Here is a 57,671-nt window from a genome sequence, read left to right on the forward strand (position 1 = left end):
CGCCGCAAGCTTTTTCCTTTGCCTAAGCCTTATTCATAAATCCCCACTTGTTCAAACCCGTCTGCAGCAGCTAATGCTTCCTCACTGCCCTCGCCGTAAATATCCTCTGCAGACTGTACAATAGCCAGTCTTGCATCACTGAAATCAGAGGTTTCCGTCAGATAGGTTACAAGGGCTCGATAATAAATTTGCCCCAGCTTGTCTTTTCCAATTTGCTCACCGGTAATATATGCCGCGTGATTGATAATGGAGGAATTAATATGAACCCCGCCATTGTCCAGGTACCCCGGCAGGTCATAAAATTCATCCATGTGTGAAGGGTACATTCCTTCTCCGTTGCCATATGGAATATACTCTTCATCTACTGGATATTTGTCAGGGTCGCTCAGGCTGCGAAGGGAAGTCCTTCCATCTGCTTTTGCCCCGGGTCCCATGATATCCTCGCCAACTTCCCAATCATCCTCATCCACCAATGCGCCAAAAATATCTGCAAATGCTTCATTCAATGCGCCGGGTTGGAACCGGTATACCAAGTTGGCTGTATTGGTAATTACTCCATGTGTCATTTCATGGGCAGCCACATCCAAACCTGCGGATAGTGGAATCATAAAGTCGCCATCTCCATTACCATACGTCATATGGCGGCCGTTCCAGAAGGCATTGTTGTAGTCCGTGCCAAAGTTGACATAGGAGATGATGGCCATTCCTTCATCATCCAGCGAGTTGCGATCATGTTCAGTCAGGAAGTAATCATACACCTGCTCTGAATTATAGTGCGCACTGACTGCCGGACGATGGTATTCTTTCATCCAGGAAGCACTGTTATTTACCGCAATTTCACCGGTATTGGAATCGTAGGTGTAAATTCCTTCCAGTCCTTCATGTGAATTATCAGCCAAAACAAACTCGGCTCCCTGCCGTGGCGCCTTTATTTTCGTGGTGTGAAGATGCATGTGATCCCCCAGCACGCCTTTCCCCACACTTTTATGAAATTGCCCTTCCTCTCCGACATGTGCGATGGTGTTATATTGATCGATCACTTCGCCATTTTTTGCATCAATATAAACAAACCAGTTGCCGGGGTTTTCACCCAAGAAGGTAACATTCACCTTATAAGCAAGGTGGTTTTCCCCCTCGAAAGGATAAATAACCAGTTCGCTTACAGGATCATATTTCATATTCACCGGGGCAGTCACAGCTGATTTTGCTGCTAGTATAGCCTTTTCAACGTTCAGGGTCGGATTTGTATTGATGGATGCTGATTCTATTTTCCGATTGTGATTGCCGTTCACCGTAACAACTTCATTATTTTCGTTAAAGTGTACGATTACCTCTGTACCTTCAACTGGCACGCCGCTTTTCGTCTGGTTGAAACGCACATGCGTCATTCCCAGATCATCCTTTTGAACATCGGTGACCTTTAGATTTTCATCCACATTCTGAATGCCGGTTTGCCGTTCATTGTTCTCCAGGTAATCCTTTGCATTTGCGGCATTACTGCTTGGGTGTTTTTCCGCAAACTTTTCTTTAACGAAAATGGGAGCGTTTGCATTCTTGTTCCATACTTTCCCTGTTTGAACGGATGCCGATTTGGGATTGTCTGAAATGGCCGCTGCATCACTTACAGAAAATGAACCCACTACTAAGGCTGAGGACAAAATAGCTGATACTGCCAGATGCTTTTTCTTCATCATTACCCCTCCTATTAAATTTGATAGTAATAGTATAGATTACTAGACTTAAAATGACATGATTAATTGGAACGATTTTAATTTTCAAAAATATAGGCCGGATATACTGCTAAAATAAAGAGAAAGGTTAAAAAGGGCTATGGTTTATGCAGGGCTTTGGGAGGGTCGGGCTGGTTTTCGCTGTTTATGGGGAGATGGGGGAGTCGAAAGTAGCGTATGTGCTTGGGGATATATCTTAGCTGGCTTTCGTCAATAAATTTAAGTTTTATAATGACCATAGATGATATATAATGGTATTAATAGGAATAAGTTTTGTGAGAGGCTTTTCCGGACATAATTGGTAAAATGAAAACAAAGTAAAAAAGATGCCACCCGGCAGATAATATCATATCTTAATTTAAGGAGCTAACTGCTCTAACCCAGGGAGGGATAAAAATGAAGTTAATTATTGCGGTTATTCAGGACAAAGACTCCAACCGGCTCGTCGATGCGCTGGGAGAAGATAATTTCAAGACAACCAAGCTGGCGACGACCGGCGGATTCTTGAAAGAAGGCAATACGACCTTGATGATCGGTTGTGAGGACCAGTATGTCGATGAGGCACTTGAGATCATTCGCGACAATTGCTCACACCGGGATCAAATGGTTGCACCGATTTCCCCGATGGGCGGCAATGCGGATTCCTATATTCCGCGTCCAGTCAAGGTAGAAGTTGGCGGAGCAACTGTATTTATCCTGCCAATCGAGTCGTTTTACCAGTTTTAAACAGGACGCCAGCGGGCAGAAGCTGCCGGTAATAATAAGGATTTAACAAGCGGCAGCTTTTGCATATGGCAGAAGGAGACGCTAGAAAGGGGACGAAGCGGATGAAAATCAGCCATGAGATGCAAACACAAACGGAGGCCAAATTTACCCGGCCGGTCCAAGCAGACAAAGCTGCTTTTCAGGAAACGCTTCAGTCTCAGTCCAAGCATCTGAAACAGCAGGAAGTCCAGGAACTAATGCGCCATATTACCATGCAGGGCGAAAGATTAGCCCGCTTCCGCAGTTTTCGCGATCTGGCAAAGTTCAAACGGCTGGTTAAAGGCTTTCTGCAGGAGACGGTGACAGATGGGCTTCATTTGAAAAAGTCCCATCATTTTGGCATGAATGGAGATGCTCAAGCGTTGGCCATTGTAAAAGAAGTGGACGAGAAGCTGCTGGAATTAACCGAAGCAATGATGAATCAGGAGAAGAAAGCAGTGAACATCCTTGGCCTCATTGGAGAGATCAAGGGCTTGCTGATTAACTTATATACATGAGGGCGGATGAGGATGCAGACATGGGACGAAGTGGCGCACGTGCAGCCGCTCGCAGGCAAAATTATTACTAACAGCATAAAAAAAAACCGTATGTCCCATGCCTACCTGCTGCAAGGCGGGCGGGGCACCGGAAAAGAAGCGATTGCTCTTTTGATCGCCAAGGGTCTGTTTTGTGAGAATCCTCAAGGGGTGGAGCCGTGTCTTCGGTGCAGTGCCTGCAAGCGGATTGAATCAGGCAACCATCCGGATGTGCACTGGCTCGAGCCTGAAGGGCAGTCGATTAAAATCGATCAGATCCGCCATCTGCAAAAGGAGTTTACCTACTCCGGACTGGAATCCGAGCAGAAGGTGTATGTCATTAAGGGAGCCGATACGCTGACAGCCAATGCAGCCAACCGGATTCTCAAGTTTTTGGAGGAGCCAAGCCGGCAGACCACCGCGATCATGCTGACAGAGAACAGCCAGGCGATCCTCCCGACCATCCGTTCACGCTGTCAGGTCATTGACCTCAAACCGCTTGACCCGGGTTCACTAAAGCAGCGTCTGCAGGAAGAAGGCATGGCCAAGCAGCAGGCTGTGTTCATGAGTGCATGGACCAATAATCTCGATGAAGCACTGGCGCTGAACAACAATGAGTGGTTTGCCACAGCAAAGAAATTAGTGGTACAATTGACAGAAGTGCTCATCCAAAACCCGAATGATGTTTATCTCTTTTTACATAATCATTGGGTAGGGCATTTTAAGGAAAAAGATGAGCAGGAGCAGGGACTGGATTTGCTGCTTCTCGCTTTTAAAGATATGCTTTATTACCATATTGGAGAGGAGAGCCAGCAGGTCTTCTTCCCTCCCGGTGAGGAGCTTGTAGAAAAAGCCGCGATGACTTTTTCCCGCGAGCAGCTGGTGGAGGTGCTGAATGCCGTGCTGCTGGCAAAACGAAAAATAAAGCAGAACGTTCATCCAACACTGGTAATGGAACAACTGGTACTTCAAATACAGGGGTGATATTTTGCTGGAAGTAATAGGTGTCCGCTTTAAAAAAGCGGGTAAAATATATTATTTTGACCCGGCTGATTTCTACATCACGACGGAGGACTATGTGATTGTAGAGACGGTCCGCGGCGTGGAGTTTGGAAAAGTCGTGCTTACCGAAAAACAGGTGGATGAAGAGGATGTGGTTCTTCCGCTGAAGAAAGTGATTCGTGTGGCGAATGACACGGATAAGCGCACCGTCGTGGAGAATCAGGAACAGGCAGAAAAGGCTTTTGAGGTAGGTGTGCGGAAAATCAGCGATCACAAGCTGGAGATGAATCTCGTAGAAGTAGAGTACACATTTGATCGCAACAAAATTATCTTTTACTTTACTTCGGACGGCCGGGTGGATTTTCGAACGCTCGTCAAAGATCTCGCTGCCCAGTTCAAAACACGGATTGAACTGCGCCAGATTGGTGTTCGCGATGAGGCGAAGATGCTTGGCGGGATTGGACCGTGCGGCAGAATGCTTTGCTGCTCTACCTTTCTCGGTGACTTTGAGCCAGTATCAATCAAGATGGCCAAGGATCAAAATCTGTCGCTGAACCCGGCAAAAATTTCCGGATTATGCGGACGGCTGATGTGCTGCCTCAAGTACGAGAATGATGATTACGAGACTGCCAAGCGGGAGCTGCCGGACATCGGGCAAGCAATGAAAACCCCGTACGGTCGGGGAAAAGTTGTCGGGCTGAACATCCTGGAACGCCTCGTCCAAATCGAAATGCCGGAAAGCGACCGCATCGTGGAATATACGTTAGATGAATTAATTGATGAGGGGATTTTAGCGAAAGCCACGGAATGATGAGGTGAGCAGTGGTGAACAACAGACAAATTTTTGACCAGGTATCCGACATGGAGCAGCGGATCGGTAAATTGTATGAACAGCTGGGTGATTTGAAAGGCCAGTTGAGCAGCGTGCTGGAAGAAAATCACCGGCTTGCCATGGAGAATCATCATTTGCGCAGCCATTTGGATCAGCCGGAAGAAACGGATGAAGCGGAGCGGGATAAACCTGCGGCGGCAAAGCATACAATTCCCGGTGAGGGGCGGGATAACCTGGCCAGATTGTACGAGGAGGGCTTCCATATTTGCAACATGGAATTCGGAAGCCCGAGGCAGAACGGTGACTGCATGTTTTGCCTCGATTTTTTAAACAAAGCGAAATAATTTAAGGACAGCAGCTGTCTCCACTATGGGGCAGCTTTTGTTGCATAAACGCATAATTAACGATAAGGTGAGTTTTGAAAAGTGAGGAACGATGGATGATGGAACTGTATGATGATGAACGAATTGATAATTTACTGGCAGATGCGAGCATAAAAATTATTCAAAGTCCGAGCGTCTTTTCTTTTTCCCTGGATGCCGTGCTGCTGGCGAATTTTACAAACGTGCCGGTGAAGCGCGGCGCCATTTTGGATCTGTGCACTGGTAATGGGGCAATTCCGCTTCTTTTGTCCAAGCGAACGAATGCGACGATTACCGGGGTGGAGATTCAGGAGAGGATTGTCGGAATGGCGAGAAGGAATGTAGCGATGAATGATCTCACGTGTCAGATCAACCTGATTCACGGAGATTTAAAGGAAATGGGTGCTGTGCTGGGCCATAGCGGTTTTGATGTGGTGACATGCAATCCGCCGTATTTCCGAACCCCTTCAGCAAGGGAACAGAACCACAATGATTATTTGACGATTGCCCGCCATGAAGTATTATGTACGCTGGAGGATGTGGTGCAGGCCTGCAAGCTGCATGCGAAGCCCGGCGGCAAGGTGGCGATGGTGCACCGGCCCGGCCGGCTTGTTGATATCATTACCCTTTTTCGCAAATATAGGCTGGAACCGAAGCGCCTAAGGTTTGTTTATCCAAGAGACGGGAAAGAAGCCAACATGCTGCTGATAGAAGCGGCGCGGGACGGCAAGGCAGATTTGAAAATTTTGCCGCCACTCTATATTTATCAGGCGGATGGCAGCTATTCCAAGGAAGCAGAGGAAATCATTTATGGCTGAGCAGGAGCATATGGTTTACATGCTGCGATGCGGAGATAATACGTTGTATACAGGCTATACCAATGACATGGAGAACCGTCTGGCCATGCACCAGGAAGGAAAAGGCGCCAAGTACACCAGAGGACGGGGGCCGTTTCAGGTCGTCTACATAGAGAAGTTTTCCACGAAATCCGAGGCGCAGAAGAGGGAATACTGGATCAAGAAACTCCCACGAAAAGCGAAAGTCGCCCTGATCCGGGAGCAGCTGAAAGAAGTGATGGCAAATGAACATACAAAAAAGTTTTGAAGATGAGACGAGTGCGGTGCTCTATGTGGTGCCGACACCAATCGGCAATTTGGAGGATATCACCTACCGCGCGCTGAATGTGCTGAAGAATGTGGCGGTCATTGCGGCAGAGGATACCCGCAATACAAAGAATCTGCTGCATTATTTTGAGATGACCACACCGCTTGTCAGTTATCATGAGCATAATAAACGGGGACGGGAAGCGGATCTCATGAAGCGGCTGGACGGCGGTGATTCGGTTGCGATTGTCAGCGATGCCGGTATGCCGGCGATTTCCGATCCGGGTTATGAACTGGTCCAGGCAGCGATTGAGCGGGAGTACCGGGTAGTTGTGCTGCCGGGAGCAAATGCGGCGTTATGCGCACTGGTCGGTTCCGGACTGCCGGCAGATGCGTTTTATTTTTATGGATTTTTACCGCGGAAAAAGAAAGAGCGCACCGAAGAGCTGGAGCGGCTTGAGCCATATCAGGCCACGCTTTTGTTTTATGAATCACCATATCGGATAAAAGAGACATTGAAAGCGCTCCAGGCATCATTTGGCAACCGCCGCGCCGCCATTGCCAGGGAGCTGACCAAGCGATTCGAGGAATATGTGAGAGGTACGCTGGGCGAGCTGCTGGAATGGGCGGAACAAAAGGAAATGAAAGGCGAATTTTGTCTGGTGGTAGAAGGAAATGCAGAAGCGCCGCAGGATTCCACGGCATTGTGGTGGAGTTCACTGTCGGTGAAAGAGCATGTGGAATATTATATAGAGGAAAGTGAGATGCCGAGCAAAGCTGCCATCAAGCAGGTAGCTGCAGACAGAAAACTGTCTAAGCGGGAAGTTTATCAGGTGTTTCATGTGGGGGATGAGTAGTGGTGAGAGTTTGATCAAAGCAAGTCAGCGTAACTTACAATAGGTGGAATGGTCTTTCAAATCGAATGGGAGGAATAAGTACCATTCTGGTGATTAACTTCAGGCGGCTTCCTCCCATGTCAGTATGAGGGGGAGCCGTCTGTTGAATTAGGGGTTAGAATCTCAATCTCACTTGGTCAAATCAAAACTCTGCTCTATCAAATTATAAACCTTCCCATCTGGATCGATTCGCTTTAAAACAAGTGAAATCCAATGTTCCTTGTCCATATGATAGCCAGGTAAAATGTTTATTCCATCTCTTAAACTGTCAGCTATTTCAGGAGGACACTTCAGGTTCAGAATATCGATTTCCTCTTTTCCATGTAACCCCAATTTCTCTGGAAGGACATTCATCACAAGTCCGTACCATTTCTCGTTAGACCGATGTCGCAAAGCAGCGAAGTTTGAAAAATCCTTAAATGGGTAATCAGGTGATGTGCCGTATGTTTCTTTGACATGCTTGAAAATATCTTCTCTTGTTAACATGCTGAATTCCTCCAACTGGTCATTTCGCATAGGATAAAATTTACCTTTGTTTTTCTTTACCTCCATTTTCTTCGTGCTAAACGAGCCATTTAGAATAAAAAACAGGCAGAAAAGAAACGAAATGTTTCTCTCCTGCCCACTGTTCATTAATATTTATACGATTGCCCGCCATCAATTGGAATAACGGCAGCGTTGATGAATCCGGATTCATCGGATAACAGGAAGGAGACGAGATTGCCAACTTCCTCAGGCTTTCCAAAACGTTTCATTGGATTCGTACTGACGAAATCTTTTCCTGCTTCTTCCCAATTATCTTCTCCGCCAAGTTGTTTTAATGAGGCTTCAACCATCGGTGTCATGATCGCACCAGGCGCAATCGCTTTGATGCTAATGCCATATTGTCCGTACTCGACCCCGGAATTTCTAGTCAGTCCGACAACCCCATGCTTACTGGCGGCATATCCTGATTGATTGCCGACACCGCGGATTCCGCCGACAGATGCTGTATTGACAACCGAGCCAGATCCTTGTTTTTTCATGACCTCCAGGACATATTTCATCCCGTAGAACACGCCGTTCAGGTTGATATTGACTACCTTTTGGAATTCGTCGCTGCCATAGTCCTCGGTGAGATTTTGCTTTCCTTCAATCCCGGCATTGTTGAAAAAGCCATCGATTCTGTCATATGTTTGAACCGTCTGATCGACATAGTTTTTAACCGCTTCTTCATTAGATACATCAGCTGTGAGCAATAATACTTCAGCTTCGGGAACTGTATCCTGTACCTTTTTCTTTGTCTCTTCCAGACCTTGTTCATTCAGGTCAACCAGGGCTAATTTTGCCCCTTCTTTCGCTGCCTGCAGTGCAGCAGCCTGTCCCAAACCGGAACCGCCGCCTGTAATTAAAACCACTTTATTGTCTAATCTTCCCATATTGAATGACCTCCAGTGTTGTAGTTTGGTAAATTATCCTTAATTAAAATATATTTAATTGGGATAATATAAATTAATTATAAACCTTCTTTTAAGTATTATTCAAGGAATCTGCTTTTATCATTTACGTTTTATAAATAAAAAACCCATTTTGAAAAGATTTTTTTCAAAATGGGTTTTTTTCCTTAAACCTGTTCGCTATTATTCCCAAGCTCAATCCCGGACATGATAAAAGGAACCGCTGATTTGATAAATTCCTCCGGCGGTACTTCCTTGCCATTTCTGCTCCATTCCACAGAAGCTCCGTAAATTCCCCAGCTTAATAGGACAGCCATAACCTTTAGAGCTTGCTTTTCATCACTTGAACGTTGTTTTAGCAACATTTCATAAAAGATGAATTCCAGCTGTTCCCTAATAATCCTGGCAATGGTATCTTCGTATCCTCTGTGACAGCGGTTAGATAATGATTTTTGAAAATTTGTGACCGCCAGGAAGATGCTGGCCAGTGTTTCTTCATTTAATTCGTTATTTCGATAGTAATCACAATCTAAATTAACCAACAATACTTCGGATAAAGCCTTATCCAATAAGTCATATATATCTTCAAAATGATAGTAAAACGTGGCGCGATTAATCATCGCTTCGCTCGTAATATCCTTAATGGTAATATCCTTGAACTCTTTCTTTCCGGATAGTTCAATAAAGGAATCCATGATTAGTCTGCGTGTGCGTATAATTCTGGGATCCGTCTTTGTCTGAGCCACTCAAAACCCCTCCCACTTTTTAAACAGTTTCTCCAATATGTTGTATAAACAACAAATCCAATCAACTATTGGTGTTCGTGTTCTTAATTATGGACTACAATTCAATTATAAAGCAAATAGTTGAAAGCGAGAGGTGAAAAAATTGGCAAATAATAATAACTTGATTTGTGATGCAGCAACAGGTGTATGCGGTGTAGCTGGTGAGGAAGAAATGGAGGTGATTGATTTGAATCAGCCAAAGAAAACCATTGACGTGTATTATGTAACGGATCCGATTTGCTCTCACTGTTGGGCACTCGAACCAGTTCTTCGCCGTTTCACAGAACAGTACGGTGATTATTTCAACTTTCATACGGTGATGGGAGGCTTACTGGAAAAATGGCATGACGGTCCAATCGACCCTGCAAACGGGATTCATAAGCCAGCGGACGTTGCCGGTCACTGGAGAGAAGTAGGAGAACACTCCAGAATGCCAATTGACGGGAGCTTAATGATTGATAATCCGGTTCAATCCTCCTTCCCGCCTTCCCGTGTATTTAAGGTGATTCAAAAAAATCATAATGAAAGATTAGCATTCGAATATTTGCGCCGCGCAAGAGAAGCGCTGTTCGCATTTAATCAAAATATCTCAGATAAATCCGTGATGATTGACATCGTAAATGGACTTGGGCTTGATGGAGAAGCAATTGTAAATGAAGCGGAACAGCCAATCGGACAGCAATTATTGGACGAAGATTTCGGTCTTGCAGGACGTTTGGGCGCCGGAGGGTTCCCTGCCATCATCATGGTGAATGAGGAAAATAAAGGGGTAAAAATTGTTGGCGGCCGTCCGTTTGAATACTATGTCGACGGATTAAAGCAAGTTCTGAACACAGAAGAACTAGAGCCCAAACAACAACCGTCCCTTTCCAGTTTACTTGAAAAAGAAAAACTTCTATTTTCCAAAGAAATTGAAGGAATGTACGATGTGGAACAATCAGATGTTACCTCTTTTGTTGAAAAAGAACTCTTAGCCGATCAATATCAAGTGAAAGAAATCCTGGGAGAGTACTACTTTACAGTAACTAAATAAACAAAACCCAAAAAAACCCTCTACTCCCGCGAGTAGAGGGCCAAACTTTATGCAATATAATCCTGCTTATCAACATCAGGGTTTTCTGCTTTAATATAAAACTTACCTTTTGTAGCGATAGCCAGGATGACGGTGAGGATCACTGCAAGCAGCGCGGCAAAGAATGCGGCGGTGCTTTGCAGAAATGTACCCATATATCCCAGTGCCGCAATGGTTCCAAGTCCGCTTGCGATCAATAAGGATGCAACACCAACAGGGTTCCATTTGTGCAGGTTTTCCTGTCTGGCTTCATAATAGCCCGGACCGATCTTCAGGATTCGCTTGACGAAGACTGCATCGGTTACGAGAACTGCAGCCCATGTCATCAGAAATACCCCTTGGAAGGTCATTGCCGTTCCCAGGTGGTTGACGATCCCGCCAAGCATTAAGACAATTGCTGCTATCCCTGTAATAACCACCCAGAAACGTCTGCCTGGTGTAAATTTAAAGACGTTTTCAAAGAAGCTGGACAGGGAAAGCGAACCACTGTAGATATTGGTAATATTAATTCGTACCTGGGTGATCATGGTAAATAAAACACCAAAGATACCTAACAGCATGACGATGTACACGCCAGGGTTTGGTTCTCCCAAACGGACACCGAACCAGATGCCAAGGCCGCCCATTACGCCAAAACAGAAGATCTGCGGGATAAAGCCAATGGCAAAAATACCAAATTTCGTATCTTTGGGTTTAAGAAAGCGTGCATAATCGGAAGCGAGCAGCGGTGTCAGGCCCATGATGCCGTGCTGCATCCCGATACAAAGCAATAATGCCGTGCCGCCTACTTGAACCCCTTCCGGCATATACGTCCAGAAGCTGCCATCGTAAAGGGAAGGCGTCATTGCTGCCGCTACAATTGCTGCAATTAAAAAGACGCCGAACAAAGGCAGCGACCATTTCTGCAGTTTATCCAGCTGCTTGATTCCAAACCAGTTTAACGGAATCACGAGTGTTCCAAAGAAGACAATTAATGCCCACTGCGGGATTGCAGGGAAGAATTCGTGGACGGCAGAGACTAATATCATGCCTTCCAGCGCACAATACATAATAAAATTCGTGGCATAAATAAATGAGGTTAGAGAAGCTCCAATGTAGCCGAAACCACCGCCGCGGGACAATAAATTTACGTTCATCCCCGATTTTGCAGATAGATAGGCAATGAAAGTACCCAATATACCGGCGACAACAATTGCGTATATGGCAGATATAATCGCGTTCATTGCGCCAAACTGCAGTGCCATCACACTGCCCATTTGGAAATAGAAAATTGCTGTTGCAATACCGAATGTGATATTGGTAATACTTAACCAGCCCATGTTCCTTTGCGCGCGGGGCACCCTGTCCAGTGAATAGTCATCGCCTGATGCGTTGTTATTTGTGTGTTCAGCATTTTGATAAGATGCCATACTATCAACTCCTTATCTTGTTTGGTATTTCACATGAAGGCGCAACTCACCCAATGTATCATTTAGATAAGAAAGAAACAAGCCCTGGTATGGCGCGAATTTTGGGGGAGATTGGTGAAATACTCCGGAAATCTGTGGAATACTTCGTTTATCTAAGTAATTGTTGGTGATATCTTCTGATTCGTTGTTGTTAAAATTCTTATTGAAAAACAAAAACGCCCGAAATGAGCGTTTAGTCTTGTTTCAACCGCATCTGCATCTCCTCCATCAGCTTCCTGGCGCCATCCGGGCTGAGTACGAGCTTCCCGTCCGCGAATGCAACATTGCCTGGGGAGGTTTTCCCGGTCAGGTGGCATGTCATACTTGGTGTATATTTCTTCAAAACGATTCGATCTTCCTCCACATAAATCTCTATCGAATCTTTTTCGTGGATATCCAGGTGGCGGCGCAACTCAATTGGAATGACGACACGCCCCAGCTCATCCACTTTACGCACAATCCCCGTTGATTTCATCTGTCTTTCTCCCCTTCTCTCCCGCAGGAAAGCAGTGCTCTCCTGTTTAATTAATTGAAAATATTCTAAATTAATTTAAGCAATAAACCCATTTAATGTCAACTGATACGTGCGAAATTTGCGATAAATTGTTTGACTTCTAAAAAATTGGCAAGACTAGGTGCCACAGACTGCCGGATTTGGCAAATCGCATGAAAATAGATACAATGGATATATCATTATTTTTGCTCTTATATCAATTGAATGGCGGAACAGAGGAGGTAACTGCATGTCGAATAATAAAAAAACATTCTATATTACAACCCCAATATATTACCCGAGCGGTAATCTGCACATCGGGCATGCGTATTCTACCGTGGCCGGGGATGCAATCGCCCGCTATAAGCGGCTGCGCGGCTATGATGTGATGTATTTGACTGGTACGGATGAGCATGGACAGAAGATCCAGAAGAAGGCAAAGGAAAAGGGTGTTGAGCCCAAGCAATATGTAGATGAGATTGTCAGCGGGATCCAGGATTTGTGGAAAAAACTGGAGATCACCAACGACGATTTTATCCGTACGACCGAGGAGCGGCATAAGAAGGTGGTCGCGAAGATTTTTGATCAGCTGGTAAAACAGGGTGATATTTACCTGGATCAGTATGAAGGCTGGTATTGCACTTCCTGTGAGTCTTTTTTTACGGAGCGACAGCTGGATGAGGGGCACTGCCCGGATTGCGGCGGTTCAGTGGAGAAGGTAAAAGAGGAATCATATTTCTTTAAAATGAGCAAATATGTCGATAGGCTCGTGCAATTTTACGAGGATCATCCGGAATTCATTCAGCCGGAAAGCCGGAAAAATGAAATGCTGAATAACTTTATTAAGCCGGGGCTTGAGGATTTGGCTGTCTCCCGCACAACATTTGACTGGGGAATTAAAGTGCCGGGCGATCCGAAACATGTTATTTATGTCTGGGTTGATGCGCTGACCAACTATATCACCGCACTTGGCTATGGTACAGAGGACGACTCGAAGTTCCAGAAGTTCTGGCCGGCGGATGTTCATTTAATGAGCAAGGAGATTGTCCGTTTCCATACCATTTACTGGCCAATTATCCTGATGGCGCTTGATCTTCCGCTGCCGAAAAAAGTCTTTGCCCATGGCTGGATTTTAATGAAGGATGGCAAAATGTCCAAATCGAAGGGAAATGTCGTTGATCCGGTTAGCCTTACTGATCGCTATGGCCTGGATGCACTAAGGTACTATTTGCTGCGGGAAGTTCCATTCGGTTCGGATGGTGTGTTTACCCCGGAAGGATTCGTGGAGCGCACCAATTATGATCTTGCCAATGACCTTGGCAACCTGCTGAACCGCACAGTGGCGATGATTAACAAATATTTTGACGGTGGCATTCCCACATACAAGGCAGGGGAAACTGAAGTGGACACTGAGCTGGAGCAATTTGCCATGGAGACGGTCGATAAGGTGGAAACGGCGATGGAAAACATGCAATTCTCCGTCGCGCTTGCTTCGCTCTGGCAATTCATCAGCCGCACGAATAAATATATTGATGAAACAGAGCCATGGATTCTGGCTCGTGATGAAGCGAATAAAGAACGCCTTGGCAACGTGATGGCCCATTTGGCGGAATCTTTGAGAAAGGCGGCGGTGATGCTGCAGCCATTTCTCACCAAAACTCCGGCGGAAATTTTCCGTCAGCTGAATGTCACGGATGAAGCGCTGCAGTCCTGGGACAGTATACGCCAGGGCGGCGAGATCGTGGCAGGCACCAAGGTGCAAAAAGGGGATCCGATTTTCCCGCGGCTTGATGTGGAAAAAGAAGTGGAAACTATTAAAGCCATGATGTCAAACCCATCTAAGCCTGAGGAAAAGAAACCTGCTGCATCACCCGCCCCAGAGCAAAAGGATGAAATCGATTTTGATGCATTCATGAAGCTCGATATGCGGGTAGCAGAAGTGATCAAGGCGGAAAAAGTGAAAAAAGCGGATAAACTGTTGAAGATACAGATTGACTTAGGCCAAGAGAAACGCCAGATTGTCTCCGGCATAGCTGAACACTATGCGCCGGAAGAGCTTGTCGGCAAAAAAGTCATCTGTGTGACGAACCTCAAGCCGGTGAAACTGCGCGGCGAAATGTCCGAGGGCATGATTCTTTCCGGAGAAGACGAAAGCGGCAATTTGTCGCTGGCTACCGTGGAAGAATCGCTGCCAAACGGTTCTGTGGTTAAGTAATAAATGTTGAAAAGGCCGCCCGCTTCTGGAAGGGTCGGCCTTTTCTTGTGTTTAGGCTGTTTTCAAAAAATGTTGTTTTTCATCATAATACCTATAAACTCTGACCTAACTACTGCCGCTGCAGAAATACCCCTCGCTTTCCGCGGGAGCTGGTGAGCCTCCTCGCGCTGTCGCGCTGTGGGGTCTCACCTATGCTTACCATCCCGCAGGAGTCTCGGGGTATTTCCTCCGCTAGCATTGTGCTTTTAAATTCAAGCGACAGCTACTCATTAAACTACTTTGTTGATGGTTGATCTTAGCTGTGGGCAGTCGACTCCTGCGGGAAGAAAAGCCTAGGCTAGACCCCGCCGTGCTCTTCTCACAAGGGGGCTTGCCAGCTTCCCGCGGAAAGCGGATGCCCGCAGCGGAAATCAACGATCACTTTGTAACAAAAATTATCTCAACGATAGTTTAGGTCGCAGTTTCCATCAACTCTGAAATAAATAAGCAACAAAAATTACGGAAAAGCCTATGTTTAAAAAAGGAGGAATTGCATGCTGTTTGATACACATGTCCATTTAAATGCCGATCAATTTTTAGAGGACAGGGAAGAAACGATTGAGCGGGCATTTGATACCGGAGTAAAGCACATGGTGGTCGTCGGATTTGACCGGAAAACCATTCCTCTCGCCATCGAAATTGCCGAGCAGCACGAGACGATATACGCAGCAGTCGGCTGGCATCCCGTTGACGCAATTGACATGACGGATGAAGATCTTAACTGGATTGAAGAGCTGACGAGTCATCCAAAGGTTGTTGCTATCGGCGAGATGGGGCTGGATTACCACTGGGATAAGTCGCCGAAAGATGTGCAAAAAGATGTGTTCCGCAAGCAAATCCGGCTGGCGAAAAAGCTGCAGATGCCGATCATTATCCATAACCGTGAAGCTACCGCCGATATCATTGAAGTGCTTCAAGAGGAAGATGCCAAAGAGGTCGGCGGCATTATGCATTGCTACAATGATTCTGTGGATTATCTGCAGGCCTGTCTGGAGATGAATTTTTACATTTCGCTTGGCGGGCCGGTCACATTCAAAAATGCCACTATGCCGAAAGAAGTTGCTGCGCAAGTACCGCTGGATCGGCTGCTGATCGAAACCGACGCTCCCTTTCTGGCGCCGCATCCCAACAGGGGCAAGCGGAATGAGCCTGCTTATGTAAAACTTGTGGCGGAAAAAATTGCCGGGCTCAGGGGCACGACTTTGGAAGAAATCGGTGAAATAACCACTAAAAATGCGATGCGGTTTTTTGGCATACAAGCAGAGGATTTGTAAATCGGTGTAACGAATAAGCAACATATCTTGTGGATATCTGTCAGGCCGGCTGTTCTCCGGTCTGGCATTTATTTTTTATCCCGAGAAAAAAGCCAGGCATGACAAGGGTTCATGGCTGCTTTCGTCAGACTTCGCAGCGGCTTGGCGGTTGTAAAATGATTGTAACCTAATCGTAAACGGAATTGCTTTGACTTAGCATATATCTGTCTATATACTCGAGATTGTTGAGAAGGAGGCAGAAGCATGCGAATTATTTCAAAGCTAATGCCGGCGTCGAAGCAGAAGCTGGTAGTTTCATGTATTGGTGTTTTGGCACTGATGGGTTTTTTAAGTTTTGTCCTATTTGAAGCAGCGAAAGCGGAAGTAGTTATTTCAGACAACGGAGAAAAACAGACAGTGGAAACACACACAAATACGGTGGAAGAACTGCTTGCGGAAGTGGGAATTACTGTGGGCGAACATGATGCATTATCGCATAATGCAAGCACGCCTGTGGAAAATGGAATGGAAATAACGTACGAAACAGCAAAGCAGATTTATGTGACCGTCGACGGAGAAAAAGAGGAATACTTCACGACAACAGATACGGTGAATGCTTTCCTGAAGGAGCATAACCTTTTCTTTTCCAGCAAGGATGTTATGTCACATGATCAGCAGACGCAAATAGAAGACGGACTACATATTGATGTTACGAAGGCGTTTCAGGTAACGATCAATGATGGTGGCAAAGAAAAGCAGGTCTGGGCTACCGGAGGCACGATCAAGGAGCTGCTGAAAGAGAAGAACATCAGCGTTGATGACCTGGATGAAGTAAAACCGAAGCTCGGCAAGGAGATTTCCAAAGACACGGAAGTCTCAATTGTCCGCATAGAAAAGGAAACCGAGGAAGTAACCGAAACGGTGGCATTTGATACGGTAACAAGAAATGACAGCACCCTGACAAAAGGGGAAGAAAAAGTCATCTCCGAGGGTGATGAAGGAACCATTGTTAAGAAATACGAAATCACCTATGAAAACGGAGAGGAAGTAGATCGCGAATTAATCAGTGAAGAAGTGACGGAAGAAAGCTCCAACCGCGTCGTGGCAGTCGGCACAAAAGAAATAGAGGAAGCGCCGAACCTGGTATCCCTTTCTGCTGAGGAGCCGAATGATGAGGATGCCGAAGAGAGCACCTCCACGGAAAGCAGCAGCTCATCGGATTCCTCCGGTGAAAGCAGTACCGCGACATCCGGCGGCAGCGAGCCATCCGGAGGCAAGACACTCACCATGACAGCGAGTGCATATACGGCATCTTGTGCTGGGTGCTCGGGCTTTACGGCAACAGGAATTAATCTGAACGCCAATCCGAATATGAAAGTCATTGCCGTAGACCCAAGCGTTATTCCGCTCGGCTCAACAGTTTGGGTGGAAGGCTATGGAACGGCAATCGCTGGCGATACCGGCGGGGCTATTGTCGGCAACCGCATCGACGTTCATGTGGCGACAAGAGATGAAGCCTACGCTTGGGGTAAAAAAACCGTTCAGGTTAAAATACTGGATTAAGAACAAAAGCGGAAGCGCCCGTTTAGCGACGCATGGGCTGTGCCTGGCCATGCCAGGTGGATCAGCGTTGCCGCGCAAAGCGGCGAATTTAGCTGATCATTCCTACGGAGGAGATAAAGGAAACACGCCCCTTCATAGGGGTGTGCCGGCGTTGGCTGCAAAGGCCGTAATTAGCCGGCCTTCCTTTACCCGAGCCGATGTTGACTTATCGTACGGAGGTGAGGGAAGTCCACTAGTCGCTGGAGCTGGCCGGGACACCCCTAGCCTGGGTTATCCAGAGTACGTAATCACTTGCAATTCCTAAGTTATTAGAATAAATGCTCCTGCCATGGTATGATGGGCAGGAGCATATTTTTGTGCGGCTAAGTTTTTTTAAGAAAGAGGACTGCGGTTTGAAGATAAAAGAGATTATTGTAGTGGAAGGCCGGGACGATACGGCAAAAATCCGTCAGGCGGTCGATGCGGACACGATCGAGACAAATGGATCCGCCGTGAACGAGGAGATCCTGCAGCAAATCAGACATGCCAAAGAAAAGCGCGGGGTGATTATTTTTACCGATCCGGACTATCCCGGGGAGCGGATCCGGCATATTGTCGACCAGTCGGTGCCTGGCTGTAAGCATGCCTTTCTGACAAGGGATAAGGCGCGCGCAAAACATCCCCGCCGCAAAAGTCTCGGAATTGAGCATGCGGCACCGGAAGCGATTCAGGAGGCACTCTCCGCGGTGTATGAGTTAACGGATATGGAGCAAAGCGAAATCACCAAGGAAGATCTGATCGCACATGGATTTATCGGCAGTCCTTCCGCAGCCAGAAGACGGGAGCGGCTTGGTGAATTGCTGCAAATCGGGCACACTAACGGGAAGCAGCTGCTGAAACGCCTGTCCATGTTTCAGATAAGCAAGACACAATTTGAAGACGCTACCCGGCAACTGGAGCAGGAGGGAGACAATCATGGCTGAAAAATATATCGCAACCCCGACGCGCACAAAGGAAATCCTTACAAAGTATCAGTTTTCCTTTAAAAAAAGCCTGGGGCAAAATTTTCTGGTGGATGCCAATATATTGAGCAATATTCTGCGCCATACGGGAATCGACCGTCAGGCTGGAGCGATTGAGATCGGTCCCGGTATTGGAGCGCTGACTGAGCAGCTGGCAATTCATGCAGAGAATGTGGCAGCCTTTGAAATCGACCAGCGTCTGCTGCCGATACTTGAGGATACGCTGAGCGAGTATGACAATGTGCAGATCATACATCAGGACATTTTAAAAGCGGATGTCAGGGCGGTGATCGAGGAAAGTTTCCGAGGCGGCCAGCCAGTGCACATTGTGGCCAATCTCCCGTACTATATTACGACACCGATTCTGATGAAGCTGCTCCGGGAAAATCTGCCTGTGGCAAGCATTACGGTCATGATTCAAAAAGAAGTGGCCGAGCGAATGGCCGCTAGACCCAACAGCAAAAGCTACGGATCCCTGACCATTGCCGTGCAATATTATACGGAGGCTAAAGTGGTGATGAATGTCCCAAAGCAGGTATTCATGCCACAGCCGAATGTCGATTCCAGCATTCTTCAGCTGCAGCCGCGGAAAGCACCGCCCGTTCACGTAGAAGACGAGGACTATTTTTTCACCCTGGTGCAGGCCTGTTTTGCCCAGCGGCGCAAGACACTAAGGAATAACCTTACCAGTCATTTTAAGGATACACTTACGAAAGAGGCGATCACTGAAATACTCGAACAGATTTCGATCGACGGCAGCCGCCGCGGGGAGTCGCTCGACATGGAAGAATTCGCTTTGTTGGCGAACGCGTTCTATAAAAATGGAGCTATTGCTTAAAAAGAGCAGTGGCTTTTTTTAATTGAAAGGAATAGTTGGTGCGTGGTGTTGTTTTCATGCCAAAGTTCACAATCAAGGTACCAAAGTTCACATTTCCAAAGCATGCCCGGGACTTCAAAGATACTCTCTTCGCTCGAATAGGCACAGGAAGAACCACCTTCTCATAGGCTATAGAAGTGCAATCCTGCGAGGTGGAGAGATGAGTTTTACAATTGGAGAGTTAGTTACGCGGAAATCGTATCAGCATGACCTTTTGTTCCGGGTTGCATCCGGAAAAAAGGAACCGATTCATTTATACGGAGAAGATATTCGGCTGGAGGCGGATGCCCCGGCAGATGACCTTGTGCGTGTTGAGGATAGAGAACTGAAAAAGCGCAAGGAAAAAGGCAAAGAGCAGGAGGACTTCTCCTACCGTTTGTTCCGGCAGGATTATCAGTTAATGAAGGAAAAGCGGGACTATCAAGCAACTGATGGTTATTCACATTCTGCTAAATATTTTCAGTTGCCGGCAAAGGTGCTGCACGTCGACGGAGACCCGAATTATTTGCGGAAATGTGTCGCATTATATCAACGGCTGGGGCTCCAGGTGCACGGCGTTCATTTTCCGGAAAGGGAGATGCCGCTGGAGATTGCCGACCTGGTGGATAAAATTCAGCCCGACATTATGGTGATCACTGGGCATGATTCCTTTTCCAAAAACAAAGGCGCGAAGAACGACCTTCGTGCATACCGGCATTCCCAATATTTTGCCGACGCGGTAAGGGAAGCCAGAAGGAAGAATCCGCACCTGGATCAGCTGGTTATCTTCGCCGGCGCATGCCAATCGCATTTTGAATCACTGATTCGCGCGGGGGCCAATTTTGCCAGCTCGCCAAGCCGCATCAACATTCACGCCCTGGACCCCGTTTATGTTGCGGCTAAAATAGCCTATACGCCGTTTATGGAGAGGGTCAGCGTCTGGGAGGCGATCCGCAATACCCTGACAGGTGACAAAGGAATGGGCGGGGTGGAAACGAGGGGACTGCTGCGCACCGGCATGCCGTATGTGGAGGAAGAAACCGAATCAGTGGATGAATGACTTGCCTTTGCTCACAGGCGGAGGCAAGCGCTCTCTCCTCTAAAGCCGGTGTTTTTTTCAAAATCCGACAAAAACATACATAAAATTGTTAACTTTTACGAATACTATTCAAAAATAGCCAAATATTTCTGTTGACATTAAAAATGATATCTTGTTATAATATAATATTTTATTTGACGATCAGACTGGCTTATGATACAATTAAATACAGTGAGGTGGAGTATAGTGGCCAAAACATTAATCGAAATTAAGCAAGGTCTTGAGTGTCATGTTGGACAGCCTTTGAAGTTGAAAGCGAATGGCGGAAGAAGGAAGACCATTGAGCGCACTGGTGTACTGGCGGAAATGTATCCGTCTGTTTTTATCGTGGAGCTTGACCAAGACGAGAATGCCTTCGAACGTGTTTCATACAGCTATGCAGACATTTTGACAGAGACCGTGGAACTGAGTTTTTCGGCGGCGGACAAATAAGAATCAGCAACTCGGGCGGTGGACAAGCAATTGTTTACTGCTTTTATTTTTTCCTTTTTGGCATGGAACATACAGTGAAGTCCCTTAAAATATTTCCTTTTCTGTATACATATAACTCGGGTTTATTTGCCGAATCGGCATAAGCTATGGATGTCGTAATATAACTCATAACAGAAAGGGGTTGCTTCTTCATGGCGAGACGTCGCGGGATAATGTCTGACCAGTTGAAAGAAGAAATTGCCAAGGAGTTAGGTATTTACGACACCATTCAACAAGAGGGCTGGGGCGGCATCAAGGCGAGAGATGCCGGAAACATGGTCAAGAGGGCTATTGAGATGGCCGAGCAAAACACGCAAAACAAAGGCAGATCCTAAGGGGTCTGTCTTTTTTTGGCTTTTTCTCAGAGCCATTGAATCGGGGCGAACACAGGCTTAAGTTGCGCGAGCAAAGCACCAAGTCGCGCGTACATCGTCTCAAGTCGCACGTCGCATCCATCGAATCGCGCGAACACTGTCCCAAGTTGCGCGCCTCACCCGCCGAATCGCGCAAACACTGTCTCAAATCGCGCGGGCGACCCATCACCCGGTCGGGAAAAAGTCGCCTCGCTCGCGGGAATGTGTTACAATTTGTGTATTATTTTAAAGTAGGTGACGGTGATGGCACTTTTTGAAAAAGCGCCGGCAAAAATAAACTTGTCCCTTGACGTGCTGAGTAAGCGGAATGATGGATACCATAATGTGGAAATGGTGATGACAACCATTGATTTGGCCGACCGGATTGAACTGTACACGCTAAAGGAGAATCGGATCGAGATCTCCCTGGAAAGCAGATATGTTCCCAGTGACGAGCGCAATTTGGCATATAAGGCAGCCGCACTCTTCAAATCGCATTACGGGATCAGGTCAGGAGTTCGGATTAATATTTACAAAAGTATCCCGGTCTCTGCGGGTCTTGGCGGCGGCAGTGCGGATGCGGCGGCAGTGCTGCGCGGGCTGAACCGGCTTTGGTCACTCAATATTCGCACCCGCGAACTGGCAGATCTGGCGGACGCGCTGGGCTCGGATGTTCCGTTTTGTGTGCATGGCGGCACAGCGGTTGCGAGAGGGCGCGGGGAACGTATTGAGAAGCTGCCGTCTCCACCCCCGTGCTGGGTGGTGCTCGCCAAACCGGATATCGGCGTATCCACTCGGACGATTTTTCAGCGTGTGCGGCTGGATAAACTATATCACCCAGATTCATCGGCAATCATCGAAGCCTTATACGAAAGGGATTTTGCCAAACTAAGCACCAATCTCGGCAATTCCCTGGAAGCGATCACCTCCGCTCTCCACCCTGAGGTCAGCCATATTAAGGGAAAAATGCTGCAGAACGGGGCTTCCGCTGTGCTGATGAGCGGCAGCGGCCCCACGGTTTACGGTCTCGTCCAGCAGGAAAGCAAAGCCCAACGGATCTACAACAGCATGCGCGGGTTTTGTGAGGAGGTTTATTTGGTGCGGCTGATCGGCTAATTATTGCCTAAACACGTATATAAATGGTATATTTAAATGTAAATATTCGGTTTTGAGGTGTGGAGATGAAAAGAAGCGATCGATTAGTTGCATTGACCAGTTTTTTTCTGGAATATCCCCGGGAGCATCGGCAGCTCCCTTATTTCGCGGAGGTATTCGGAGCGTCTAAGTCTTCGCTGAGTGAGGATCTGGATATCATTGATGAGCGGCTGCAGGAAGAAGGTATCGGCTATTTGGAGCGGACGGCCGGCGCTTCCGGAGGGGTTAAGTATATCCCCGAGTTTTCCCGGAAAAAACGGATGCAATTCATTGAAGAACTAAGGCAGAAACTGGAGGACCCGGCCCGTATTCTGCCCGGCGGCTACCTGTACATGAGCGATATCCTCGGCGATCCCCGGCAGACGAGAGAGATCGGCCGCGTCTTTGCTTCGGCATTTTCCAAGCTGGAATTGGATGCAGTCGTGACGGTCGCAACCAAAGGGATCCCGCTGGCCTATGCGGTTGCCTCCTACCTCGGCATCCCGGTAGTGATTGCCCGCCGTGACCCGAAAGTGACGGAGGGATCATCGGTGAGCATTAATTATGTCTCCGGATCCTCGCGCAAAATCCAGACGATGGTTCTGCCAAAACGGAGCTTGCCAGAAGGTGCCAATGTCTGCATTATCGATGACTTTATGAAAGCTGGCGGCACAATCGCTGGTATGGTCAGCTTGCTGGGGGAGTTTTCCGCGAACGTCAAGGCGATCGGTGTATTGGCTGAGGCTGATGATGAAGAGGACGAGCGGATGGTGGACGATTATACCTCTGTGGTGAAGATTTCCAATGTGGACATGAAACAGCACAGTATTGAAGTGAATGCCGGCAATATTATGAACTAGTTGAAAGCGCCGCACCCCCTTAAAACGGGATTGCGGCGCTTTAATTTTTGCCCGGAAAATAATTTTTTATTTTTTTTATTATTTAGGCAGGAATTTTTGATAGGAATGTGGAACTAGTAATATAAGTTTATATGGAAAAAGGTGGTGAAACATCATGGAGGTAACTGACGTAAGATTACGCCGCGTAAACTCTGAGGGAAGAATGAGAGCGATTGCATCCATTACACTGGACGAAGAATTTGTTGTCCATGATATTCGCGTGATTAACGGGAACAATGGGATGTTTGTCGCTATGCCTTCCAAGCGCACACCTGACGGGGAATTCAGGGATATTGCGCATCCAATTAATTCTGGCACCAGGGCAAAGATTCAGGACAAGGTATTGGAGGAGTACCACCGCGCCGGATCTCCATTTCGGTATGAAGAAGCTGGTGCTTCCTAAATTTTCATGATCATCTGTAAAGGGGTCAATCTAGCCGTGGATGGACCTCTTTTTTGTTGTTGTATTATTTTGTTGTATCAAAAAACCATAAAACGAGACAGAGTGCATGTTGTTTTCCGCTGCGGGCGTCGCGCACCTTAGGGCACGGCTTCAGCCTCGGGCTAACAGGGTTAGTCATGAAGGCGTTGCGACAGGACGTCGCGACTTTAGCCTTCCAACCTTTGGCACTTCCTGCTCAGGTCTAGACTCGTGCTTTTCCCGCAGGAGTCGACTGCCCTCCGCTCCAAACAGCCATCATCAAAGAGGGTAGCAGTTGTTTATCCAACAAGCAGTTAATGAGTCTGATGAAGTTATAATTCCAAACTCAGCGGAGGAAATGCACGTAGACTCCTGCGGGAGGAAAGGCCTAGGTGAGACCACGCAGTGCGACAGCACAAGGGGGCTCACCGGCCTCCCGCGGAAAGCGAAGTGCATTTCCGCAGCGGTAGACCAAGTCCTCTTCTTCGACTTCCCCAGGAAAAACACACCCCGTCTGGATAATCCTGCCATACCGCCGCCTAAGTAAGCGACTATTTGTTGAAATCCATTGCGGTTTACGATATATTCATAATGGAGAAATCGTTAGGATGGAGGTTTCCTTATGACGAAGCGTTACGCCGTGGTGCTCGCGGCAGGACAGGGGAAGAGAATGAAGTCCAAGCTGTATAAAGTGCTTCATCCAGTGGCAGGAAAGCCAATGGTGGAACATGTGCTGAATCAGCTGAACGAAGTGGAATTGGAGAAAACGGTTACCGTCGTTGGCTTTGGTGCCGAGAAGGTGACGGAACATGTAGGTAATGATAGTGAATTTGTCTTGCAGGAGGAGCAGCTGGGAACCGGACATGCTGTGATGCAGGCAGAGGATCTGTTAAAAGATAAAGAGGGAACCACCATCGTCGTGGCTGGGGATACTCCGCTAATTACGACAGAGACATACAGGGAGCTGTTTGCCCGGCATGAAGAGGCCGGCGCAAGTGCCACGTTATTAACCGCAAAAACAGACAGCCCGGACGGCTATGGACGGGTAATCCGCAACGAACAGGGAGAAGTAGAGCGGGTTGTTGAACATAAAGACGCCAATGAAGGGGAGCGGCTCGTTACCGAGATTAATACGGCAACATACTGCTTTGACAACAAAAAACTTTTCGAAGCATTACAGAATGTTTCCAACCAGAATGCACAAGGCGAGTATTATCTGCCTGATGTGATCGGCATATTGCGCAAACAGGGTGAAAAAATAGCCGCCTATGTCACACCGGATTTTGATGAAACAATGGGGATCAATGACCGGGTTGCGCTGGCTGAAGCAAATAAAGTCATGAAAAAACGCATCAACGAACAGCACTTGAGGAATGGTGCCGCTATCCTTGATCCGGATCATACATACATTGATGCCGGTGTCGTGATTGAACCGGATGCCGTGATCCATCCTGGAACCGTATTAAAAGGCGACACTGTTATCAAAGCGGACGCCGAAATCGGCCCCAACAGCGAAATCACCAATTGCCATATTGGGGAGGGCACTGTCGTTAAGCAAAGTGTGGCAGCGGACAGCCACATCGGCGACCGGGTAAAAATCGGTCCGTTTGCCCACATTCGCCCGGCATCTAACATCGGCAGTGATGCGAAAATCGGCAATTTTGTCGAGATTAAAAAGACAGATCTGGGCGACAGCAGCAAGGTTTCCCATTTGAGTTACATCGGGGATGCTCAAGTTGGAAGCAATGTTAATGTCGGTTGTGGTACAATAACAGTGAACTATGACGGTAAAAACAAACACCTGACGACGATAGAGGATGATGCCTTCATCGGCTGCAATTCCAATCTCATCGCACCTGTGACGATAGGCAAAGGCTCCTATGTAGCAGCCGGTTCAACAATCAACAAGGATGTGCCGGAAGATGCGTTATCCATTGCCAGAGCAAGGCAGTCCAACAAGGAAGGGTATGCAAGCAAGCTGAAAGACAGGAACAATTAATTAACGGAGGGTTTTTTCATGGCGTCTGGCTATAAAGATCAATCTTTGAAAGTATTTACCTTGAACTCCAACCGGCAGCTGGCAGAGGATATTGCCAACCATATTGGGACCACACTCGGAAAATGCACCGTCTCCCGATTCAGTGATGGCGAAATCCAGATTAACATTGAAGAAAGCATTCGCGGATGTGATGTGTATGTGGTGCAGTCAACCTGTTCCCCAGTCAACGAACACTTGATGGAATTGTTGATCATGCTTGACGCATTAAAACGTGCATCAGCAAAATCGGTTAACATTGTCATGCCGTATTACGGCTATGCCAGGCAGGACCGCAAAGCACGGGCGCGGGAGCCGATTGCTGCCAAACTGGTTGCCGATTTGCTGGAAAAAGCCGGCGCCGATCGAATGATCACACTTGATCTGCATGCCCCGCAGATTCAGGGATTTTTCAATGTACCAATCGATCACTTGCAGGGTGTGCCGATTTTGTCCGATTACTTTGAGGCCAAAAACCTGGATGACATTGTGGTGGTTTCCCCGGATCATGGCGGCGTGACTCGTGCGCGCAAGATGGCCGATCGTCTGAAATCGCCAATCGGCATCATCGACAAGCGCCGTCCCCGTCCGAATGTTTCCGAAGTAATGAACATCGTCGGGAATATTGAAGGCAAGACAGCAATCTTGATTGATGATATTATAGATACAGCCGGTACCATCACCCAGGCAGCCGACGCCTTGATAGAAAATGGCGCAACGGAAGTTTTTGCCTGCTGTACCCATCCGGTACTGTCCGGGCCGGCAGTCGAGCGGATTAATAAGTCGCAGATTAAGGAACTCGTGGTATCCAATTCCATTCCGCTCACCGAAGATAAACAATCAGAGAAAATCAAGGAATTGTCCGTAGCACCACTGATTGGTGAGGCGATTATCCGCGTACATGAACTGCAGTCTGTCAGCATTTTGTTTGATTAAGGTTTCGTCACGGATGAAATCGGGAATAAATATAAACAGTCTGTTTTAAATCTTTGCAGCCGAAAAAACTGCATTCCGGCTGTTCGAAAAATAGAGTTTTACTATAGTTGGAGGATGATGAAAATGGCAGTAACATTAAAAGCAAAACAAAGGGAAGACTATACAAAGGCAGCAACAAAGGCAATCCGCTCGAGCGGCAGAGTGCCTGGCATTGTCTATGGAAAAGAAAAAGAGAATAAAAGCATCTCTGTCGATAGCATCGAACTGGTAAAAACGGTGCGCGATGAAGGAAGAAACGCGATTATTTCCCTGGAAGTGGAAAATGATAAGAGTGTGGACGTAATGCTGCATGAATACCAGATGGACCCATTGAAAGACGAGCTGGTACATGTGGACTTCTATGTGGTAAATATGGCTCAGGAAATGGATGTGGAAGTACCACTAAGATTCGATGGCGAAGCACAAGGCGCTAGAGACGGTGGCGTATTGCAGCAGCCGTTGTACGAACTGCAAGTACGTGCGAAACCTGGCAATATTCCGGATGAAATTGTTGTTGATGTAACGACACTGGGAATCGGCGACAGCCTGGCAGTTTCCGACTTGCCAACTTTCGACGACTACGAAGTTACTGAAGATCCGGATACAACGATTGCTACGGTAACCGCACCGGATACGCTGGATGATACTGAAGAGGCGCCGGATGAGAATGCAGAGCCTGAACTAGTCGATGCAGATGCAGAGGAGTCTTCTGAAGAAGAGGAGAAATAAGCTCAGGAACCAGAAAATATTATCAGCTACCCTCCTTTAGGAAGCCTTTCTTCTTAGGGGAGGGATTATTGTATGGGATACAAACTTTAGAATCAAAGGAAGAAATGTGATGAAATGTATTGTCGGCCTGGGCAACCCGGGCAGAAAGTTTAAAAAGACCCGCCACAATGCCGGTTTTATGGCAGTCGATGAATTGCTCACCCGCCATAAATGGAAGCTGAACAAGTCCAAGTTCCGCGGTGATTACGCGATCGAAACCCTTCATGGCGAGAAAGTCATGCTCGTGGAACCGCAGACATTTATGAACTTGTCCGGGGAAGCGGTGCGCCCGCTAATGGATTATTACGAAATCGCTACCGAGGATGTGCTGGTCATCTATGATGATCTGGATTTGCCGACAGGGAAAATCCGCCTGCGTCAAAAAGGCGGGCATGGCGGTCATAATGGCATTCGCTCCATGATCGACCACCTGGGGACCAAAGAATTCAAACGGCTTCGTATAGGCGTGGGCCGTCCTGAGTCTCAGATTCCGGTGATTGATTATGTACTTGGGTCTTTTGCCAAGGCAGAACAGGAACAGGCGGCAGAGAGTATTGACAAAGCTGCTGATGCCTGTGAAGCCTGGATGCAGAAGCCATTCCTTGAAGTGATGAATGAATATAACGCCTGAGCGAAACATAGGGTAAGTCAACAACCGCCAAAGGGTATAAAAATGCGCTGTTCGGGTAAACTTGAAATGTATGTTCAAGAACTGCCTGAAAGCATTATACGTGAGTGTTCAAAAAGGAGGTTAACAAGGACCGAGAAGTTCGAGGCGGCGTAGCTTTGAGCAGACGATCCAGCACGCAGGAAAAGTGGTTTTCTTTTCCAAGGAACGGAGCGTATGCTTTTAAATACGTGAGTAGCGGAAAAGCAAGCCAACGAAGAAATTCGATGCGTCATTGTTACCGGACTTTTTGAACATCCTCTATACGTAGTTTTTGAACAGCCTCTAATCTGATCCTTTAGGAGGTTGTGGGAATGTCGCTAATTTATACATGCAGGCATTGCGGCCATGAAATCGGAAAGCTGGATGAGCCCGTGATCGATACGTCTATGCTTGGGTTCGATCAGCTCTCGTCCGAGGACAGGGAGCAAATGATTCAGTATCTGGAAAATGGCGATATGGAGATTCAGATCATTTGCGAGGATTGCCAGGAAACATTAAAATCTAATCCGCAGTATCATGAATTGGATTTCTTTATACAATGAAAGAGAGCAAGAAAAGCTTTGGTTGGCTGCCAAGGCGTTTTTGCGCTTAGGTGAGGAGTACGTGGAGGTACGAAATGAAAGGGATAACGAATTACTTACAGGAAAGAGAAGATATACAATCAATTATCAGCGGGGTCGACGGCGGAATGAAGGAGCAGCTGGTTGCCGGCTTGTCCGGTTCAGCACGTGCCCTCTTAGTTTCACTGGTCCGTGAATCGGTCAGCCGGCCGGTGCTTTTGGTGACCCATCAGTTGCCCCAGGCACAGCAGCTGTACGATGACCTGGCAGAACTTATGGGTGAGGAGGACGTTCATTTATACCCGGTAAATGAACTGATCGCTTCGGAAATCGCGATTGCCAGTCCGGAATTGCGCAGTGAGCGGATTGATTCCTTAACTGCCTGGTCGAAAAAGAAATCCGGCATTTTAATTGCGCCGGTTGCAGCGGTAAAGCGGATGCTGCCGCCACAAGATTATTGGGAACAGTACCAGCTCCATTTCCGGTATGGGGAAGCGATCGACATTGATGCATACCTCGCTTCCCTGGTGGATATGGGGTACGAACGATCTGGGATGGTCGCCTCCCCCGGAGAATTTTCCAAGCGGGGCGGCATCATTGACATCTATCCATTAACGGAAACGCATCCGGTACGCATCGAATTGTTTGATGATGAAATCGATTCGATCCGCTATTTTGATGCGGAAAGCCAGCGCTCACTGGACAAGTTGACAGAGATCACCATCGGACCTGCCACCGAGCTTTTGCTCACCGATTCCGATATGACAGCAGCAGCCGGCCGACTGGAAGATGCCCTTGCTAAGTCGCTTAAAAAAATGAAGAATTCCACATCAAAGGAAACGCTCGTTGAGACGATCGAGGCAGACATCAGCCGGATGAAAAACCTGGAACGTTTTCAGGAAATGTATAAATATATAGGCTACCTCTATCAGAATCCTGCCAGTTTGCTAGATTACCTGCCATCTGATGGCCTGGTGATTTTTGACGAAATGAGCCGGATTCAGGAAACAGCGGGAAATCTGGATACAGAGGAAGCGGAGTGGTACGCAAGTCTTTTGGAAGCAAATCAGATGTTAAGAGACAGCAGGTTCTCTTTTGACTGGCTGTCTATTTGGGATGGTCTGAAACACCCGCGTATTTACATGTCGGTCTTTCTGCGGCATATTCCGAATACCCAGCCGCAAAATATTATTGATCTGTCTACACGGACAATGCAGGAATTTCATGGTCAGATGAACCTGTTGAAAAATGAGCTCACCCGCTGGGAAAAGAGCGATTTTTCTGTGGTGGTGCTGGCGCCAAATGAAAAGCGTATGGAAAAGATTCATTCCATCTTTACCGATTATGATATCGAGGCTGCCGTTTCCAGACAGCCACAGCTTCCAGTGAACAAGCCAATCATTACGGTCGGCAATATCTCGGGCGGGGTGGAAATGCCCCTGCATAAATTCGTGCTGATTACGGAAAACGAGCTATTCAAAAAAAGAACCAAGCGTCCGCGCCGGCAGCAGAAGGTTTCCAATGCTGAGCGGATCAAAAATTACCAGGATCTCAAAGTCGGTGATTACGTCGTTCATGCCAACCATGGGGTGGGACGCTATCTTGGCATTGAAACCCTGAAGGTCAAAGATCAGCATAAAGATTATCTCTTGATCAAGTACTCCGGGGATGACAAGCTGTTCGTGCCGATTGACCAGATTGACCTGGTGCAGAAGTTTGTCGGTGGAGAAGGAAAAGAGCCTAAGCTGTACAAACTGGGCGGTTCGGAATGGCAGAAAGTCAAGCGCAAAGTCCAGTCTTCGGTGGAGGATATTGCCGATGACCTGATTAAACTGTACGCGGAAAGACAGGCGCGACAAGGCTATGCGTTTTCCGAGGATACAGAGATGCAGCGCGAATTCGAGGCCTCTTTCCCTTATCAGGAAACCGAGGATCAGCTGCGATGTATTGAAGAGATCAAGCAGGATATGCAGCAGGAACGCCCGATGGATCGCCTGCTGTGCGGGGATGTCGGCTACGGAAAAACCGAGGTGGCTATCCGTGCTGCGTTCAAGGCAATCGCAGACGGCAAACAGGTCGCGTTCCTCGTGCCGACAACCATTTTGGCACAGCAGCATTACGAAACAATCCGCGAGCGTTTTCAGGAACATGCGATCAATATCGGTCTGTTAAGCCGCTTCCGCACAAAAAAGCAGCAGAAGGAAACGATCGATGGACTGAAAAAAGGAACGATGGATATCGTGATCGGCACCCATCGGATGCTTTCCAAGGATGTCGAATACCGCGATCTCGGTCTTTTGGTAGTCGATGAAGAACAGCGGTTTGGCGTGAAGCACAAGGAAAAAATCAAACAGCTGAAAACCAATGTCGATGTGCTGACACTGACAGCCACACCGATCCCACGGACATTGCATATGTCTATGCTCGGAGTGCGAGACCTGTCTGTCATCGAGACCCCGCCAGAGAACCGTTTCCCGATCCAAACGTACGTGGCAGACTACAACCCAATTTTTATTCGGGAAGCAATTGAGCGGGAGATGGGACGCGGCGGACAGGTGTTTTTCCTGTACAACCGGGTGGAGAGCATTGACAAGGCGGCCCGTGATCTCGGCATGCTAGTCGATGACGCCCGGATCGCCGTTGCGCACGGCCAGATGAATGAAACAGAATTGGAAAACGTGATTTTTGGATTTTTAGCAGGGGAATACGATGTCCTTGTCAGCACGACGATTATTGAAACAGGGGTGGATATTCCTAATGTGAATACGTTGATTGTCAATGATGCTGACCGAATGGGACTGAGCCAGCTTTATCAGCTGCGCGGACGTGTTGGCCGCTCGAACCGGGTTGCCTATGCGTATTTCACCTATAAAAAGGATAAGGTGCTCTCCGAAGTATCGGAAAAACGGCTGCAGGCGATCAAGGAATTTACCGAGCTTGGTTCCGGCTTCAAGATTGCCATGCGCGACCTGTCCATCCGCGGGACCGGGAATTTGCTTGGCGCCCAGCAGCACGGCTTTATTGATTCGGTTGGGTTTGACCTGTATTCGCAGATGCTTAAAGATGCAATCGAAGCGCGGAAAGCCGGCAAGGAAGTGGAGGACATCCAGCCATTCGAGCCCGAGCTTACGCTGGATATTGATGCCTATATTCCGGAGATCTATATTAAAGATGAAAAGCAGAAAATTGATATTTACAAGCAGTTTCAAAACGTGGATTCTGCAGGGGATGTGGATGACCTCAAAGATGAATTAATCGACCGGTTTGGCGAATACCCGCAGGAAGTGGCTAATTTATTCACCGTTTCCGAACTGAAAATGTATGCCAAACAGCAGCGCGTGGAATCAATTAGCGAAAAGAACAAAAAAATTGAGTTACTAGTCGACGCAGACAGGAGCCAGCAGGTGGACGGCTCCAAGCTGTTTGATCTGGCAAATACCTTTGGCAGAGGTGTCCAGCTCGGCACGGAGAATAACAAATTAAAAATTACCTTTAAGTGGACCAGGGACGGGGAACGTGAGCGTTACGAAACCGTCGGGGAGTTTATGGATAAGCTGACAGAAGTGGACCGGAGTGCGTAGAATTGAGGCCTATCGACGAAATACAAATTCTGCCAAGTTGCTAAAAAAACGACGCGGACATGTATAGTTCCAATGAGATGAATCATACTAACATCACAGCTGGTTATTTTTTCACTTTATGACGAGAATTAGAAATGCGATGTACACGAAAGTAAGCATCCTAAGAAAGTGAGGATTCGTCTCATGAAAGCAACAGGAATTGTACGACGTATTGATGATCTGGGCAGGGTTGTCGTCCCGAAAGAAATCAGAAGAACACTCCGTATCCGTGAAGGAGATCCACTGGAAATCTTCGTAGACCGCGAAGGTGAAGTGATTCTAAAAAAGTATTCACCCATCATTGAACTGGGCCATTTTGCTAAAGAATATGCCGAAGCCTTATTTGATTCGCTTCAGTTTCCGGTGCTGATCTGCGACCGGGATGAGGTGATCACAGTAGCGGGCGAATCGAAAAAGGATTATTTAAACAAAAATATTGGGAGCGATTTGACCAAAACGATAGAGGACCGATCACATGTATTCGAGACCGATAAAGGGACGATTGAAATAATTGAAGGTCAAGCGCAGGAACTGGAATCCTACTGTATCAGCCCGGTAATAACCGGCGGGGACCCCATCGGATGTGTCATGATGTTTTCCAAAGATGGAGACAAGCTGAGCAAGGTAGAGCAGAAGGCAGTCGAAACCGCCGCCAGCTTCCTGGCAAAGCAGATGGAATAATACTTAGGAAGAACCAAGGCAAAAACTTGCATAGCGCAGGGTTTTGCCTTGTTTTTTGTGCAGGAGCGGCTATAAACTGTCTATATAATTTCCGAACAGAAAAATCGGAGTGACAAAGAGCAAAAGCATTAGTGTAAGGATTAGGACCACTAAATTGATGATAGAGGCTTTTGTGTCTTTTGCGGTTATTATGCCCGTCATTGCTGTAATAAGCAAAAGGACTGCCGCAATAATGGTTACGAGAAGAGGGTGAATGCCGATATTCTGCAAAAAGAAATCATGGAAACCTTTGGAGGAAGCGGATAATAAGAATGAACATATACAGATGATGAATCCGATCACAGGAAATTGCCATTTCACCTTCATCGTGCCCACTCCCTATATATAGGTTATATGAAGAGTTCGATATATTTCCTTGAAATCCTGCTTGGTTATAATAATTTGTGAAACAAAACCAGCCCGCTTGCCAACTAGAGTCGTCAAATGGGCTGTTACAAAGCCTCACTATTTATTCCGGACAGCTAAAAGATATTTCCCGTTTACAAGAAGCAGCACAACAGACATCGCAATAATAGAGAAAATCTGGGAGCTGTTTGAAATGGAATAAAACGTAGCAAAGATAATTGCTAATATCAATGTTGTGTTCAACACATTATAGGCTTTATTTAACCCAATCAACATGACGTCCTTTTCACCATCGTCTGCAATATCCAAAATGTCTTTTGGAGAGTTCGGGTCGGACAATTCAGGTATTTTACGCTCCGGACTGGCATATCGCATGACACGGAACATGGAAGCACCGAATAAACAGTTAATGACGACCAAAACAATGGAAACAATCGTAAAAAATATACTCTCCATTGCTATAATGCTGAGACTCAAGGCTAATACAGAAACAACAATGCTGGAATGTACACACAACGAATAGTCGCTATACTTCATATACATTGAAGCATTTGCCTCATCTTCCTCATCCCCTGTGAGCGTCATTTCACTTAACTTCTTAACCTGGTTATATCGGACCAGGCTGATGATCATTAACACAGCAGTAATGACGAACAGAGCGATGACAAATATATCTGTAGCAAAGTCGAGGTCAGAAAAATTTAATACAATGTATGCCGTTAAGAATCCAGCTGCCCCGCCTAATATAAATCGCATGATACCTTTCACTTATAACTCCTCCTCCTCAAATAAAAAAACATTTTCCACAGGCTCATTAAATATGCGTGCGATCCTTACTGCTATTAACAGTGAGGGCATATATTCCTCCCGTTCAATTAGACTGATTGTTTGTCTGGAAACCTTTGCTGTTTTTGCGAGCTGCGTTTGATTATAACCCTCCCGAGCCCGAAGTTCCTTTAGCCGGCTTTTCACATGACACCACCCCTGTCGATTGGATACCTTATATTACGTATTGTACATAATAATTATCAAAATGACAACTATTATTGTCAAAAGGATAAATATAATTGTCAAAATGGCTTTTCAAAATCCTCAAATCTCTTACAAAGTCTTTTGCCTTAGACTAAAATTGCACACCAATAAAGATTTTAAAAAAGGATTTTTCAGTTCATTGAAGAATAGTGTATTTATATAGAGCAGATTATAAACGTTTATAAGGGGGGTGAAACTCTGGTGGTGTACCAGATCTCTTATGATAAATCTCATTCTCTTTGAAATAAGAAAAGTGTTTAAGTCGACTTTTTTCCGTATTCTGATGCTGGCATTTCTTTTGTTTTTGATTACCTATTACATTCTTGTCTATACCAATACAGTCCATGTGGAAAATGAAGTCCAGCAAATGGAGGAGTTTACGGACAGGCAAGAACAGGATTTGCAAGAAAAAAGAGAGCTGCTGGAATCAGCGGAGGGGACAGAAGCGGAGCAGCTGGAAGAGCAGATTGAATTCCAGAAAAATATGCTGGAAGAAGATAAACAAGAAATAGAGTGGCATAAAGAAGAGAACTGGGAAGCGCTTTTGCAGCCGGGAATTAAACGTGAAGAATCAGCTATCGCGAGTATGCGCTATAATAATCAAACACATACATATACCTGGCAAACATTATTTACGAAAGAAACATTTGTGGCAAAAAGCAAATGGATGATTGATAAAGAGGTAACGCCTTTACTGCCAGTTGGATCAACTACTTGGATAACCTGGTATGACCAGGACATCAATGTGCAGGGAGCAACTCCGGAAGAAGCTTTGCAGTGGAACAGGGAAACCGCCGACAAGTATTCCTCTGCCAGCATTCATTATCTTGATCGCCTATATGGTCTGATGTTCAGTATCTTTGGTGCGGTGTTTTTCCTATTTCTTTTTGGGGATGTCATGACAAAAGAGGGGCTTGGCAGAAATGGTTCGATTCATCTGCTGCAGACACAGCCTATTCACCGGGATAAAATTCTTGCAGGGAAATTTTTAGCGGTTGGTTTATTGAGTTTCTTGATCTTACTTGGGGCCGTTCTGTTCGCCGTAATAACGGGTGTGATTTTTGACCGGTTCGGGGACTTGGCTTATCCCGTGATGATTTACGGGGAGGACCGCACATTTTCTCTGATGGGCATGGGGATGTTCCTGCTGCGGGCAGCCGGTATGTTTGGGATGATTCTACTATTCTGCTATTCCATGCTGTTTCTGTTTTCGATTATTACAAAGAGAATGGTGCTCGCATTGGGTGTGACACTTGGTGTGCTGTATATCGGGGTTACCTGGAGCGGGGAAATGATCAACTCCAGTATTGCTCACTATCTTCCGTTTCAGTATTTCTCTGTGTTCGACATCATGACCAATGAACTGGCGTTGACGGTGGAGAACTGGGACCTTACCTATGCGAATGGGATGATTTCGCTGAGTGTGTCGAGTTTTCTGATTTTGCTGGCGACGTATGGGGCGTGGGTAGTTCAGTATAGGCGGAATGGATAGGGGTACCCGTTAGGAAACATTGAAAGACCATGTCAGACACTGATTGACGGAGGTAACAAAATGACCACCCTCATTGATTTCTTATTGCAATATCGTAATTTCTTTCTTGCCGGGATAGCAATTATTCTTTTAGCATTTTTGTTGAGTTTTTGGATTAAAAAGAAAAGCACGCTGATTGTTGTGTTGGCTTTAATGGTCGCGGGCACCATCTTCATTATTAATCAATCGAAATACACAACATTTCAGGAACTTGTTTCAGACCAACTCAATGAAGAAAGTACGGTGCAGGAAATTTCCATCACAATTAGCGATCTTTCCGGTGACATGCCAGAGAGAAAAGCGAGTGTCACCATAGAAGACGAGGAAATTATGGATCAAATAATAGAGGATTTTTCAGATATTGAGCTAAAAGAACAATCAAATCTTCATGTCCTTGATAGGAAATATCGTATAAGAATTCGCAGTACCAATGAGGTGGAGGAAAACTTCCTGAAAACAGACAGTCTGACGCTGTGTGTGGACAATGATTACATCAATGAATATGAAATAGTTAATGAGACGGATCATTTAAAAACGATTGAATCTCTTGTTGAAAATGAGGAAATTGAATGGGAGGTTTTTGAGTGAATGGTATAGATAATTTGAATACTTGGTTAGTCAATTGCAGCATGTTTCGGAAAAACAAAACGACAGTTATTCATCATGACGTGTATGTTGCAGAAATACGTTTGGTTTACAGTAACATTTTTTAATTTCATCTGGTTTGTGGTATATTATACGTGTAAACAAGAGAAGAAAGGCGTGTGGCACTATTTGTCATGCGGCCGTCATGTAAAAGTGCTGCGGGAGTGGTCACCCCGTGGCCTTTTTCGTATAGGAACTAAATTCCGCGCAATTTCTCAATACTTGAAACACCTCAACAACAGCTTCACGAAATAACCCGACAACTATGCTATAATAAGAAAAAGTTACTGTACATAAAAAGGACGTAGAATAATGGGTGAGAATGAATCCAATCGGCTGGTCAAGGGGGCTTTGTTGCTGACGCTGGCTGGGCTGGTGAGCAAGGTATTAAGTGCAGGTTACCGGATTCCGCTGCAGAATTTGACAGGGGATGTTGGTTTTTATATTTATCAGCAGGTGTATCCCATTCTCGGTATTGCGCTGGTCTTGGCCTTGTATGGGTTCCCGCAGGCGATATCGAAAATGACGGCAGATCGCAAGGCGGAAGGAAAGTCCCTCTCGTTTCCACATTTTTACGGGCCGGTGCTTATCCTGCTGCTCGGATTAAATGGTGCGGTATTTCTATTTTTATGGATGAATGCTGATTCTCTTGCTATGTGGGTTGGGGACGCTGGGCTTTCACGTTCGTATCAATTCGCCGCATTTGTTTTTTTGCTTATCCCTTTTTCAGCCTTGCTAAGGGGGCTGTTTCAGGGAAATTATGAGATGAAGCCGGCCGCCTCCTCACAGGTGGGAGAACAGCTCGTTCGTGTCGCGATTATTATTGCCGTTGCGGTGTGGGTGGGCTTTCAGGGGCAGCATTTGTACATAGTAGGACAGGCTGCCGCGCTGGCTGCTGTAGCTGGGGCGGGAGCGGCGATCATTATACTCAGCCTATTTTTGCTTAAAAAAAGACCGCCACTTCAAGCGAAAGAGCAGGACGCGATCCCGTGGGTGGACTATGCCAGTACGCTGATCACGCTTGGTGTGGTGGCTGCCCTGAATCATATGGTACTGCTTGTCATTCAATTTGCTGATGCATTTACCCTGGTTCCGAGCCTCATGGAGAGCGGGTTCAGCCAGCTGGAGGCGATGGAGGCGAAGGGTGTGTTTGACCGGGGGCAGCCATTGATACAGCTGGGGACGGTGCTTGGATCCTCTTTTGCTCTTGCGCTGATCCCCGTCATTTCCCGGGAAAAGCTGAATGCATCGCCCGGGACGTTTTACCCGTATATCCGTGGCGGCATGCTGTTCAGTTTTTACCTGGCAGCCGGAGCGACTGTCGGACTAATTGCTATTTTCCCCGAGGCCAATACGCTGCTTTTTCAAAATGATCAAGGCACTGGGGAACTGCAGCTGCTTGTGGTCTCGATTCTTCTTTGTTCCCTGGCGATTACTGCTGCATCGATTCTGCAGGGGCTGGGATATGTCAAACGTACGGCCGGGTTTATTCTGATCGCTTTATTTGCCAAATGGATTGGCAATCAGCTGCTGGTCCTGTGGTGGGGGATCACCGGCGGGGCGCTCGCCACTGTGCTGGCACTCTTGATTCTGTGTACCTGTGTACTATGGGAGCTGAAACGGAAACTGCCGGAACTTGATTTCTTTCGGCGGCTGGACTGGCTCACTCTCGGCAAAGCACTCGTGGCCATGCTTGCTGCCATTCTGCTGCTGGAGTTTTTATTTTTGGATCAAGTTTCCGCATCAAGATTAGGGTTGTTATTCTATGTACTGACAGTGTCAGTCACTGGCGGAGTGCTCTATTTGTTCGTCCTTTTAAAAGGATGGGCTTTCACGGAAAAGGAATTAGGAATGCTGCCGTTTTCGCAGTTTTTCATTCGCATACATAATGGGAGGAACCATCATCATGGGAAAAATTGAAGTTATCGGTCTGGGAGCGGGAGATATCAATCAGCTTCCCCTGGGGCTTTACCGCAAACTGACCGCTGGAAAAAACACTATTTACACGCGCACGGCAGATCATCCGGTTGTGTCCGCGCTCAAGCAGGAAGGGTTGCAATTTGCCTCGTTTGACAGGGTATATGAGGAAAATCAGCAATTTGACGAAGTGTATGAGCAGATTGTCAACGAACTTGTAGAAGCTGCGCAGGAAGAAGCAGTAGTTTACGCGGTCCCCGGACATCCGATGCTTGCAGAAAAAACCGTGCAGCTGCTGCTCCAGCATGAGGATGTAGAAGTGGAGGTCGCCGGCGGGCAAAGCTATTTGGATGATTTGTTTACCACACTCCGGATCGATCCGATTGAGGGCTTTCAATTTGTTGATGGCACGTCTTTTCAGCGGGAAGAGTTGACTTACAGACAGCACCTGGTGTTTTGTCAGGTTTATGATGCATTTATCGCCTCGGAAGTGAAGCTGACGCTGCTCGAGGACCTGCCGCATGATCATCCTGTAACGATTGTGGAGGCGGCTGGCAGTGAGCAGGAGCGGATTATCACCATCCCGCTGGAGGAGCTGGATCACACGGTGGAGCTCAGCAATTTGACCAGTGTGTATGTCCCGCCAGCATCCGAAGACCTGCTGCATCATACATTTTCCCGCTTGCGTGAGGTGATTGCGACACTCCGGGCTCCGGGCGGCTGTCCATGGGATCGGGCGCAGACCCATGAGTCACTCAGGGAGTACGTTATTGAAGAAGCCTATGAATTAATCGACGCCATTGACAACGAGGATGATGAAAATATCATCGAAGAGCTGGGCGACATCCTGCTGCAGGTAATGCTGCACAGCCAGATCGGGGAGGACGATGGGTATTTTACGGTGGATGATGTAATCCGTACCGTCACAGATAAAATGATCCATCGCCATCCCCATGTATTTGCTGATACACAGGCAGATACGGTGAGTGACGTGTATAAAAACTGGGAAGAGTTGAAGAAAGAGGAGAAAGGCGAGACACGCACCTCCGCGCTGGACGGGGTCCCTGCCCGTCTCCCGGCACTTGCTAAGGCGTTCAAGCTGCAGAAAAAGGCGGCCAAAGTGGGCTTTCAATGGGAGAAGACACATGATGTATGGGCGAAGCTGGAGGAAGAGCTGCAGGAAGTGCGGGAAGCCATTGCTGCTGAGGAGCAAGAAGAGATCGAAAAGGAATTCGGGGATGTCTTATTTGTCCTGGCCAACCTCGCACGGTATTATAAAATTAACCCGGAAATTGCGCTGAACCGCTTTAACAGCAAATTCGTCTCGCGTTTCAGTTATATTGAAAAACAGTTTCAGAATGAAGGAAAAGATACAGCCACGGCATCGCTTGAAGAAATGGATGCTTTGTGGAATCAGGCAAAGGAAAGAGAGTGAAACAGACATGCGACTGGATAAATTTTTGAAAATCTCCCGGCTAATCAAGCGCCGCACCCTGGCAAAGGAAGTGGCAGACCAGGGACGGATAACCATTAACGGCAATAAGGCCAAAGCTTCCTCTGAGGTATCTATCGGCGATGAGTTAGTGATCAAATTTGGGCAGAAACTAGTTACGATAGAGATTACCGCACTCAGGGAGACCGTCAAGAAAGATGAGGCAGAAACCCTTTATCGTGTGGTGAAGGAAGAAAAGCCCGAATAAAGTTCTATACTTGTCCCTCCTATCATAAAGTAGTAACGATAAGGAGGGCTGGTTCGATGAATAATTACTATGACAAAAAACCAACGCCGGTGGGAGGGGCCCCGGGAACGCCTGTCCCGTCCCGCACGGCGACTGACCATTTCGTGAAAATGAATAACCGGAAAAACCTGGAGATCACGGGTGTCAAAGAAGTGGACAGCTTTGATAATGAGGAATTTTTACTGGAAACGACCATGGGTTATCTGATCGTTCGCGGGCAGAACCTGCAGATGAAAAACCTGGACGTCGGTCAAGGGGTTGTGACGATTAAGGGAAAAATCTATGAGCTTTCCTATGTGGATGAACACGAGGAGAAAGCTAAAGGATTCTTTAGCAAGCTGTTCCGATGACACTCAGTGTCCAGTTCATCACCATGGCGGCCATGGTTTTTAGCGGTTTTTATCTGGGTATTGTACAGGAGACTTTTCGCCGGCTCACGGTTTACTGGAAAAACAGAGTCGTGCTTACCTATGTACTGGAGGCTTGTTTCTGGCTGACGCAGACACTCCTTATCTTTTATGTGCTCTTCCGCGCGAACGGCGGGGAGATTAGATTTTACATCCTGCTGGCGTGTCTGCTCGGCTTTTCCATGTACCAGGTATTTGCGGCCGGTGTCTATAAGCGGCTTCTCGAGCAAATCATCCGGATTGTCGCGAAAATTTACCGGTTTTTCGCACGTACGGTTCAATTGCTGATTATTGCACCGGTGAAATGGCTGGTCCTGCTGCTTGTAACTATTATAACCGGCCTCCTGAAGGCTCTTGGTGCGGTACTTCTTTTTGTTTGGAAAGTGCTGATTGCCCCCATTCGCTGGCTGTTTCAGGGAATCTGGCGGATGCTCCCAAAAAAAATCCAAAAAAATTTACACAAACTAGCAGGAGTTTATAGTACAATAGAGAATATATATAATAAATGCAGGAAATATCTCAGTTCAAAGAGGAGGTAGGAGCATTGGCTCAACGAGAGAAAACCGTGACACGACTGGATTCCAATTATATGCAGCAGTATGATGCCCATGTAGAAAGGCAGAAACGAAAGAAGCAGCGTCTGATTCGCCGGCTTGTCCTGTTTTCTGTCATAGCAATGCTGGCAATTGGAGGCATGACGGCTTATCATTTGGAACAGCGCGCTTTGCATGCGGAAAAGCTGGAAGAGTACAAGCAGCTGGAAAAAGAATTGGCGACACTGAAGCAGGAAGAGGCCGATTTAAAACAGGAAATTGAACTTTTAAATGATGAGGACTATGTCTTGGATATTGCCCGGACCAATTACTTTTTCTCCAAAAAAGGAGAATTGATCTTTAATCTGCCTGACGAGGACCCCTCGTATTGACACATTTTCCTGCACCCGGCTATAATATAACAGTAGGATATTTAATTTTTTAAGGAGGAGCATTTTTTTTATGTCAATCGAAGTAGGCAGCAAGCTGCAGGGAAAGGTAACCGGTATCACTAATTTTGGGGCTTTTGTCGAGCTGGAGGCAGGGAAAACCGGCCTTGTCCATATTAGTGAGGTTGCTGATAACTATGTGAAAGACATTCATGAACACTTGACTGTCGGCGATACCGTTACCGTCAAAGTCATCAATGTCGAAAAGGATGGTAAAATTGGTCTGTCGATCAAAAAAGCGAAGCCAAGACCAAAACGTCCACAACAGCGTCCGACACGGGAACGCACGGAAACATTTGAATCCAAGATGAACCGTTTCCTCAAGGACTCGGAAGACCGGTTAGCCTCTTTAAAGAAGCACACGGAATCCAAACGCGGGGGTCGAGGTGCTAAAAGAGGATAGCAGTTTGCTGTCTATACCAAATATAATGCTCTGTCGATAAATAAAAAAGCAGACGCCGCTTCCGCCTGAGAAGCGGGCGTCTGCTTTTTTGTGTTGTTGTGCGTGGGGTGGGGCGAGTGACGCCACGAGTCGAGCGAGCTATCGCCCAAAACGCGCGACCAAACCCCTGAATCGCGCACCCAACACCAAAAAAAGACAGCCCTCCACAGAGAACTGTCTTCCAAAAATATACATGATGGCGGCAGAGGGGATCGAACCCCCGACCTCACGGGTATGAACCGTACGCTCTCGCCAGCTGAGCTACGCCGCCAAAAACAATCAACAAAAAATATAATACAACACAGCCGGGCTTGTGTCAATCATTAATTTTACAGGCAGAATATATAGATAAATGCCAGACTGTGCCATCAGCTGATAAAATAGTTCATCACCTCAAAATTAAACAGGGTAACAATCATAACAACAACAGTGAGTCCCTGAGTTAATGTAACAATATACTCCAGGGAGTCAGAAAGGTATTTTTTCTGTATGAACACTTCCATGCCTAATCGGGCTAAAAACAAGACAGCTAACAATGTCCCCACCGTTTGAATGGAGGGCTGGGCGTAAGTAATATAAAAAAGCAGCACGAAAAGGAGCGAACTGAAGGTGATGTGCAACCACTTGTGGAAAGCATTCTCAAACCATGGAGCACCTTTCACCTTCTTAATCCCTAAAGACTTCCTGACAATGAATTCAACAATTTTAACTATCGCAAACAAACCTAAAGCTAAAAGCACAACCTCCAGCCAAAACAAATTAAACCCACCCTTTAACAGAAATTTTATATTTATCTAACAGTATAGCATCAACCTCCTCTTCCCGCCATTAAAAAAAGCGCTGCTCATCTACCGAGCAGCGCTTTCCATATTATCTGTGTTCATACTGCACTCTCTTTCCCACCGGCAGTTTCTCCGATTTTTGTTTCGCTGGCTTTGGTGGCGAGTACTCTTCATCTTCATCCGCCGGACGTACTCGCTTCACAAAGAAGGATAAGATAAACCCCAGCACGGCAAAGGCAGTAGCGACCATGAAGGAATCATTGATCCCCTCGATTGTCGCCAGGTTGTTCAGAACAGCCAGCTGTTCCTGTCCCGGGCTCCCCGAAGCTGGCATGAAGTCAGCCAGGTGTCTGGCAGCCTGGGCGCTCATGACCGTTACGAGAAACGCCGTACCGATCGAGCCGGACATCTGTCTTAATGTGTTGGACATTGCGGTCCCGTGGGAATACAGCCGTTTTGGCAGCTGGTTCAGCCCTGCTGTCATAATTGGCATCATAATCATGGATATCCCCACCATTCGCGCACTATAGGCAAACATCATGAAATAATAGCCCGTTTCATCGCTCAGATGAGCGAACATAAAGGTCGTGGCGGCCGTGATCGCAAGCCCTGTGATTGCCAGGGGCCGTGCGCCGATCCGGTCAAACAGCCATCCGGTAACTGGCGACATGAATGCAGAAATGAGTGCGCCTGGCAGTAATAGGAGTCCGGATTCCAATGGCGAAAACCCGCGGATGTTTTGCAGGTAGATTGGAATCAGGATCATCGCTGCAAACATCGACATGGTGATAATTACGCTGATGATCGTCGTTAATGTAAACATGTTATAGCGGAACACGCGAAATTCCAGCATTGGCTTTTTCATTCGGAGCTGTCTTGTTACAAAGAAAAACATCACGACCCCGCCAATTGCCAGCGGCCCGAGAACCATCGGATCGGTCCATCCGGCTTGCCCGGCGCTGCTGAAGCCATACAGAAGACCGCCGAAAGCAAAGGTGGAAAGGATGATCGATTTGACATCCACTTTCGGATACGTCAGGCGTGTGACATTGCGCAATAAGAAGTAAGCTAAAATAATATCAATAATCGCGATCGGCAGTACGATGAAAAACAGCACCCGCCAGGAAAAGTTTTGCACCACAATTCCGGAAAGGGTTGGGCCAATTGCGGGAGCGAACATCATGGCAAGACCAATCATCCCCATCGCCGATCCGCGTTTTTCCACAGGGAACAAACTCAAGATAACATTCATTAATAATGGCATCATGATCCCGGCGCCTGCCGCTTGCACCACGCGTCCTGCCAATAAAGTCGGGAAGGAAAAAGCAAGCCCGCAGATCAGGGTGCCAAGAGCAAACAGCGACATGGCGGTCAGGAAGAGCTGCCTTGTCGTGAATTTTTCCATTAAAAAAGCGGTAATTGGAATTAGAATCCCGTTTACCAGCATAAAAATCGTCGTCAGGGACTGGGCGGCATTTGCGGACATATCCATGTCTACCATCATGACCGGCAGTGCGACGTTTAACAGTGTCTGGTTTAAAATAGCGACAAACGCACCGAGCACCATCGCAAAGATAATCGGTATCCTTGGCGCCTCCGTTGCATCAACATAAGCTGTACGTTCTTTCAATTCTCCTCATCTCCATTTATGTTAATCTTCTCTTTGACCAGCTGGTGGAGCCGGAATAAGTTTTTAGCCTCTTCCTCGCTGATCTCGTCTAATCGTTCCAGCCGCTTATAAAACAGGGCATAGCCCTCTGTCAGCTTTTCCTTTCCGAGTTCGGTCACATTTAAGACGATTGCCCGGCGATCCTCCCGGGAACGTTCCCGCCGGATGTATTCCGCCTTCACCAAGCGATCCACCGTGCTGGAGACGGTGCTCTTGTTGATATGCATTTTTCCCGAAAGATCCAAGAGACTCATATCTGTTTCCTCGGAAATAATCTTCATGATCTGCAGCTGCACCAAGGTCACACCGAGTTCATTCGCGTGCTGCCACATTTGTTTATGGAAATATTTGTTTACCTCACGAAAGGAAGAAACAATACCGTTGATTTTCTCATCTTTCTCCATGCTATAACTCCTTCGCATATAGAAAAGTTCATGCACGAACTATTTGCACAAGAACTATTATAATCAATCGGCCTGCAATTGACAAGAGGAATTTCGTAAAAAATAATCATTGCTTTTTCCGCACATCTTCTTGGATTTCGGCAAACTTCCGGGTATTGGACAAATGGGTGCGTTTTCATATTTAACCGGCCAGCAGGGCGGATGGAGGAAGATTCTTGGACATTCGTTCGTGTTGAAATCGGCTTTTTAAGTCAGAATGCAGTCGAACGATTTATTGAATATGCTCTCTTGTTTTGACAAAAAAAGAAGGCATACTGTGGTTTACTGTGTAGAAAGACAGGGGGATATTCATATGATGCAATCAATTCCAAGAGTCGAACCAAAAGTGCTGGAAAAGGAAAAAACAACTCCAATGAGAAAGATCCGCGCGAAGGTTTATAAGGGAGCGCATACGATACTGCTCGATAAGGGCTGGCTTTTTGTCTTCGTTGGCTTTCTGCTGGGACGGGCTGTCATCTTGTCTGCGGTCTCTCCGTTTGCCGTCGCCTTCATTGCGACCATGTGGCTGGTACATAGGGAAAAAACACTGAAGTCCATGCTCGGCGTGCTGGCCGGTGCATTGACATATTCGATGACACAAAGCGTGTTCATCGGCCTTTCGATACTTGCTTTTATTTTTCTTGCTGCTTTATTTAAAAATCAAAAGAACCAACAAGTAATTGTTCCTATCCTTGTATTTTTCTCTGCTGTTGCACCGCGGCTGTTTCTGTATTCGACAGCCGGGCAGCTCTCTTCCTATGAATGGATGCTTTTGTTTGTCGAGGGGATCCTCGGTGCTGTCCTTGTGCTGATTTTTATGCAAAGCCTTCCGCTGTTAGCGCCAAAACGCTATAAACCTGCATTGAAAAATGAGGAGATTGTCTGCATGATTATTCTCCTTGCCTCGATTTTGACGGGCATGATCGGCTGGGAATTCTACGGTGCCTCGGTGGAGCAGATTTTCTCGCGATACTTCGTGCTGATTCTGGCATTTGTCGGTGGTGCGGCGATCGGTTCGACGGTAGGTGTGGTGGCAGGGCTGATCCTGTCCCTGGCCAATGTTGCCAACCTGTATCAGATGAGTCTGCTCGCCTTTTCCGGACTGCTTGGCGGTCTTTTGAAGGAAGGGAAAAAGCCTGGGGTAGCTGTGGGGCTGCTTGTCGGGACGGCGATGATCGGCATTTATGGCAGTGCGGACACGCTTGCTCCTTCCTTATTGGAGTCAAGTGTTGCCATTTTATTCTTTTTGCTCACTCCGGGCAGCTGGTTCTCGCAGCTTTCCCGCTACATCCCCGGAACCGAGGAGTACACCAATGAACAGGATCAGTATTTGCAAAAGGTGCGCAATGTAACGGCCAAAAGGGTGGAGCAGTTTTCTGATGTGTTCCAGGCATTATCCAAGAGCTTTACCACTGCGGAGGCAGAACCAGACGCGGGGAAAGAGGCGGCGAGGGAGACGGATTATTTTCTTAGTCAGGTCACGGAAAGAACTTGTCAGACATGTTTTATGAAAGAACGCTGCTGGCAGAAGGAATTTGATAAAACGTACGGATTAATGGAAGAAATGAAATCCGATATTACTGAGGGCAATAAACCGAATCCGGATGTCATGCGGCAATTTGAAAATTACTGTGTCAAACCGAAGAAAGTCACCGATGTGATGAAGGAGGAGATGTCCTTTTTTGAAGCGAACCGCAAGCTGAAGAAGCAGGTGATGGAATCGAAACGGCTCGTTGCTGACCAGCTGCGCGGTGTCTCGGAGGTAATGGAGGATTTCGCCAAGGAAATTCTTAAAGAGCGGCAGCAGCACGAACACCAGGAGATGCAGATTATCCAGGCGCTAAAACACATGGGGATCGAACTGGAGAAGCTGGATATTTACCAATTGGAAAAAGGCAATGTCGATATTGAGATGACGGCAGCGTTTTATGAATACCACGGGGAGGGGGCAAAATTAATCGCCCCGGTGCTCTCGGATATTTTAAAGGAAATGATTATCGTAAAAGAAGAGGAAATTTCTCCGTTTCCCAATGGGACAAGCTATCTCGCCTTTGGCTCGGCCAAGGAATTTGTCGTGGAAACCGGCGCAGCGAATGCGGCAAAGGGTGGGGGGCTCGTCTCCGGGGACAGCTACACGACCATTGAACTTGGTGCCGGAAAATATGCCATGGCAATCAGTGACGGCATGGGCAATGGAATGCGCGCGAAGGAAGAGAGTGTGGAGACGCTGCACCTGCTGCAACAGATCATGCAGACAGGCATTCCTGAGAAAGTCGCAATTAAGTCGATCAATTCGATTCTCGCACTGCGGACGACTGACGAGATGTTTGCCACCCTCGATCTCGCCGTGATTGACTTGCATAACGCCTTTGTCCGGTTTCTGAAAATCGGCTCCACGCCAAGCTTTATCAAACGCGGGGAAAAATTGCTTAGAGTGGAGGCTGGCAATCTGCCGATGGGCATCATCCGCGAGTTTGATGTCGACATCGTGAGTGAGCAGATGCTGGCAGATGACCTGCTGATCATGATGAGCGACGGTATTTTTGACGGGCCAAAGCATGTGGAGAACACCGATTTATGGCTCAAGCGCAAGATTCGGGAGATGAAAACAGAGGACCCGCAGGAAATCGCTGACCTGTTATTGGAAGAGGTGATCCGCACCCGTTCTGGGGAGATTAATGATGATATGACCGTGCTCGTGGCGAAAGTGGCTAAAAATTCACCGAAGTGGGCGGCGGTGCCGGTTTATCAGAAGACAGCGCAGTAGTAGGGGAGCGGTTGTTGGTATGGGAGGAGTTTCTGGTCTGGGTTTGAAGTTCTCGCTCACGGGCGGAAGTTTCTGTTTACGCGCCGAAGTTCTCGCTCACGGGCGGAAGTTTCTGTTTACGCGCCGAAGTTCTCGCTCACGGGCGGAAGTTTCTGTTTACGCGCCGAAGTTCTCGCTCACGGGCGGAAGTTTCTGCTCACGCGCCGAAGTTTTCTTTCACAGGCGGAAGTTTCTGTTCACACGCCGAAGTTCTCACTCACGGGCGGAAGTTTCTGTTCACGCGCCGAAGTTCTCGCTCACGGGCAGAAGTTTCTGCTCAGACGCCGAAGTTCTCACTCTCGCGCTGAAGTTCCCACTCCCGGCTCCACGTATACATCCTTCTTTTTCTGTCGATGATGATGACAGAATAATTGGGAGGTAATCAACGTGAGAAAAGGGACGCTGAAACAGATTTTGCTGTTGACCGATGGCTGCTCGAATAAGGGAGAAGACCCGGCGCTTGCTGCTGCTGTGGCTTATGAGCAGGGAATTGCTGTTAATGTGATTGGTATATTGGAAGACGAACAGACCGAGCAGCCGGAGGGTTTGAAGGAAGTGGAAGACATCGCACTTTCCGGTGGTGGGGTCAGTCAGCTTGTTTATCCGGAAGTGCTATCCCAGACCGTACAGATGGTGACAAAGCAGGCGATGACCCAGACTTTGCAGGGATTTGTCAATAAGGAGCTCAAACAGATTCTCGGTTCCGAGGGGTCCATGGAGGAGCTGGAACCGGAGAAACGCGGGGAAATTATGGAAGCGGTCGAGGATATGGGAGAAACCTGCGATTTGGAAGTGCTTGTGCTTGTTGATACCAGTGCCAGCATGAGCAATAAGCTGCCGACAGTGAAAGAGGCATTAATTGATTTGTCGATCAGTTTGAATGCACGGATTGGCCGTAATCGCTTCAGCATTTACAGTTTTCCGGGTAAGCGCAAGGATATCCAGAAAGTACTGGACTGGTCACCGAAGCTGGACGATATTTCCTCTGTTTTTCCAAAACTGACCTCAGGCGGCATCACGCCAACAGGACCGGCGATACGGGAAGCTATGTATCAATTCGGCAAAAAAAGCTTACTGAGGAGCCTGCGCAATGATGATGAACGAGGCATCGAAGAAACAGGCTACTGACCTTAAACCAGGCACGCAAATCACCGGAAAATGGCATGGCAAGCGCTATCTGATTAAAAAGAAGCTAGGAGCCGGTGCGATTGGCGCGGTCTATCTGTCAGAAGCAGGCGGGCAGCCCGCAGCGTTGAAAATCAGTGAAAAAGGCACATCAATGACGGTGGAAGTAAATGTGCTGAAATCGTTAGGCAAGGTCCAGGGAAATCGCCTTGGACCTTATTTGCTGGATGTCGATGACTGGGTGTCTCCATCGGGTGAAGCGTATTCCTTTTATGTAATGGAATATTTGCAGGGAAAAAGTCTTGCTTCTTTTCTGCAGAGCCGCGGCAGCGAATGGACCGGCGTGTTTATGCTGCAGCTGTTAGAGGACCTGGAGAAGCTGCATCAGTCCGGCTGGGTGTTCGGCGATTTGAAAACCGATAACCTGCTCGTTGTCGATGCACCGCCAAGGCTTCGGTGGGTCGATGTCGGCGGCACGACTAAAATCGGCCGGGCCATTAAAGAATACACGGAGTTTTACGACAGAGGCTATTGGGGAATGGGGTCAAGGAAGGCCGAGCCAAGCTATGATTTATTTGCGTTCGTGATGGTGTTTTTGCACGTTTCTCACGGGAAGCGGTTTGAAAAAGGTGTCAACCCCGAGCGGACATTGTTTAAAAAACTGGATGAAGCTAAGACACTTGTCCCGTACCGAGAGCCGCTGAAGAAAGCCTTGCAGGGAAGGTATCACAGCAGCTTGATAATGAAGCAGGAAATAGCGGCCGCGATCAACCATACCCGTTCTCGCCGTACTGCACGGCAAAACAAGCACAAATCCCCGGTTCTGCTTGAAATGGGAGGGATTAGCGCGCTGGGTGCGGTTTACTACCTTATTTCTCTACTTTTCTAGCCGCAGCCGTTATAATAGAAGGGAAGAAGAAGTATTTGGAGATGGGCACAGAATGAATCAGCAAGTTACTAAATTTATTAAAAAACATCAGTTACTGAACCCTGGATCCACGGTGCTTGTTGGGGTATCAGGCGGTCCCGATTCCATGGCCCTGCTGCATTTTCTCGCACAGGCTCGCGAAACATGGAATCTTAAGCTAATCGTCCTCTCGGCAGACCATCAGCTGAGAGGCGAGGAGTCAATTGCGGATCAGAGGTATATCAAACATATGTGTGAACAATGGAACATACAATTTATCGGAGCAGCCCTTAATGTGCCCAAGTATAAGCAAGCGCATAAGCTCGGCACACAGGCAGCGGCACGAGCCATGCGCTACCAGTTTTTCCAAGAACAGATGGAAGCGGAAAATGCCGATTACCTGGCACTTGGCCATCACGGGGATGACCAGGCAGAGACGATGCTGATGGCGCTTCTCCGTACTGCTAGCTCCAGTTCTTTTGCCGGCATTCCGCTGAAACGGCCGTTTGCAACTGGTGCGATTATCCGGCCATTCCTTTGCCTGACAAAAGCAGAAATTGAGGCATATTGCGGGGAGCACGGGATTGAACCAAGAATCGACCCATCCAATCAGGAAACCGTGTATACGCGGAATTTTATCCGAAAAGAACTGCTTCCGGTCATCAGGGAGAAAAACCCAAATATCCATACAACCTTGCAGCAGCTGAGCCATACCCTTAAGGAGGACGAACAGTTCCTGCGCCGTGAAGCGGAAAAAGTATGGGAAAAGACAGTCACCCTTAATGACGAAGAGCAGTCAGCAGAAATGGACATTGATGTCTTCTGCGGGCATCCTCCTGCTTTACAAAGGCGTGTCTATCATCTACTATTGGACTATCTGTACGGGCGACTGCCAAAGGATTTATCCTATATCCATGAAGAACAGTTTTTTGCATTGCTGGAATCGGAAAAAAGCAATGTCCAGCTTGATTTTCCTGCCCAGCTGAAGCTGGAGAAAACCTACAGGAAGCTGCAATTTTCTTTCCTGCAAGCATCCCAAGCCGATCCGTCTTTTCATCATACATTGGAAGTTCCGGGACGTGTCGAGCTGCCGGACGGTTCTCTTGTCACGGCAGAGTACCGCATTCAGACCGATGGAGCTGGGCCACATCAGTATGTGCTCGGAATGGAGCAAGTCGGACTGCCATTACATATACGAACGAGAAAACCGGGAGACCGGATGAGCTGGAAAGGGCTTAAGGGAAGGAAAAAACTCAAGGACTTATTTATCGATGAAAAAATTTCGCCAAAAGAACGTGATAATTGGCCGGTAGTAACCGATAATAATGGAGAGATCCTGTGGCTTCCCGGATTGAAAAAAGGAGAACCTGAAAATAAGGTAAAGCCGTCCTCATATATTCAAATTACCTACGAAAAAAGCGATGTGCAGGAGGAAAACCATGCAAAGCGACATTAAAGAAGTTTTAATTACAGAAGAACAGATAAGAGAAAAATGCAAGGAGCTTGGCAAAGAGCTCGCGGCGGAATATGTCGAAAAGTTTCCGCTGGCCGTCGGGGTGCTAAAAGGTGCTCTGCCATTCATGTCGGATATCCTGCGTGCGACGCAAATTCCCTTGGAAATGGACTTTATGGATGTCAGCAGCTACAGCGGCACGCGTTCCTCCGGTGAGGTTAAAATTGTGAAAGACCTTGATACCAAGGTGGAGGGCCGTGATTTATTAATCATTGAGGACATTATCGACAGCGGGCTGACACTGAGCTACCTGGTGGATCTTTTCAAATACCGCAAAGCAAGGTCCATCAAAATTGTGACATTGCTTGACAAGCCAGATGGAAGAACGGCGGCGATTAAAGCAGATGTGATCGGGTTTGAAGTGCCGAATGAGTTTGTTGTCGGCTATGGGCTTGATTATAATGAGAAGTACCGCAATCTGCCGTATATTGGGGTGCTCAAACCGGAAGTTTACGGCGGCGAGCCGGAATAGGGAAACAGGGAAGCATATAATAAGGATAAATTAGTTGTATCAAAACTTTTTTATATGGTACTATTGTTTGTAGTTTTTCCCCATGAGGGAGGAGGTAAGTAATGAGCCGGATATTTCGGAATGTGTTCTTTTGGATTCTTTTATTCCTTGTTATCATAGGGATTATATCGCTATTCCAGGGACAAAGCGAAGAAACGGAACAATTTAATGTACATGAATTCTCCGATGCGCTGGAAGCAGGCGAGATTGAAGAATTGACGTATCAGCCAGTTAACGGTGTTATCCGTTTTACAGGAACACTGGTGGATGGCGGACAGTCATTTACCACACAGGTTCCAAATAATTCACAATTTATTTCAGAGGTTATCAACCAAGCGGAAGAACAAAGCATACTTACCGTGGAGCAAGAGGAGCAGCCAAGCATCTTTGCCCAATTCCTGACGATGATGCTGCCGTTTTTGATTATCGGTCTTATCTTTTTCTTCTTGCTTAGCCGTGCTCAAGGTGGCGGCGGTGGTGGCGGCCGTGTCATGAACTTTGGCAAAAGCAAGGCGAAGATGTATACCGAAGACAAGAAAAAGGTTCGCTTTAAAGATGTCGCTGGTGCGGATGAAGAAAAGCAGGAACTAGTGGAAGTTGTTGACTTCCTGAAAGATCCGCGGAAGTTCGCCTCAGTAGGTGCGCGTATTCCAAAAGGGGTGCTGCTAGTCGGACCTCCGGGAACCGGTAAAACACTCCTTGCCCGCGCTGTGGCCGGAGAAGCAGGCACACCTTTCTTCTCGATCAGCGGTTCGGACTTTGTAGAGATGTTCGTTGGTGTTGGTGCTTCCCGTGTCCGTGATTTGTTTGAAAATGCGAAGAAAAATGCGCCATGTATCGTCTTTATCGATGAGATTGATGCAGTAGGAAGACAGCGTGGTGCTGGTCTTGGCGGCGGTCATGATGAGCGGGAGCAAACGTTGAACCAGCTGCTCGTGGAAATGGACGGATTTGGTGCTAACGAAGGGATCATTATGATTGCTGCAACCAACCGTGCAGACATTCTTGACCCGGCGTTATTGCGCCCGGGACGTTTCGACCGGCAGATCATGGTAGACCGTCCGGATGTCACTGGCCGCCGTGAAGTGCTGCAAGTGCATGCGCGAAACAAGCCACTTGATGAATCGGTTGATTTGAAAACAGTGGCAATGCGGACACCAGGGTTTTCCGGTGCCGATCTGGAGAATCTGCTGAACGAAGCAGCGCTGGTTGCTGCAAGGAACGACCGAAATAAAATCATTATGCTTGATGTGGATGAGGCGATTGATCGGGTGATTGCCGGTCCTGCCAAGAAGAGCAGGGTTATTTCGAAAAAAGAACGGAATATTGTGGCCTACCACGAAAGCGGACATACGATCATTGGCATGGTGCTGGACGATGCAGATCTCGTGCATAAGGTGACGATTGTCCCGCGTGGCCAGGCTGGCGGTTATGCCGTCATGCTGCCTAAGGAAGATCGTTACTTTATGACGAAACCGGAACTGTTTGACAAAATCACTGGACTGCTCGGCGGCCGGGTGGCAGAAGAAATCATCTTCGGCGAAGTGAGCACCGGGGCATCAAATGACTTCCAGCGTGCCACAGGCATTGCCCGGAAGATGGTTACCGAATTCGGCATGAGTGACAAGATCGGCCCGCTGCAGTTTACCAGCGGCGGCGGTGGCGATGTATTCCTCGGCAGAGATCTTGGCAATGAACAGAACTATAGTGATACGATTGCCCATGAAATTGATATGGAAATGCAGAATTTCATCAATTATTGCTATGACCGGGCGAAGACGATTCTGACCGAAAACAAAGATAAGCTTGAGCTTGTCGCGCAAACCCTGCTTGAAGTGGAAACTCTGGATGCCAAGCAGATCCGTTCCCTGATGGATGACGGCGTGCTTCCGGAACCGGAGGAAGAAGACGAGGGCGGATCCGGTGATGATGTGAAAGTAAACATCAAGTCCAAGGAAGAAGCAGAAAAAGAAAGAGATAAGCGGCTGGAAGAGGAACATTCGGAACAAGACAGCGAACAGCCTTCGGAAACCGACCAACCACCGCTGACAGAGGAAGAGAAAAAGCAGATTACGACAGACAATAAGCCTTCTGCTGATAAAGACGATAGAGACAATTAGAAAGAGAAAAGCAGCTGTGAGTACATTCGCAGCTGCTTTATCTTTTGTTCTGGCGCCTGCATTCTAATACCAGCGTAAATGTGGTATATTAATGAGGTAGAAAGAGGCTATTTTTTGGCGAAGATGTTTCTCGTGAATACAGCATCTCCGGAGACCGTGTCGATTGGACAGGAAGGTATGGGAAGACAATGTTATTTGTACTGGATGTAGGGAACACCAACACTGTTTTAGGTGTATTTGATGAGTCGGAGTTAAAATATGAGTGGCGGATCAAAACCGACAGGCATAAAACCGAAGATGAATTCGGGATGCTGATTAAGTCGCTGTTTGATCATAATGGAATTGCTTTTTCTGATATCAATGGGGTAATTATTTCCTCTGTGGTGCCGCCGATCATGTTTGCTCTGGAAAAAATGTCGCGGGTATATTTTGATACACAGGCATTGATTATTGGCAAGGAGGCACCGAAGACATCGCTGAAAATGAATTATCCAAACCCGCGGGAGATTGGTGCTGACCGCGTGGTTAATGCCGTGGGTGCCATTAAGGAGTACGGCGCACCGCTGATTATTATCGATTTTGGCACAGCGACCACCTTTTGTTACATCAATGAGCGCAAAGAATATAGTGGGGGCATTATTTCCCCGGGTATTAATATCTCCATGGAAGCCCTGTACAACAAGGCGTCCAAGCTGCCGAAAATCGAAATCCAGGCACCGGATCAGGTGGTTGGCCAGTCGACGGTGGAGGCGATGCAGTCCGGGGTTTTCTACGGGTATGTCGGCCAGGTCGATAGCATCGTGAACCGGATCAAACGGCAAATGGGCGGGAAACCGACTGTGATTGCCACAGGCGGCTTGTCCGCATTAATCGCCGATGAGTCGGAAACAATTGATTATGTAGATCCGCATTTAACACTCAAAGGACTTTATATTATTTATGAACAGCACAGAAGCATGACATAAAGGAGCGATTTTGTTGAAAGATTATCTAATAAAAGCAACGGCATATAATGGGATGGTCCGTGCCTATGCCGCCACAACCACCGATACGGTCGAGGAGGCGCGCAGGAGGCAGGACACCTGGGCAACAGCTTCAGCAGCACTGGGCCGGACGCTTACTGTCACTGCGATGATGGGAGCGATGCACAAGGGTGATGCATCCCTTACCGTCAAAATAGAAGGAGATGGCCCGCTTGGGGCGATTGTTGCAGACGGCGACACCGATGGCCATGTCCGCGGCTATGTGAAACGGCCGCATGTGGATTTTGACTTAAATGAAAAAGGAAAATTGGATGTAGCGCGAGCGGTAGGTACAGAGGGAATCCTGAGTGTCACCAAGGATTTAGGGCTGAAAGACTTTTTTACCGGCGAGGTGCCGATTGTTTCCGGGGAAATCAGTGAAGATTTCACGTATTACTTTGCCAATTCCGAGCAGGTTCCTTCTGCTGTGGGCGCGGGTGTCCTGGTTAATCCGGATCATACAATTCTGGCGGCCGGCGGATTTGTTGTTCAGGTAATGCCGGGTGTGGAGGAAGATGTGATCACCCAACTGGAAGAACAGATCCAAAGTTTTCCAGCGATCTCCACCCTTATCCGTGAGGGGAATTCTCCTGAAGAAATCCTCCAGCGGCTTTTCGGGGAAGATGATCTTAAAATTCATGAAAAGATGCCAGTAGAGTTTCGCTGTACTTGCTCCAAGGAACGGATCGAACAGGCCATTGCCGGTTTGGGAAATGAAGAGATCCAGAGTATGATTGAAGAGGATCAGGGAGCAGAAGCGAGTTGTCATTTCTGCAATGAGACGTACCAGTTTACCGAACAAGAACTCGAAGCATTGATAAAATAGGAAAGCCAACACGGGGGATACGAATCTATGTCAAAAAAGTTACTTCTGGGCATCATTTTGGTGCTTGTCGTCTCGAATCTCGCCACATTGATGCTCTGGAATAATAATAGCGGGGAATCGGTTGTTTTAAACGATGACCAGGAAGGTACTGCACTAGATACAAGAGAAGCAGTCGCCTCGGTTAACGGAGAAGAAGTTACCTATGATGAGTGGATGCAGGCACTGCGTTCAAACCATGGGGAAAAATTGCTGAAGTCGATGATCGACCGGTCTGTCGTTTCGCAGCTGGCTGAGGAGAAAAACATCGAAATCATAGAGAAGGTGATTGACCGGGAAGTGGCACTCCTGACCTCGATGCAGGGCGTGATGTCGGAAGAAGCTTATCAGGAAAAGGAAGAGCAGTGGCGCGAGGATGTACGCTACCGCTACCAGCTGCAGCAGCTGCTGACAGAGGATATCAACATCCCGGAAGAAGAAATACGTACCTATTATGATAATTATGGCAACCAATATGATTTTTCTGCTGCCATGCAGATTTCCCATATTGTTGTGGAGGATATGGAAACGGCGGAAAAGATAGTGGACGAGCTGGATCAAGGGGCACACTTTTCGATGCTGGCCCAGGAATATTCGATTGATGAGGAATCGCAAAGTGATGGATACCTTGGTTTTATCAATACCAACAGCCAGTTTTTCCCGAGCGGCTATGAAGAGATAGCTGCAGATATGGAAGAGCATTCCTACAGTGAACCGTTCCAATCGGATGCGGGCGGGATTGCCATTCTGTATGTGCACCGCAAGCTGCCGGCGATTGAATTTACCTATGAGGAAATGAGGCCATATGTGAAAAGCGAGCTGGCTTTGCAGGAGTCCGACCAATCACTGACAGCCGCACCTTTGTGGGAAGAATTTGATATTGGGTGGATTTATGATGGGGAAGTTGCTCGGTAAAAATACTTCCTGGCCTGCCGCCCGCGGAAATACCCTTCGTTTTCCGCGGGCGGCTGGTGAGTCCCCTCGTGCTGTCTCTTCTTTAAGGGTCTCGCCTATGCCTGCCATCCCGAGCCGACCAGGAGTCTTCGGGTATTTTCTCCGCTGGCGATGTGTTTTATAACTTTACCACATTTATTCCCTGCCTATTTAAAGCAAACAACAGCCAACCACTTGTTGATAGTTGATTGAAGCGGTGGGGCGGTCGACTCAGGCGGGAAAAGGAACAATCGATCATGTAGCAGCTCCCAACCATTTAGAAAAAAGCCTAATCATACAAGCCTATTTTCGAACATTTCAGTTGACTTTTTCCCGGGGAAAACGTACATTATAATTAAATCATATGAAATAACTAGGATTTAGGAGGGTCTTCCATGAGAGTTGCAGATAATATTGCCGGATTAATTGGCGAGACACCGATTGTGAAGTTGAACCGAATCACCGATGAGGATAGTGCAGATATTTACGTAAAGCTGGAATTCATGAATCCCGGGAGTTCCGTGAAGGATCGGATTGCCCTGTCGATGATTGAAGCGGCAGAAAAAGATGGATCGCTGAAACCGGGCGATACGATCATTGAACCGACCAGCGGGAACACTGGCATCGGGCTTGCCATGGTAGCGGCTGCTAAAGGGTATAAAGCTCTGCTTGTTATGCCTGATACGATGAGCCAGGAGCGTCGAAATTTGCTGCGTGCCTATGGAGCGGAGCTTTTGCTGACACCAGGCGCAGAAGCGATGAAGGGTGCAATCAAGAAAGCGGAAGAGCTGCAGCAGGAGAATGGCTATTTCATGCCGCAGCAGTT

58 protein-coding genes and 1 tRNA gene (1 of these 59 cut by a window edge) are annotated in these 57,671 nt (G+C 47.4%); 46 read left to right on the plus strand and 13 right to left on the minus strand.

Annotated elements, in window-relative coordinates; all coding sequences use genetic code 11:
• Positions 1-29: 29 nt before the first annotated feature.
• The gene (locus tag CEG13_RS10415) at positions 30-1,694 is read right to left on the minus strand and encodes a M4 family metallopeptidase (protein ID WP_338033008.1); all 1,665 of its coding nucleotides are present in this window, start codon (positions 1,692-1,694) and stop codon (positions 30-32) included.
• A gap of 432 nt (positions 1,695-2,126) precedes the next feature.
• On the opposite strand from CEG13_RS10415, the gene CEG13_RS10420 reads away from it, so the two are divergent.
• From CEG13_RS10420 to rsmI, 8 genes are all read left to right on the plus strand, one after another.
• A complete protein-coding gene (locus CEG13_RS10420; protein ID WP_100011811.1) occupies positions 2,127-2,456 on the plus strand; it encodes a cyclic-di-AMP receptor in 330 nt (109 codons plus the stop codon).
• 101 nt (positions 2,457-2,557) lie between these two features.
• Positions 2,558-2,992 (plus strand): YaaR family protein, encoded by a 435-nt coding sequence (locus CEG13_RS10425; RefSeq protein WP_100011812.1) that lies wholly within the window; start codon positions 2,558-2,560, stop codon positions 2,990-2,992.
• A 12-nt stretch (positions 2,993-3,004) separates the two neighbouring features.
• Complete coding sequence (gene holB / locus CEG13_RS10430; RefSeq protein ID WP_100011813.1) at positions 3,005-3,994, plus strand: DNA polymerase III subunit delta'; 990 nt, start codon at positions 3,005-3,007, stop codon at positions 3,992-3,994.
• Positions 3,995-3,998: 4 nt separating this feature from the next.
• A complete protein-coding gene (locus CEG13_RS10435) occupies positions 3,999-4,823 on the plus strand; it encodes a PSP1 domain-containing protein (RefSeq protein WP_100011814.1) in 825 nt (274 codons plus the stop codon).
• Positions 4,824-4,837: 14 nt separating this feature from the next.
• The gene (gene yabA, locus CEG13_RS10440) at positions 4,838-5,188 is read left to right on the plus strand and encodes a DNA replication initiation control protein YabA (RefSeq protein WP_100011815.1); all 351 of its coding nucleotides are present in this window, start codon (positions 4,838-4,840) and stop codon (positions 5,186-5,188) included.
• Positions 5,189-5,283: 95 nt separating this feature from the next.
• Positions 5,284-6,024 (plus strand): tRNA1(Val) (adenine(37)-N6)-methyltransferase, encoded by a 741-nt coding sequence (locus tag CEG13_RS10445; RefSeq protein WP_100011816.1) that lies wholly within the window; start codon positions 5,284-5,286, stop codon positions 6,022-6,024.
• Positions 6,017-6,310: a GIY-YIG nuclease family protein gene (locus CEG13_RS10450; RefSeq protein WP_100011817.1), complete on the plus strand. Its 294-nt coding sequence runs from the start codon at positions 6,017-6,019 to the stop codon at positions 6,308-6,310. Before CEG13_RS10445 ends, CEG13_RS10450 begins: the two co-directional genes overlap by 8 nt.
• Complete coding sequence (gene rsmI / locus CEG13_RS10455) at positions 6,288-7,166, plus strand: 16S rRNA (cytidine(1402)-2'-O)-methyltransferase (protein ID WP_100011818.1); 879 nt, start codon at positions 6,288-6,290, stop codon at positions 7,164-7,166. The genes CEG13_RS10450 and rsmI overlap by 23 nt, the downstream gene beginning before the upstream one ends.
• Before the next feature lie 168 nt (positions 7,167-7,334).
• On the opposite strand, the gene CEG13_RS10460 is transcribed toward rsmI, so the two are convergent.
• From CEG13_RS10460 to CEG13_RS10470, 3 genes are all read right to left on the minus strand, one after another.
• Entirely contained in the window at positions 7,335-7,691 is a 357-nt protein-coding gene (locus CEG13_RS10460) for an MmcQ/YjbR family DNA-binding protein (protein WP_100011889.1), read from the minus strand.
• A gap of 146 nt (positions 7,692-7,837) precedes the next feature.
• A complete protein-coding gene (locus CEG13_RS10465) occupies positions 7,838-8,623 on the minus strand; it encodes an SDR family oxidoreductase (protein ID WP_100011819.1) in 786 nt (261 codons plus the stop codon).
• Positions 8,624-8,808: 185 nt separating this feature from the next.
• Positions 8,809-9,387: a TetR/AcrR family transcriptional regulator gene (locus tag CEG13_RS10470; RefSeq protein WP_100011820.1), complete on the minus strand. Its 579-nt coding sequence runs from the start codon at positions 9,385-9,387 to the stop codon at positions 8,809-8,811.
• 211 nt (positions 9,388-9,598) lie between these two features.
• On the opposite strand from CEG13_RS10470, the gene CEG13_RS10475 reads away from it, so the two are divergent.
• Positions 9,599-10,459: a DsbA family protein gene (locus CEG13_RS10475; protein ID WP_100011890.1), complete on the plus strand. Its 861-nt coding sequence runs from the start codon at positions 9,599-9,601 to the stop codon at positions 10,457-10,459.
• 47 nt (positions 10,460-10,506) lie between these two features.
• On the opposite strand, the gene CEG13_RS10480 is transcribed toward CEG13_RS10475, so the two are convergent.
• Together CEG13_RS10480 and CEG13_RS10485 are read right to left on the minus strand one after the other, a co-directional pair.
• Complete coding sequence (locus CEG13_RS10480) at positions 10,507-11,907, minus strand: purine-cytosine permease family protein (RefSeq protein WP_100011821.1); 1,401 nt, start codon at positions 11,905-11,907, stop codon at positions 10,507-10,509.
• Between the two features lie 232 nt (positions 11,908-12,139).
• Positions 12,140-12,421: an AbrB/MazE/SpoVT family DNA-binding domain-containing protein gene (locus tag CEG13_RS10485; protein WP_100011822.1), complete on the minus strand. Its 282-nt coding sequence runs from the start codon at positions 12,419-12,421 to the stop codon at positions 12,140-12,142.
• A gap of 268 nt (positions 12,422-12,689) precedes the next feature.
• On the opposite strand from CEG13_RS10485, the gene metG reads away from it, so the two are divergent.
• From metG to spoVT, 18 genes are all read left to right on the plus strand, one after another.
• Positions 12,690-14,654, plus strand: coding sequence for a methionine--tRNA ligase (gene metG / locus CEG13_RS10490; RefSeq protein WP_100011823.1), 1,965 nt, complete (start codon positions 12,690-12,692; stop codon positions 14,652-14,654).
• Between the two features lie 533 nt (positions 14,655-15,187).
• The gene (locus CEG13_RS10495) at positions 15,188-15,967 is read left to right on the plus strand and encodes a TatD family hydrolase (protein ID WP_100011824.1); all 780 of its coding nucleotides are present in this window, start codon (positions 15,188-15,190) and stop codon (positions 15,965-15,967) included.
• A gap of 243 nt (positions 15,968-16,210) precedes the next feature.
• Positions 16,211-17,509 carry a ubiquitin-like domain-containing protein gene (locus CEG13_RS10500; protein ID WP_100011825.1) on the plus strand — a complete coding sequence of 433 codons (1,299 nt, stop codon included), beginning with the start codon at positions 16,211-16,213 and terminating at the stop codon, positions 17,507-17,509.
• A gap of 392 nt (positions 17,510-17,901) precedes the next feature.
• Complete coding sequence (gene rnmV, locus CEG13_RS10510; RefSeq protein ID WP_100011891.1) at positions 17,902-18,471, plus strand: ribonuclease M5; 570 nt, start codon at positions 17,902-17,904, stop codon at positions 18,469-18,471.
• Positions 18,464-19,348 (plus strand): 16S rRNA (adenine(1518)-N(6)/adenine(1519)-N(6))-dimethyltransferase RsmA, encoded by an 885-nt coding sequence (rsmA, locus tag CEG13_RS10515; protein ID WP_100011827.1) that lies wholly within the window; start codon positions 18,464-18,466, stop codon positions 19,346-19,348. Before rnmV ends, rsmA begins: the two co-directional genes overlap by 8 nt.
• A 199-nt stretch (positions 19,349-19,547) precedes the next feature.
• Positions 19,548-20,426 carry a sporulation peptidase YabG gene (gene yabG, locus CEG13_RS10520; RefSeq protein WP_100011828.1) on the plus strand — a complete coding sequence of 293 codons (879 nt, stop codon included), beginning with the start codon at positions 19,548-19,550 and terminating at the stop codon, positions 20,424-20,426.
• A 225-nt stretch (positions 20,427-20,651) separates the two neighbouring features.
• On the plus strand, positions 20,652-20,897 hold the full coding sequence (gene veg / locus CEG13_RS10525; protein WP_100011829.1) for a biofilm formation stimulator Veg: 246 nt from the start codon (positions 20,652-20,654) through the stop codon (positions 20,895-20,897).
• Positions 20,898-21,088: 191 nt separating this feature from the next.
• Positions 21,089-21,271 (plus strand): small, acid-soluble spore protein, alpha/beta type, encoded by a 183-nt coding sequence (locus CEG13_RS10530; protein ID WP_100011830.1) that lies wholly within the window; start codon positions 21,089-21,091, stop codon positions 21,269-21,271.
• Between the two features lie 282 nt (positions 21,272-21,553).
• Positions 21,554-22,405 (plus strand): 4-(cytidine 5'-diphospho)-2-C-methyl-D-erythritol kinase, encoded by an 852-nt coding sequence (gene ispE, locus CEG13_RS10535; protein WP_100011831.1) that lies wholly within the window; start codon positions 21,554-21,556, stop codon positions 22,403-22,405.
• Between the two features lie 65 nt (positions 22,406-22,470).
• Entirely contained in the window at positions 22,471-23,283 is an 813-nt protein-coding gene (gene purR, locus CEG13_RS10540; protein WP_100011832.1) for a pur operon repressor, read from the plus strand.
• A gap of 154 nt (positions 23,284-23,437) precedes the next feature.
• On the plus strand, positions 23,438-23,725 hold the full coding sequence (gene spoVG / locus CEG13_RS10545; protein ID WP_100011833.1) for a septation regulator SpoVG: 288 nt from the start codon (positions 23,438-23,440) through the stop codon (positions 23,723-23,725).
• 640 nt (positions 23,726-24,365) lie between these two features.
• On the plus strand, positions 24,366-25,742 hold the full coding sequence (gene glmU, locus CEG13_RS10555; RefSeq protein WP_100011835.1) for a bifunctional UDP-N-acetylglucosamine diphosphorylase/glucosamine-1-phosphate N-acetyltransferase GlmU: 1,377 nt from the start codon (positions 24,366-24,368) through the stop codon (positions 25,740-25,742).
• 18 nt (positions 25,743-25,760) lie between these two features.
• On the plus strand, positions 25,761-26,714 hold the full coding sequence (locus CEG13_RS10560) for a ribose-phosphate diphosphokinase (RefSeq protein ID WP_100011836.1): 954 nt from the start codon (positions 25,761-25,763) through the stop codon (positions 26,712-26,714).
• A 123-nt stretch (positions 26,715-26,837) separates the two neighbouring features.
• Positions 26,838-27,482 (plus strand): 50S ribosomal protein L25/general stress protein Ctc, encoded by a 645-nt coding sequence (locus tag CEG13_RS10565; RefSeq protein WP_100011837.1) that lies wholly within the window; start codon positions 26,838-26,840, stop codon positions 27,480-27,482.
• A 109-nt stretch (positions 27,483-27,591) separates the two neighbouring features.
• Positions 27,592-28,152, plus strand: a complete 561-nt coding sequence (pth, locus tag CEG13_RS10570; protein ID WP_100011838.1) for an aminoacyl-tRNA hydrolase — start codon at positions 27,592-27,594, stop codon at positions 28,150-28,152.
• Between the two features lie 350 nt (positions 28,153-28,502).
• Positions 28,503-28,733 (plus strand): anti-sigma-F factor Fin, encoded by a 231-nt coding sequence (locus CEG13_RS10575; protein ID WP_100011839.1) that lies wholly within the window; start codon positions 28,503-28,505, stop codon positions 28,731-28,733.
• A 74-nt stretch (positions 28,734-28,807) separates the two neighbouring features.
• Positions 28,808-32,332 carry a transcription-repair coupling factor gene (gene mfd, locus CEG13_RS10580; RefSeq protein ID WP_100011840.1) on the plus strand — a complete coding sequence of 1,175 codons (3,525 nt, stop codon included), beginning with the start codon at positions 28,808-28,810 and terminating at the stop codon, positions 32,330-32,332.
• Positions 32,333-32,515: 183 nt separating this feature from the next.
• Positions 32,516-33,052: a stage V sporulation protein T gene (gene spoVT / locus CEG13_RS10585; RefSeq protein ID WP_100011841.1), complete on the plus strand. Its 537-nt coding sequence runs from the start codon at positions 32,516-32,518 to the stop codon at positions 33,050-33,052.
• A gap of 69 nt (positions 33,053-33,121) precedes the next feature.
• On the opposite strand, the gene CEG13_RS10590 is transcribed toward spoVT, so the two are convergent.
• The 3 genes from CEG13_RS10590 to CEG13_RS10600 all read right to left on the minus strand — a co-directional run bounded on the left by CEG13_RS10590 (position 33,122) and on the right by CEG13_RS10600 (position 34,429).
• Positions 33,122-33,418 (minus strand): hypothetical protein, encoded by a 297-nt coding sequence (locus tag CEG13_RS10590; RefSeq protein WP_100011842.1) that lies wholly within the window; start codon positions 33,416-33,418, stop codon positions 33,122-33,124.
• Positions 33,419-33,556: 138 nt separating this feature from the next.
• Positions 33,557-34,225, minus strand: a complete 669-nt coding sequence (locus tag CEG13_RS10595) for a DUF3169 family protein (RefSeq protein WP_100011843.1) — start codon at positions 34,223-34,225, stop codon at positions 33,557-33,559.
• Entirely contained in the window at positions 34,226-34,429 is a 204-nt protein-coding gene (locus CEG13_RS10600; RefSeq protein WP_100011844.1) for a helix-turn-helix transcriptional regulator, read from the minus strand. It abuts the gene before it with no gap.
• A gap of 280 nt (positions 34,430-34,709) precedes the next feature.
• Between CEG13_RS10600 and CEG13_RS10605 the strand changes: the two genes are divergently transcribed.
• The 9 genes from CEG13_RS10605 to CEG13_RS10645 all read left to right on the plus strand — a co-directional run bounded on the left by CEG13_RS10605 (position 34,710) and on the right by CEG13_RS10645 (position 42,113).
• Positions 34,710-35,981: an ABC transporter permease gene (locus CEG13_RS10605; protein WP_100011845.1), complete on the plus strand. Its 1,272-nt coding sequence runs from the start codon at positions 34,710-34,712 to the stop codon at positions 35,979-35,981.
• Between the two features lie 60 nt (positions 35,982-36,041).
• Entirely contained in the window at positions 36,042-36,608 is a 567-nt protein-coding gene (locus CEG13_RS10610; protein WP_100011846.1) for an SdpI family protein, read from the plus strand.
• 369 nt (positions 36,609-36,977) lie between these two features.
• The gene (locus CEG13_RS10615) at positions 36,978-38,585 is read left to right on the plus strand and encodes a putative polysaccharide biosynthesis protein (RefSeq protein WP_100011847.1); all 1,608 of its coding nucleotides are present in this window, start codon (positions 36,978-36,980) and stop codon (positions 38,583-38,585) included.
• Entirely contained in the window at positions 38,572-40,017 is a 1,446-nt protein-coding gene (gene yabN / locus CEG13_RS10620; RefSeq protein ID WP_100011848.1) for a bifunctional methyltransferase/pyrophosphohydrolase YabN, read from the plus strand. The genes CEG13_RS10615 and yabN overlap by 14 nt, the downstream gene beginning before the upstream one ends.
• Before the next feature lie 7 nt (positions 40,018-40,024).
• Complete coding sequence (locus tag CEG13_RS10625; RefSeq protein WP_100011849.1) at positions 40,025-40,282, plus strand: RNA-binding S4 domain-containing protein; 258 nt, start codon at positions 40,025-40,027, stop codon at positions 40,280-40,282.
• A 56-nt stretch (positions 40,283-40,338) separates the two neighbouring features.
• A complete protein-coding gene (gene yabP, locus CEG13_RS10630; RefSeq protein ID WP_100011850.1) occupies positions 40,339-40,671 on the plus strand; it encodes a sporulation protein YabP in 333 nt (110 codons plus the stop codon).
• On the plus strand, positions 40,668-41,267 hold the full coding sequence (gene yabQ, locus CEG13_RS10635) for a spore cortex biosynthesis protein YabQ (RefSeq protein WP_100011851.1): 600 nt from the start codon (positions 40,668-40,670) through the stop codon (positions 41,265-41,267). The genes yabP and yabQ overlap by 4 nt, the downstream gene beginning before the upstream one ends.
• A gap of 5 nt (positions 41,268-41,272) precedes the next feature.
• Positions 41,273-41,653 (plus strand): FtsB family cell division protein, encoded by a 381-nt coding sequence (locus tag CEG13_RS10640; protein ID WP_100011852.1) that lies wholly within the window; start codon positions 41,273-41,275, stop codon positions 41,651-41,653.
• Positions 41,654-41,723: 70 nt separating this feature from the next.
• A complete protein-coding gene (locus tag CEG13_RS10645) occupies positions 41,724-42,113 on the plus strand; it encodes a S1 domain-containing RNA-binding protein (protein ID WP_100011853.1) in 390 nt (129 codons plus the stop codon).
• 236 nt (positions 42,114-42,349) lie between these two features.
• On the opposite strand, the gene CEG13_RS10650 is transcribed toward CEG13_RS10645, so the two are convergent.
• From CEG13_RS10650 to CEG13_RS10665, 4 genes are all read right to left on the minus strand, one after another.
• A tRNA-Met gene (locus CEG13_RS10650) sits at positions 42,350-42,423 on the minus strand.
• Positions 42,424-42,520: 97 nt separating this feature from the next.
• Complete coding sequence (locus CEG13_RS10655; RefSeq protein WP_100011854.1) at positions 42,521-42,910, minus strand: DUF4181 domain-containing protein; 390 nt, start codon at positions 42,908-42,910, stop codon at positions 42,521-42,523.
• A 112-nt stretch (positions 42,911-43,022) separates the two neighbouring features.
• Positions 43,023-44,564: a DHA2 family efflux MFS transporter permease subunit gene (locus CEG13_RS10660; RefSeq protein ID WP_100011855.1), complete on the minus strand. Its 1,542-nt coding sequence runs from the start codon at positions 44,562-44,564 to the stop codon at positions 43,023-43,025.
• A complete protein-coding gene (locus tag CEG13_RS10665; protein WP_100011856.1) occupies positions 44,561-45,007 on the minus strand; it encodes a MarR family winged helix-turn-helix transcriptional regulator in 447 nt (148 codons plus the stop codon). The genes CEG13_RS10660 and CEG13_RS10665 overlap by 4 nt, the downstream gene beginning before the upstream one ends.
• 352 nt (positions 45,008-45,359) lie before the next feature.
• Between CEG13_RS10665 and spoIIE the strand changes: the two genes are divergently transcribed.
• The 10 genes from spoIIE to cysK form a co-directional block, all read left to right on the plus strand.
• Positions 45,360-47,813 carry a stage II sporulation protein E gene (spoIIE, locus tag CEG13_RS10670; protein WP_100011857.1) on the plus strand — a complete coding sequence of 818 codons (2,454 nt, stop codon included), beginning with the start codon at positions 45,360-45,362 and terminating at the stop codon, positions 47,811-47,813.
• Between the two features lie 426 nt (positions 47,814-48,239).
• Positions 48,240-48,980, plus strand: coding sequence for a VWA domain-containing protein (locus CEG13_RS10675; RefSeq protein WP_100011858.1), 741 nt, complete (start codon positions 48,240-48,242; stop codon positions 48,978-48,980).
• Positions 48,943-49,866 (plus strand): protein kinase domain-containing protein, encoded by a 924-nt coding sequence (locus CEG13_RS10680; protein WP_100011859.1) that lies wholly within the window; start codon positions 48,943-48,945, stop codon positions 49,864-49,866. The genes CEG13_RS10675 and CEG13_RS10680 overlap by 38 nt, the downstream gene beginning before the upstream one ends.
• Positions 49,867-49,918: 52 nt before the next feature.
• A complete protein-coding gene (tilS, locus tag CEG13_RS10685) occupies positions 49,919-51,340 on the plus strand; it encodes a tRNA lysidine(34) synthetase TilS (RefSeq protein WP_100011860.1) in 1,422 nt (473 codons plus the stop codon).
• Positions 51,324-51,869 (plus strand): hypoxanthine phosphoribosyltransferase, encoded by a 546-nt coding sequence (hpt, locus tag CEG13_RS10690; RefSeq protein ID WP_100011861.1) that lies wholly within the window; start codon positions 51,324-51,326, stop codon positions 51,867-51,869. The genes tilS and hpt overlap by 17 nt, the downstream gene beginning before the upstream one ends.
• Positions 51,870-51,970: 101 nt before the next feature.
• Entirely contained in the window at positions 51,971-54,028 is a 2,058-nt protein-coding gene (gene ftsH / locus CEG13_RS10695) for an ATP-dependent zinc metalloprotease FtsH (RefSeq protein WP_100011862.1), read from the plus strand.
• A 188-nt stretch (positions 54,029-54,216) separates the two neighbouring features.
• Positions 54,217-54,993, plus strand: coding sequence for a type III pantothenate kinase (locus tag CEG13_RS10700; protein ID WP_100011863.1), 777 nt, complete (start codon positions 54,217-54,219; stop codon positions 54,991-54,993).
• A 13-nt stretch (positions 54,994-55,006) separates the two neighbouring features.
• Positions 55,007-55,876, plus strand: a complete 870-nt coding sequence (gene hslO / locus CEG13_RS10705; RefSeq protein ID WP_100011864.1) for an Hsp33 family molecular chaperone HslO — start codon at positions 55,007-55,009, stop codon at positions 55,874-55,876.
• 27 nt (positions 55,877-55,903) lie between these two features.
• Positions 55,904-56,827, plus strand: coding sequence for a peptidylprolyl isomerase (locus tag CEG13_RS10710; RefSeq protein WP_100011865.1), 924 nt, complete (start codon positions 55,904-55,906; stop codon positions 56,825-56,827).
• Positions 56,828-57,240: 413 nt separating this feature from the next.
• A protein-coding gene (gene cysK, locus CEG13_RS10720) for a cysteine synthase A (protein WP_100011867.1) crosses the window boundary here: on the plus strand, positions 57,241-57,671 show its start. The gene runs 496 nt beyond the window's last position; the window shows 431 of its 927 coding nt (coding positions 1-431); the start codon lies at positions 57,241-57,243; its stop codon lies off the right edge, out of view.

It is taken from the genome of Lentibacillus sediminis (assembly GCF_002763455.1).
Taxonomy (GTDB): domain Bacteria; phylum Bacillota; class Bacilli; order Bacillales; family Amphibacillaceae; genus Lentibacillus_D; species Lentibacillus_D sediminis_A.

Coding starts and splice junctions, on each gene's coding strand:
- CEG13_RS10460 (WP_100011889.1), bottom strand. CDS start 7,691: ATGTTAACAAGAGAAGATATTTTCAAGCATGTCAAAGAAACATACGGC.
- CEG13_RS10565 (WP_100011837.1), top strand. CDS start 26,838: ATGGCAGTAACATTAAAAGCAAAACAAAGGGAAGACTATACAAAGGCA.
- spoIIE (WP_100011857.1), top strand. CDS start 45,360: ATGATGCAATCAATTCCAAGAGTCGAACCAAAAGTGCTGGAAAAGGAA.
- CEG13_RS10480 (WP_100011821.1), bottom strand. CDS start 11,907: ATGGCATCTTATCAAAATGCTGAACACACAAATAACAACGCATCAGGC.
- yabQ (WP_100011851.1), top strand. CDS start 40,668: ATGACACTCAGTGTCCAGTTCATCACCATGGCGGCCATGGTTTTTAGC.
- CEG13_RS10700 (WP_100011863.1), top strand. CDS start 54,217: ATGTTATTTGTACTGGATGTAGGGAACACCAACACTGTTTTAGGTGTA.
- CEG13_RS10610 (WP_100011846.1), top strand. CDS start 36,042: ATGACCACCCTCATTGATTTCTTATTGCAATATCGTAATTTCTTTCTT.
- ftsH (WP_100011862.1), top strand. CDS start 51,971: ATGAGCCGGATATTTCGGAATGTGTTCTTTTGGATTCTTTTATTCCTT.
- CEG13_RS10615 (WP_100011847.1), top strand. CDS start 36,978: ATGGGTGAGAATGAATCCAATCGGCTGGTCAAGGGGGCTTTGTTGCTG.
- yabG (WP_100011828.1), top strand. CDS start 19,548: ATGAGTTTTACAATTGGAGAGTTAGTTACGCGGAAATCGTATCAGCAT.
- CEG13_RS10665 (WP_100011856.1), bottom strand. CDS start 45,007: ATGGAGAAAGATGAGAAAATCAACGGTATTGTTTCTTCCTTTCGTGAG.
- spoVT (WP_100011841.1), top strand. CDS start 32,516: ATGAAAGCAACAGGAATTGTACGACGTATTGATGATCTGGGCAGGGTT.
- CEG13_RS10450 (WP_100011817.1), top strand. CDS start 6,017: ATGGCTGAGCAGGAGCATATGGTTTACATGCTGCGATGCGGAGATAAT.
- CEG13_RS10415 (WP_338033008.1), bottom strand. CDS start 1,694: ATGATGAAGAAAAAGCATCTGGCAGTATCAGCTATTTTGTCCTCAGCC.
- yabP (WP_100011850.1), top strand. CDS start 40,339: ATGAATAATTACTATGACAAAAAACCAACGCCGGTGGGAGGGGCCCCG.
- CEG13_RS10625 (WP_100011849.1), top strand. CDS start 40,025: ATGCGACTGGATAAATTTTTGAAAATCTCCCGGCTAATCAAGCGCCGC.
- CEG13_RS10485 (WP_100011822.1), bottom strand. CDS start 12,421: ATGAAATCAACGGGGATTGTGCGTAAAGTGGATGAGCTGGGGCGTGTC.
- metG (WP_100011823.1), top strand. CDS start 12,690: ATGTCGAATAATAAAAAAACATTCTATATTACAACCCCAATATATTAC.
- CEG13_RS10495 (WP_100011824.1), top strand. CDS start 15,188: ATGCTGTTTGATACACATGTCCATTTAAATGCCGATCAATTTTTAGAG.
- CEG13_RS10680 (WP_100011859.1), top strand. CDS start 48,943: ATGATGATGAACGAGGCATCGAAGAAACAGGCTACTGACCTTAAACCA.
- rsmA (WP_100011827.1), top strand. CDS start 18,464: ATGGCTGAAAAATATATCGCAACCCCGACGCGCACAAAGGAAATCCTT.
- CEG13_RS10445 (WP_100011816.1), top strand. CDS start 5,284: ATGATGGAACTGTATGATGATGAACGAATTGATAATTTACTGGCAGAT.
- CEG13_RS10465 (WP_100011819.1), bottom strand. CDS start 8,623: ATGGGAAGATTAGACAATAAAGTGGTTTTAATTACAGGCGGCGGTTCC.
- CEG13_RS10425 (WP_100011812.1), top strand. CDS start 2,558: ATGAAAATCAGCCATGAGATGCAAACACAAACGGAGGCCAAATTTACC.
- CEG13_RS10590 (WP_100011842.1), bottom strand. CDS start 33,418: ATGAAGGTGAAATGGCAATTTCCTGTGATCGGATTCATCATCTGTATA.
- CEG13_RS10645 (WP_100011853.1), top strand. CDS start 41,724: ATGTCAATCGAAGTAGGCAGCAAGCTGCAGGGAAAGGTAACCGGTATC.
- CEG13_RS10500 (WP_100011825.1), top strand. CDS start 16,211: ATGCGAATTATTTCAAAGCTAATGCCGGCGTCGAAGCAGAAGCTGGTA.
- CEG13_RS10475 (WP_100011890.1), top strand. CDS start 9,599: ATGGAGGTGATTGATTTGAATCAGCCAAAGAAAACCATTGACGTGTAT.
- ispE (WP_100011831.1), top strand. CDS start 21,554: ATGGCACTTTTTGAAAAAGCGCCGGCAAAAATAAACTTGTCCCTTGAC.
- CEG13_RS10560 (WP_100011836.1), top strand. CDS start 25,761: ATGGCGTCTGGCTATAAAGATCAATCTTTGAAAGTATTTACCTTGAAC.
- spoVG (WP_100011833.1), top strand. CDS start 23,438: ATGGAGGTAACTGACGTAAGATTACGCCGCGTAAACTCTGAGGGAAGA.
- tilS (WP_100011860.1), top strand. CDS start 49,919: ATGAATCAGCAAGTTACTAAATTTATTAAAAAACATCAGTTACTGAAC.
- CEG13_RS10710 (WP_100011865.1), top strand. CDS start 55,904: ATGTCAAAAAAGTTACTTCTGGGCATCATTTTGGTGCTTGTCGTCTCG.
- pth (WP_100011838.1), top strand. CDS start 27,592: ATGAAATGTATTGTCGGCCTGGGCAACCCGGGCAGAAAGTTTAAAAAG.
- CEG13_RS10575 (WP_100011839.1), top strand. CDS start 28,503: ATGTCGCTAATTTATACATGCAGGCATTGCGGCCATGAAATCGGAAAG.
- CEG13_RS10420 (WP_100011811.1), top strand. CDS start 2,127: ATGAAGTTAATTATTGCGGTTATTCAGGACAAAGACTCCAACCGGCTC.
- hpt (WP_100011861.1), top strand. CDS start 51,324: ATGCAAAGCGACATTAAAGAAGTTTTAATTACAGAAGAACAGATAAGA.
- rsmI (WP_100011818.1), top strand. CDS start 6,288: ATGAACATACAAAAAAGTTTTGAAGATGAGACGAGTGCGGTGCTCTAT.
- mfd (WP_100011840.1), top strand. CDS start 28,808: ATGAAAGGGATAACGAATTACTTACAGGAAAGAGAAGATATACAATCA.
- holB (WP_100011813.1), top strand. CDS start 3,005: ATGCAGACATGGGACGAAGTGGCGCACGTGCAGCCGCTCGCAGGCAAA.
- purR (WP_100011832.1), top strand. CDS start 22,471: ATGAAAAGAAGCGATCGATTAGTTGCATTGACCAGTTTTTTTCTGGAA.
- CEG13_RS10530 (WP_100011830.1), top strand. CDS start 21,089: ATGGCGAGACGTCGCGGGATAATGTCTGACCAGTTGAAAGAAGAAATT.
- CEG13_RS10605 (WP_100011845.1), top strand. CDS start 34,710: ATGATAAATCTCATTCTCTTTGAAATAAGAAAAGTGTTTAAGTCGACT.
- glmU (WP_100011835.1), top strand. CDS start 24,366: ATGACGAAGCGTTACGCCGTGGTGCTCGCGGCAGGACAGGGGAAGAGA.
- yabN (WP_100011848.1), top strand. CDS start 38,572: ATGGGAAAAATTGAAGTTATCGGTCTGGGAGCGGGAGATATCAATCAG.